We start from the raw sequence: 57,671 nt of genomic DNA on the forward strand, positions 1-57,671 counted from the left end.
AAGAATAAAAAGGCCCGCGCAAGCGGGTCTTTTTGTTTTCAGCATCGTTAAATCCCATCCATTCGCAATTGTCCCAGGCTTGCCGCCAGCCGTAGTCTTGCGGTTTGCCAGTTGCTCAACGCAAGAATGCGCTGCTGCTGCGCGCTGGCCAGGTCGCTTTGGGCTTTCAGTAATTCAAGAATATTTCCCACGCCGGCCTTGTAGCGTCCTTGCGCAACCTCGAAGGATTGTCGGGCGCTGTGCAGAAGAATGTCGGTGGTGTGCAGGTTTTCGGTTTCGGTGCGCAGCGCCTGGTCGCTTTTCCATACTTCCAGCATCACCTGCTGCTCGACATTCTCCAGATCGGCCTGCTTGCTCTCGGCCTGAGCTTGCGCGCCGCGCACCTTGTATTTGCGGCTGAAGCCATCGAACAAGGGGATGCTGATCTGCAGGCCGATGCTGCGGCTGGCGATGGTTTGCTTGGACGATACCTGGTTGATCGGCGTGTCGTTGCGATCGCCCGTGGCGAACAGCGACAGCGTCGGTCTCCCCTCGGCGCGGGCGGCGTCGACTTGCGCCTGCGCCGATTTCAATTGCGCTTGCGCCGCCAGGATCTTTGGATGGGTCCGCGCGGCATCGGCGATCAGGTCGTCGACGGATTGCTGAAACAGCGGCGCATCGGCGACTTGCTGGTTCAGGTCGGCCAGCGTCAACGGCGTATTCGGCCTCCAACCCATGGCGATGGCCAGGCTGCCAAGCGCGCTCTGCAAGTCGCCTGCCGCTTGCGCCCGTTTCAGGCTCGCCTGAGCGTAAGAGGTCTGGGCTTGCAATTTGTCTGCCAGAGTCCCTGCGCCGGCAGCATGTTTGGCTTCGCTAGCCTTGAAACTGCGCTCGGCAGCTTGTTCGGCATCCATGGTCGCCGTCAGCATGGCTTGCGCCGCCTGCGCTTGGTAAAAGGCTTGCACGGTATTTAAAAACACCGTTTGCAGCGTATCGTCCTGGGTCGCGCTGGCGGAGTTCAGCAGCTGTCGCGCATTTTCCAGGTTGGCGGCGCGCAGGCCGAAGTCGTACAGCACCCAGCTCAGATTCAGGTTGACGTCGCTGCTGTGGGTCTTGAGCGAGGAATCGGCCTGCGGAAAGTCGGGGTAGGTAGTGCGATTGTCGGTCTTGCTCCAGCTGCCGCCTGCGTTCAAGCTTGGCAAATAGGCAGCGCGGCCTACGCCCACGGCTGCCGCTTGCACTTTGACATTGGCCCAGGCCTGACGGGTTTGCGGATTGCGGCATAGCGCGCGCTCAACCGCGTCCAGCAGGGTCAGCGGACTGGGCAGCTGTGCGCTGAAGCCGCAGTTGCCGGCCAGGAGCGCTGTTGCGGGGGTGTTCGTGACATCGTTCGCTGTCCGCAAGGGATCGGCCCAGATGGAGTCCGCGCGGCTCGGCGCGGAGACCATCAAAGTCAGCGCCAGCAGCGGCCATATCCTGCGGCGCGCGCCATGTTTTACCGCAGCCCTCATGCCGGTGCTTCTTCCGCCGGTACAGCGGCATCCTGGGCCGGCAAGCGCAGATCATCGATCACTTTGCCGCCCGCCAGGACAATGGCGCGGTCCGCGCTGCCGATGGTTTCGGGCCGGTGCGCGACGATCACGCGGGTAATGTTCATCGATTTTATCGCGTTGTTGACCAGATGTTCGCACTCGATATCGAGGTGGCTGGTGGCCTCGTCCAGAAACAGGATCTGCGGCCGCTTGTAGAGCGCACGGGCCAGCAGCACCCGTTGTTTCTGGCCGCCCGAAAGGATGGTGCCCATATCGCCCACCAGCGTGTTGTAACCCATCGGCATGGCCGCGATATCCTGGTGGATCGCGGCCAGGCGCGCGCATTCCGCGATCCAGGCATGATCGGCCAGAGGATCGAAGAAGCTGATGTTATCGGACAGCGAGCCGGCGAACAGCACGTCGTCCTGCAGCACGGTGCCGACCATGCGGCGCAAGGTATCCAGGCCAACGTGGCCGACGCTCTGGCCGCCGATCAGCACCTCGCCCTGGGTCGGCGCCAGGATCCCCAGCAGGATATTGACCAGCGTCGTCTTGCCGCCGCCGGAGGGACCGACGATGGCAACCGATTCGCCGGCAGCGATATGGAAAGACACCTCGTCCAGCACATAGGGCTCCTGTTCGGCATAACGGAAACGCAAGCCGCGCACTTCCAGCGACGGCGTCAAAGGTCCATCCTGTCCGTCGGCGAGGCCGCCATGCGTGGTTTCCGGCTGCTGCAGTACGATGTCGGCCAGCCGTTCGCCTTGCAGCTGCAGCATCTTGACCTCGACGAACTTGTCGATCAATGAACTGACGCGGTTGTCGAACTGACCCTTGTAGGCATTGAACGCCATCAGCACGCCAACCGTAAAATTGCCGTCCATGACCAGCCTGGCGCCGAGCCAGATGACCAGGATGTTTTCGATGCCGAACAGCACGCCGTTGAGCGATTTGTAGAGCAAGCTGAGTTTTTGCGTGCGCAGGTCGGCATTGATCTGGTCCACCAGCAAGCTCAGCCAGCTGGCGCGGCGCTCGTCCTGGCGCTGGAACAGCTTGATGGTCTTGACGCCGCGGATGGTTTCAAGGAAATGCGTTTGCTGTTTGGCGGCATGGATGATCTGTTCTTCCGTTGCGTGCCGCAGCGGTGCAAACCAGGCCCAGCGCCCCAGGCCGTACAAGGCCATGGCGCCAATCGCAATCCAGGCTAGCGTCGGACTATAGATGAACATCAGCACCAGCGTGACGACCGTCATCACTCCGTCCAGGATCGCTTCCAGGAACGATGTCGTCAGCGTGTGCTGGATGATGCCGACCGAACCGAAGCGCGACACCACATCACCCAGATGGCGTTTTTCAAAATAGGCAACCGGCAGCCGCAGCAGATGAGTGAATACATTGGCTTGCCATTGCACGTTCAAGGTCGTGCTCATGTACATCAGCACCCAGCTGCGGGTAATGTTGATTGCTTGTTGCATCAGCATCAGCAGGCCGAAACCCAGCGCCAGGGTGGTCAGCAGATCGCGGTCGGCGGAGACCAGCACATTGTCGATCACCCATTGCAGGAAGAACGGACTGACCACGGCAAAGACTTCCAGCGCCAGCGACAGCAGCAGGATCTGGCTGAAGGAACGATACAGGCCGGTGACGCGGCCCAGCAAGGCGCGCAGGCGCACCGTCTGCTTTTCCTCCGCCGGCTTGAAGCCGGGATTCGGCCACAGTTCGAGCGCCACGCCGGTAAAGGATTTAGCCACTTCCTCCATAGGCAGTTTGCGGATGCCGACAGCCGGATCGTAGACCGTCGCCGAACGCGGGCCGACTTCCTGCAGCACCACGAAATGATTCAGGTTCCAGTGCAGGATGCAGGGCAGCTTGAGCTGGGGCAGGTCCTCCAGGTCAAGTTTAAGCGGCCGCGTCGCCAGTTCCAGTTGACCGGCGATCGCGATCAGGTCGCGCAAGGTGGAGCCCTTGAGCGAGACCGGAAAGCGGCGCCGCAGCGTGGCCAGGTCGGTGCGATAGCCATGATAGCCAGCCACCATTCCCAGGCAGGCGAGGCCGCATTCCGTTGCCTCGGTTTGCAGCATCAGCGGCAGGGTCGGCTGGAAGCCGAAGGAGAGTCGATTGAGCATGGTCAAAGCTTGCCGGTCAGGCTGTAGAGAGGTTCCAGCACCCATTCATAGAGGCGGAGTTTTTCTTGCTGGACATCGGCCTCCAGCAGCATGCCGGCTTGCAGCGCCTGCGGTTTGCCGTAGGCGAGGACTTGTTGCGACGCCAGCCTGACGTTGATGCGGTACATGGGCTCGCTGTTGCTGCTGCCCGCCGGAGCGCCGATGGTGTTCAGTTCATTGTTAGGCAAGGCGGTCTTCGCCACCGATTCCACCACGCCTTTCTGGTGGCCGAATTTCTGGTAAGGATAGGCTTGGTAGCGGATCAGCACCTGATCGCCAGGGCGTATGAAGCCGATCGCACGGCTAGGCGCATACAGTTCGGCGCGCAGCGTGGCGCCGGCCGGCACGATGCTCACCAGGGGCCGGTTGCCGTCGACCGCCTGGCCGGCGTCGGCGATCACGGCGGTGGCGATGCCGGCTTCCGGCGCCGTAACAACGATGCGGCGCTTGGCTTCGCTTTCGGTCAGTTCCTGGCCGGTGCTGGTGAGGGTGCGGTCAATCTGCGCCAGCTGGTTCTGCTGCTTCAGGGAGAGGCCGCTCAGTTCGGTCTGTTGCGCCGATAAATCGCGTCCGACGCTGATACGGTCGCGCTCCAGGCTTTGCTGACGGTTCTTTTGATCGAGCAGGTCTTCCTGCTTTTGCTGGAATTGCTCTTTGGAGATGTAATCTTGCTGCAGCAACCCTTGGTAGCGCTGCAAGGTTTCCTGGGCCAGCTTGACACGATCCTGCTGGCCCGCAATCTGGTTATCCAGCTTGGCCAGCTCGTTGCCGAGCGCGGCGATTTTATTGTTCAGGCCGCTGCGTTCTTCCTGCTGCAACAGCCGTGTCTTTTGCATTTCGTCGCGCAGGCTGGCCTGGCGCTGCTCGACCTGGCTGCTGATGGCGGCCTGGGTCGCGCCCAAGGTGCTGCTCTGGCGCTCGCTGGAGAGCACATACAGCACTTCGCCGGACTTGACCTGCTGGCCTTCCTTGACGTGCTGCTCGATGACGATGCCGGTTTGCGGCGGATAAACCTTGATCAGGCCGGTATTCGGAAGCAACTGGCCGCTGACGGTGCTGTGCTTGGTGTAGCTGCCCACGGCCAGGAAAGCGCAGATGATAGTCGCCAGCACCACGGCGAAGGTGGTCAGGAAGGTGAACGAAAGCGGGCGGACCAGGACGATGTCGCCCAGCCATTTGGTCTGCTGGGCGGCTACAGCCTGTGCGCGGAATAAACTCATGATGTCTTTGAAATGACAAAAAACACGGCAACCGGCTGCCGTGTTTTTTGTCGGGAAATCGACCCGTTTTTAGGCTGGTTGCGGCGGTGTTGGAGGTGTTGGCGGTGTCGGCGGCGTTGGCTTGTTGCAGCTCGGCTTGCTTGGCATGCAGTTCTTGAAGAAGCTGCTGAAGCAAGACGAGAAGAACCTGCTGAAAAACAGACAGCAGCCGCCGCTTACCTGATCGATTTCCTGTGCTGATAATTGCTGAATTGCCATATTTTCTCCCTTTGGATTAAAAAACAGCTGGCGGCGAAGTCCGGCTGCGGTTCGTCGCCAGTGAAATCCGGCACATGCCGAAAATTACATAAAAAAACATTAATTAATTATCGTATTGATATTATTGTTTTGCATTCAATGCGAATGCAATCCATTAATTTCAAATATAACAATAATTAACATTTTCTTTTTGGAATGTAAAATGGATTTGGAGTACCCAGGGGAGAGCAGCGACGAGGCTTGCGGATGTTGGCGGCAATAAAAAAGGCCGCGTGAGCGACCTGTGATTTTCCTGGGGAGCGGCTGTCTAGCGATGCGCGCCCATTGTCATTTCGCGTGCGCGCTGCATGTCCCGGTCAAAATTGACGCGGGCTTCGCGTTTGCAATCGGCAGCTTCGCGTCCACGCATGGCGCGGCAATCGTTCAGGGCCTGGGCATAGGCATTGGTATTTTCTTTTTTCATGCTGGCAAAGCGCGCTTGCGGCGTCCGGTCCGGTACGCTCCAGCGTGGCGGATCCCGGTACTGGACATTTTCTTCCGCCGCATTGACGTGCAGCGCGAAAGCATTCGCGGCGATAAGAAAAGCCAGCGACAGAGGTTTAATGTGCATTTTCATGATGCCTCCTGGTGTTGTTGCATTCAGCAAGATGCGGAATGTGAACGTACTGATAGGACCAATGAAATCTACTACCCGGTTGAGCCGGCGACGCCTCTGGAACGCCGCCAGTCTTCAGGTGCTGCCCGAAAAAACGGATGCGTCAATAGCGCGAAATCTGGCCGTTGTCGACGCGTACCCGGTCGCCCACGCGCAGATCGCCGGGATTGCTGACGCTGATGGTCTGGTAGCCGTTGTTGTTCATGCGTACGCGCACATTGTAGGAAGTGGAGCCCGGGCTATTGCGCGCTTCCAGCTGGTTGCCCACTACCGCGCCGCCAACCACGCCGGCGATGGTGGCCAGGGTATTGCCGTTGCCGTGGCCGACCTGGTGGCCGACCACGCCGCCCAGCACGCCGCCGACGACCGCGCCGCCTATGCCTTGGCTAGGCGTGTTGACAACATCGATAGCATCGACCACGCCATAGTTGCTGTTATTGTTTTGCTGGTAACCGCCTTGCTGGTAACCCGGATAAGCTTGCGGAGGCGGATTGCTATAACCTTGATTGCCATAGCCCTGGTTGCCATAACCTTGTCCGCCATACGGCGCGGCGCAGCCGCCGAGCAGCAGCGTGCCGCCGATGGCTGCAGCCAGCATGGCTTGTTGAGTTGTTTTGCGGATTGTCATAGCTGCCTCATGATGTTGGTTGATATATTCAGTGTAGTACTTCGCAGCTGCGGTGCATGCGCGATTCACCACACTAAAACGATCTTGCAGCCGGCCCGGTTGACCAGCGCGCCATGAGCAAGGCGGATTGTTACGGAACTTACATTTCAGCAATCAACCCTTGCTCCAGTAATCCGGCTGCGCATAAATCGATTTCAGGCGGTCGATGAAGAAACGCACTTTGGCCGGCAGGTGCCGCTGCTGCGGATAGACCGCCATGATGTCGTAATGCGGCAAGGCGAATTCATCCAGCACCGTCAGCAGTTCGCCCGAGGCCAGCTGCGATTCGATTTCCCAGGTCGAACGCCAGCCCAGGCCAAGTCCCTCGCTGACCCAGCGGTGCAGCAGTTCGCCGTCATTGCAGTCGAGGTTGCCGGCAGTCTTGATGATCACGGGCTTGCCGCCTTGCTGGAAATACCAGCCGCGCTGCTGGCCGCCTTGCAGGTTGAAGGACAGGCAGTTGTGCTTGGCGATGTCTTCCAGCGTGCGCGGGATGCCGTTGCGATGAAAATATTCCGGCGTGCCGCACACCACGCGGCGGTTGCTGGCCAGCTTCACCGCGACGAAATTCGGATCGATGGCGCCGCCGATGCGGATGCTGATGTCATAGCCTTCGCGCACCAGGTCGACCACGCGGTCGGTCAGGTTGAACGAGATCTGCACTTCCGGATTGGTGGCGATAAAGGCCGGCGCATGCGGCGCCACGTGCTTGCGGCCGAAAGCGGCCGGCGCCGACACCACCAGATGGCCGGTAGCCTTGTGGCGGCCTTCGGAGATGATTTTTTCGGCAATATCCAGCTCGGTCAGCAGCTTGCGGCAATGATCGAGGAAGACCGTGCCTTGCTCGGTCAGGGTCAGGTGGCGGGTGGTGCGGTGCATCAGCTTGGTGCCGAGCCGCTTTTCCAGCGCGTCGATGCGCCGCCCCAGCATCACGGGGGTAATGTTCTGCTCCAGCGCCGCTCCCGCCAGGCTGCCTTTTTCGACCACGCTGACGAAGGCTTCTATCTGTTTGAGTTTGTCCATGTCTCTTCCGGCTCGCTGATCTGTATTCCGCTGTATTCTGTTTTTTTCCTTAGTATTCCATACTTGACGTATCGAATAAAGCGATTGTTTGTGTTCTTATCAAACAATATGTTTGGTTATAGGATGTGTCTCATCCACTCGGCAGTCTCCATACCAGCCCTTGAAACGGGGCAAATCCGGAGCGGTCCGCAGGCAGTGGCAATAATTCACATTCTGTAATCCGGAGGCAACATGGCAAAGATGAAGGCAGTTGACGCAGTAATGCACGTATTGGCGAAAGAGGGCTGTGTGCAAGCCTTTGGCGTGCCAGGCGCCGCAATTAACCCGTTCTACTCGGCCATGAAACGGCACGGCGGCATCGAGCACGTGCTGGCGCGCCACGTTGAAGGCGCATCGCACATGGCGGAAGGCTACACCCGCGCCAACCCGGGCAACATCGGCATTTGCATCGGCACCTCCGGCCCGGCCGGCACCGACATGATCACCGGCTTGTACTCGGCCCAGGCGGATTCGATTCCTATCCTCTGCATTACCGGCCAGGCGCCGCGCGCCCGTCTGTACAAGGAAGATTTCCAGGCTGTCGATATCGAAGCTATCGCCAAGCCGGTCACCAAGTGGGCGGTCACCGTGCGCGAGCCGGCCTTGCTGCCGCGCGTGTTCCAGCAGGCTTTCCATGTCATGCGTTCCGGCCGTCCAGGCCCGGTCTTGATCGACATGCCGTTCGATGTGCAGATGGCCGAGATCGAATTCGATCCGGACACCTACGAACCTTTGCCAGTCTACAAACCGGCGGCTTCGCGCGCCCAGATCGAAAAAGCATTGACCATGCTGAATGAAGCAGAGCGTCCGTTGCTGACCATCGGCGGCGGCGTCATCAATGCCGATGCGGCCGGCCTCGCGGTTGAATTCGCCGAACTGACCGGCGTGCCGGTGATCCCGACCCTGATGGCATGGGGTGCGATCCCTGACGATCATCCGCAAATGGCGGGCATGGTCGGTTTGCAGACCAGCCACCGCTACGGCAATGCCACCATGCTGGCGTCCGACTTCGTGCTCGGCATCGGCAACCGCTGGGCCAACCGCCACACCGGCTCGGTTGAAGTATTCACCAAAGGCCGCAAGTTCGTCCACGTCGATATCGAGCCGACCCAGATCGGCCGCGTGTTCGGTCCGGACTACGGCATCGTCTCCGACGCCAAGGCAGCCTTGAAGCTGTTCGTCGAAGTCGCCAAGGAATTGAAAGCCGCCGGCAAGCTGCCGGACCGTTCGCAATGGCTGGGCGAGTGCCAGGAGCGCAAGCGCACCATGCAGCGCCGTACCCACTTCGAAAACGTGCCGGTCAAGCCGCAGCGCGTGTACGAAGAAATGAACCGCGCTTTCGGCCGCGACACCTGCTACGTCAGCACCATCGGATTGTCGCAGATCGCCGCCGCGCAATTCCTGCACGTGTACCACGCGCGTCACTGGATCAACTGCGGCCAGGCCGGTCCTCTGGGCTGGACCATTTCGGCGGCGCTGGGCGTCTGCGTGGCCGATCCGAAACGCGAAGTGGTGGCGATCTCGGGCGACTACGACTTCCAGTTCATGATCGAAGAGCTGGCGGTAGGCGCGCAGTTCAACCTGCCTTACCTGCACGTGGTGGTGAACAACTCCTACCTCGGCCTGATCCGTCAGGCGCAGCGCGGCTTCGAAATGGATTACTGCGTGCAGCTGGCGTTTGAAAACGTCAATGCGCCGGAACTCAACGGCTACGGCGTCGACCATGTCGCAGTCGTCGAAGGCTTGGGTTGCAAGGCGATCCGCGTCACCGATCCGAACGGCATCCAGGATGCCTTCGCCCAGGCCAAGCGCTTGATGAAGGAATTCCGCGTGCCGGTGGTGGTGGAAATCATCCTGGAGCGTGTCACCAACGTTTCCATGGGCACCGAGATCGACGCCATCAACGAGTTCGAAGAACTGGCGACCAGCCGCGGCCACGCACCGACCGCCATATCCTTGCTTGACTGATTTTGGAGAGAGACGACATGACAAAATTAGCCGCCAACCTGACCATGCTGTTCACCGAGCTGCCGTTCCTGGAACGCTTCGATGCAGCAGCCAAGGCCGGTTTCAAGGGAGTCGAATTCCTGTTCCCGTATGCTTTCCGCGCCGAACAGATCGCCGACAAGCTGGCCACCAACGGCCTGGAACTGGTCTTGCATAATCTGCCGGCGGGCAACTGGGAAGCCGGCGAGCGCGGCATCGCCTGCCACCCGGACCGCGTCAGCGAATTCCAGCAAGGCGTCGACGATGCGATCCGCTACGCCAAGGTGCTGAACGTCAAGCAGCTGAACTGCCTGGTCGGCATCGTGCCGGTCGGCGTCAGCAGCGAGCTGGCGCAGGCCACCGTGGTCAGCAACCTGAAATTTGCCGCAGACAAGCTGCAGGCTGCCGGCATCCGCTTGCTGATCGAACCGATCAACAGCTTCGACATCCCGGGCTTCTTCCTGACCGGCACCAAGCAGGCGCTGGACCTGATCAAGGCGGCCGGCTCCGGCAATCTGTTCGTGCAGTACGACATCTATCACATGCAAAGAATGGAAGGCGAGCTGGCCAACACGATCAAGGCCAACCTGGCGCAGATCAAGCATGTGCAGCTGGCGGACAATCCGGGCCGTTTCGAGCCGGGCACAGGCGAAATCAATTACCGCTATCTGTTCAAGTTCCTGGAAGAGATCGGCTACGACGGCTGGATCGGCTGCGAGTACAAGCCGAAGGCCGGCACGGTGGAAGGCCTTGGCTGGCGCGCAGCGCACGGCCTGTAAATTCCGCGCATAACTCTTTTCAATAATTACGGAGAAATATCATGGCAAAAGTTGGCTTTATCGGACTCGGCATCATGGGCGCCCCCATGGCGGAAAACCTGCAGCGCGGCGGTCACAAGCTGTACCTGCATGACCAGAAGAATCCCCCGGCAGCATTGATCGACGGCGGCGCCACGGTCTGCACTTCCGGCGCCGAAGTCGCCAAGCGCGCCGACATCGTCATCGTCATGGTGCCGGACACGCCGCACGTGGAAGCCGTCCTGTTCGGCGAAAAGGGCGTGGCCGAAGGCCTGACAGCCGGCAAGACCGTGATCGACATGAGCTCGATCTCGCCGATCGCCACCAAGGGTTTCGCCAAGAAGATCAACGCCCTGGGTTGCGAATACCTGGATGCGCCGGTCTCCGGCGGCGAAGTCGGCGCCAAGGCCGCTTCGCTGACCATCATGGTGGGCGGCTCGGAAGGCGCGTTCAACGACGCCAAGCCTTTGTTTGAACTGATGGGCAAGAACATCACGCTGGTCGGCGGCAACGGCGACGGCCAGACTACCAAGGTGGCTAACCAGATCATCGTCGCGCTGAACATCCAGGCGGTTGCAGAAGCGCTGCTGTTTGCATCCAAGGCCGGCGCCGATCCTGCCCGCGTGCGGCAGGCGCTGATGGGCGGCTTTGCTGCTTCCCGCATCCTGGAAGTGCATGGCGAACGCATGGTCAAGCGTACCTTCAATCCGGGCTTCCGCATCGAACTGCACCAGAAAGATCTGAACCTGGCCTTGCAAGGCGCCAAGGCGCTGGGCGTATCGCTGCCGAACACGGCCGCGGTGCAAGAATTGATGAACTCCTGCGCCGCCAACGGCCTGAGCGGGCTCGATCACTCGGCGCTGTGCCGCGCGGTCGAAATCATGTCCAACCACGAAATCGCCAAGGTGTAAGATATCGCGCAGGGTGGCCACGTCGTGTCCATCCTGCGTTGCTGATGTAGCATAAAATAAATACAAAATTCCAGAGACACCCGCTTCATAGATCAAGGCATAACAGCATGACTACCCTCAAGCCCCGCCAGCTCCTCCTCGACATGTACCAGGCCGCGGTCGACGCCGTCAGCGCCGCCAAATGCCTGCCCGAATACCTGGCCAGGATCCCGGCGCCGTCCGGCAAGGGCCGCACACTGGTGATCGGCGCCGGCAAAGGCGCGGCGGCCATGGCCAAGACAGTGGAAGAGCATTGGCAAGGCGAGCTGTCCGGGCTGGTGGTGACGCGCTATGAACATGGCGCCGACTGCAAGCGCATCGAGGTAGTGGAAGCTTCGCATCCGGTGCCCGACGAAGCCGGCCGCAAGGCTGCCGCGCGCATGCTGGACATGGTGCAGGGCCTGACTGCCGACGACCTGGTGATCTGCCTGATATCGGGCGGCGGCTCGGCCCTGCTGGCGTTGCCGGCAGAGGGCATTACGCTGGAACAGAAGCAGGCGATCAACAAGGCCTTGCTCAGAAGCGGCGCCACCATTTTTGAAATGAATTGCGTGCGCAAGCACCTGTCTGCGATCAAGGGCGGCCGCCTGGCGCTGGCTTGCGCGCCGGCGCGGGTGGTGACGCTGATGATTTCCGATATCCCGGGCGACGATCCTGGCATCATCGCCAGCGGCCCGACCCTGGCCGATCCGACCACTTGCGCGGACGCCCTGGCGGTGCTGCGCAAATACAATATTGACACGCCGGACGCCATCCTCAAGCACCTGGAATCCGGCGCCGGCGAAAGCGCCAAGCCGGGCGACCCGCGCCTGGAACGCAACCAGCATTATGTAATCGCCACCGCTCAGGACGCATTGGACGCGGCGGCAGCCACCGTGAGCGCAGCTGGCCTGACGCCCTACATCCTGTCCGACGAGATGGAAGGCGAGGCGCGCGACATCGGCCTGGCGCATGCCGCGCTGGCGCGCCAGATCGCCCGCCGCGGACAACCGTTCAGCAAGCCCTGCGTGGTGATTTCAGGCGGTGAAACCACCGTCACCGTGCGCGGCAAGGGCCGCGGCGGCCGCAATGCCGAATTCCTGCTGAGCCTGGCCATCGCGCTCGACGGCTTCCCGGATATCCACGCAATCGCCTGCGATACCGACGGCATCGACGGCTCCGAAGACAACGCCGGCGCCATCTACCAGCCGGATTCGATGCGCAAGGCGGCGGAGCTGGGATTGCGTCCGCGCGCCATGCTCGACAACAACGACGGCTACGGTTTCTTCAGCGCGCTGGGCGACCTGGTGGTCAGCGGACCGACGCGCACCAACGTCAACGATTTTCGCGCCATCGTGATTCTCTGATACAGCAGCGCTCCGCAGCACTCTCTCAATAATCGAAAACCTGCGTCGGCCGCCACTCCTGGCCGGCGCGGTGAGCCTCTTTTCGCCTTGCCGACATCTACAGAAAGCACATCATGCGCCGCCAACGTAAAGCAAAAATCGTCGCCACGCTCGGTCCTGCCAGCGCCGACCAGAGCACCATCCAGGCCTTGTTCGAAGCAGGCGCCGACGTCTTCCGTTTCAATTTCAGCCATGGCAGCCACGCCGATCACCAGCAGCGCTACGAGATCGTCCGCGCGGTGGAAAAGGCAGTCGGCCGGCCGATCGCCATCCTGGCCGACCTGCAAGGTCCGAAGCTGCGCATCGGCCAGTTCGCCGACGGCAAGATCGAATTGCACGCCGGCCAGGAATTCACGCTCGACCGCGACACGACGCCAGGCAACAGCCAGCGCGTCTGTCTGCCGCATGCGGAACTGTTTGAAGTGATCGCCGGCGGCCAGGCTTTGCTGCTGGACGACGGCAAGGTGCGGCTGGAAGTGCAGTCCTGCGACGGCCAGTCTATCCGCACCCGGGTGGTCAACAGCGGCACGTTGTCGGACCGCAAAGGCGTCAACGTGCCGGATGCGGTGCTGCCGATCCCGGCGCTGACTGAGAAAGACAAGCGCGACCTGAAATTTGCGCTGGAACTGGGCGTCGACTGGATTGCGCTGTCCTTTGTGCAGCGGCCGGAAGACGTGCTGGAAGCGCGCGCCCTGATCGGCGACCGCGCCAGCATCCTGTCGAAGCTGGAAAAGCCGGCAGCGCTGGAACAGCTGGACGCGATCGTCCAGGTCTCCGACGCCATCATGGTGGCGCGCGGCGATCTCGGCGTGGAATTGCCGCCTGAGCGCGTGCCGGGCGTGCAAAAGCGCATCCTGCGCGTCTGCCGCCAGCATGGCAAGCCGATCGTGATCGCCACCCAGATGCTGGAATCGATGATCACCTCGCCGGTGCCGACCCGCGCTGAAGCCTCCGACGTCGCCAGCGCCATCTACGACGGCGCCGATGCGGTGATGCTGTCGGCCGAATCGGCCAGCGGCGCTTATCCGCTCCCCGCCGTGTCGATCATGGACCGCATCATCACCGAAGTCGAGCGCGACCCGCTGTACCAGAACATGCTGGATGCACAGCACGAGACCCCGCTGCCCAACCGCGGCGACGCCATCTGCTCGGCGCTGCGCGACGTCACCCGCATCATCGGCGCCAAGGTCACCGTGACTTACACCAGCTCCGGCCACACCAGCCTGCGCGCCGCGCGCGAACGGCCGATGGCGCCCATCCTCAGCATCACGCCGAAGCTGGCGACCGCACGCCGGCTGGCGCTGGTGTGGGGTGTGCATTCCACCATCAGCGAGCAGGTGCATAACGAGAGCGAAATGGTGACGGCCGCTTGCCAGACCGCCTTCAAGGAAGGCTTCGCCAAGGTCGGCGACCAGATCGCAATCACCGCCGGCATGCCGTTCGGCCAGCCGGGCAGTACCAATCTGTTGCGCCTGGCGGAAATCTGGGCGCAGTAAATCTGCAAGCCGCACCCGTGTAAAGCGACCGGAAGATATCCCCCATGCGTAAGCGTCGGGGATATTTTTTATGCTGTGTGCAGCATTTAAACCGGCTCTTCTTCAGGCTGGTCTCTGACGAGCTGGAACGATGGCACCAGCTCCGACAGCTGCAATCCAAACTGCGCATCCAGTTTTTTTGCCCGCCTATGTATCATCGTCCTGAACAACGGCGTGACGCTGCCTTTGATAAAGAAAGCAATGCAGTTATGGCTGTCGCTGGTGCGGCACCACCAGATGCGCCAGTCGGATGCCGCCAGCGCCTGGCCGATCGCTTGCACCAGGAAATCCGGGCGGTCCCATAGATTCGACACCAGGATGCCGCCGGCGGCAAGGTTGCGCAGGCAGGCGGCATAGAAGCCGCTGGTGCTGAGCGCCTCGGCGGGGCCGTCGGCGGAAAAGCCGTCCAGCATGATGATGTCGGCGATGTTTCCCTGCTGTGCCTGCATGTAGGCTGCGGCGTCGGCGTGGATCACCTGGAAGCGCTGGTCGTCGGCCGGGATCATGAAATGGTCGCGCAAGGCGATCACTTCCGCACTCAGTTCGAGCACGGTGATGCGGGCGTCAGGGAAATGGCGATAGCAGTATTTGGCTAGCGAGCCGCCGCCCAGGCCGACCAGCAGGATGTGCCTGGGCGCCGGATGAAACAGCAGGAAGCCCATCATGGCCCGGGTATAGCTCAGCAGCAGCTTGTGCGGCTCGGCAATCGACATCGCGCTTTGCACGTACTTGTGGTCAAAATGCAGCGTGCGCATGTCGCCGTGGTCGAACACAAAGGGCTGTCCGCCGCTTTGCTCGAGCAATAGTTCGAAGGAAGAGGGTACGGTCATGATGTGAAAATCAAACCAGAACGTGGCGCGTTTGCGCGAAATAATCATAGATCCGCTCTTCTATCAGCGGATCGATCATGACTGCCGGACCCTTGCCGTTGGGACAGGCCAGCCTTGGCGTGGTGCCGAACAGCCGGCAGACTAGCGGACGTTCGTCATACACCTGGCAACCGTCGGCGCCCAGGTGCGGGCAGCTCAGCGCCGCCAGCGCCGCATCCTGCTCCTGCGCGCTCTTGCGCGGCAGCCTGGCCATCTCTTCGCTGGAAGCCAGCACCGGGCCGCAGCAGTCATGGCAGCCCGGCACGCAGGTAAACGCAGGGATGCGCTGCCTGAAGAACTTGATGATGTGTACATTGCTTTTCATTACAACGTGCTACTCCTGTAATGATCGTGAGTTGTCTGGCGATACGGATTTCGGCTGCTGAGGCACAAGCTTACCATTGGCGGACGGCGGTCGCAGCTTTGTCGATGAGGAAGGCGGGGCGATGTTGAGGGCCGGCAAGCGGCCGGCGAGCGTCTGTTGCGCGGCTTGGGCAAAGGCTGCTGCCATCGTGCAGCAGCCTTTGCATTCATCAGCTTGAGGATGGCGGCCTGTCAGGCTGCGAATCCGCCATCGATGGTGAGGCTGGCGCCGGTGATGTAGGCCGCTTCCGGGCTGGCCAGGTAGGCGACGAAGCCGGCAATTTCCTCGTCCGTGCCATAGCGGCCGATCGGCATCATGGCCTTCAGGCTAGTGGCGAATTCGCTGTTGGCGGGGTTCATGTCAGTGTCGACCGGGCCCGGCTGCACGTTGTTGATGGTGATGCCGCGCGGGCCGAGGTCGCGCGCCAGGCCGCGGGTCAGGCCGACCAGCGCCGACTTGCTCATGGCGTAGGGACCGCCGCCGGCAAACGGCATGCGCTCGGCGTTGGTGCTGCCGATGTTGATGATGCGGCCGCCTTCGCCCATGTGGCGCGCGGCTTCCTGGCTGGCGATGAAGACGCTGCGCACATTGATCGCCAGCGTGCGGTCGAAATCCTCCAGGCTGAACTCGGCCAGCGGCGCAATCGCCAGCACGCCGGCGTTGTTGACCAGGATATCCAGCCGGCCGAAAGTGCTGACCGTCTTGGCGATGGCGGCCTTGATCTGCCCGGCATCGGCGCTGTCGGCCTGGATCGCCAGCGCCCGGCCGCCGGCTGCTTCGATATGCTTGACCACTTGCGCGGCTTTTTCCGGCGAGCTGACATAGCTGAAGGCGACCGCCGCGCCGTTCTTGGCCAGGCGTTTGGCGATGGCGGCGCCGATGCCGCGCGAGCCGCCCTGGATGAAGGCGACTTGGTTGTCCAGAACGGCGTTTGCTTGATGGTTCGTCATGATCTTGCTCCTGTAGGTTGGGCTGCCGGCTGAAGTGGCAGGCAGCGGGTTGACAGGCACAGTATCGGACGATCATTATGTTGTTACTAGTCGTTAATTAGCATAATCAATTAATACCAAAGGTTTAAAATGGAAACCATGACCGGCATGCAATGCTTCGTCCGCAGCGCCGAAGCCGGCAGCTTTTCCGAGGCGGCGCGGCGGCTCGGCATGACTTCCGCGGCGGTCGGCAAGAACGTCGCCAGGCTGGAAGCGGGGCTGGGCGTGCGGCTGTTCCAGCGCAGTACGCGCAGCCTGACGCTGACCGAGGCGGGCGAAAGTTTCCTGCACGAGGTCAAGGACAGCCTGCTGACGCTCCAGGCCGCGGTCGAGAACCTGGCCAGCGCCGGCGGCCAGCCGGCCGGCATGCTCAAGGTCAGCATGGGCACCGGCTTCGGCCGCGCCTATATGGTGCCGCTGCTGGCGCCTTTCCTGGCGAAGTATCCCGGCATTTCGCCCGACTGGCATTTCGATAACCGCCAGGTCGATCTGATTGCGCAAGGTTTCGACGCCGCCCTCGGCGGCGGCTTCGAACTGCCGCCCGGCGTGGTGGCGCGCGTGCTGGCGCCGGCACACCGGGTGCTGGTGGCGGCGCCGGATTACTTCAACGACAGGAAGGCGCCGGCGACGCCTGCCGAGCTGGATGCCTTCGACGGCATTTTCATCCGTTCGCCGCAAACCGGACGGGTGCGCCCCTGGCCGCTGCGCAACCGCGCCAACCAGCAAGCGCCGGTGACGCTGCGTACGCGCATGACCATGAGCGACCCGGAAGCGGCCTGCGAAAGCGCGCAGATGGGACTGGGCATCGCCCTGGTCAGCATGCCGAACGCCTTGCCCTTCCTGCGCAGGAAAAGCCTGGTGCGGGTGCTGCCGGACTGGTATGTCGACGGCGGCACTTTATCGCTCTACTTCGCCGCGCAAAAACTGCTGCCGGCCAAGACCCGGGCGTTCGTCGATTATGTGGTGGAGCATTTCCGCCAGGAGCGCCTGGCGGAACAGTTTTCAGCGATTTGAAAAACGCATGCTGTAAAAGAAAATGGCCACGGATTGCGCCGTGGCCATGGTCCTTACTTACTGTTGGCAAATGCTGATCAGCGCGCCGCTTCCGCCAGCGATAAAGCCAGCTTGTTATGCCGTTCCAGCACATTGCCGAGGTCGACCGTGGTGAACTGGCCGTTGCGCACCACCACGCGGCCGTTGATGATGCTGTAGGCGACATCGGCCGGGGTGCAGAACACCAGCGCCGCCACCGGATCGTGCCAGCCGCCGGCAAAGCCGACCTTGTTCAAATCGAACAGCACCAGGTCGGCCGACATGCCCGGTTTCAAGGCGCCGATGTCGTCGCGGTTGAGGACCTTGGCGCCGCCCAGCGTCGCCAGTTCCAGCGCCTGCCGCGCGGTCATGGCGTCGGGGCCGAAGCCGACCCGCTGCAGCAGCATCGCTTGCCGCACTTCGCCCAGCATGTGGGCGCCGTCGTTCGAAGCCGAACCGTCGACGCCGATGCCGACCGCGACGCCGGCGTCGACCATCTTGCGGATCGGCGCGATGCCGGAGGCCAGCCGCATGTTGGAGCAGGGGCAGTGGGCGATGCCGGTGCCGGTGCGCGCGAACAGGTAGATGCCGTCGTCGTCCAGCTGCACGCAGTGCGCATGCCAGACGTCGTGCCCGACCCAGCCGCAATCTTCCGCGTACTCGGCCGGCGTCATGTTGAACTTCTCGCGGCTGTAAGCGATGTCGTTGACGTTTTCCGCCAGGTGGGTATGCAGGGAAACGCCGTGATGGCGCGCCAGCACAGCCGATTCGCGCATCAGGTCGCGCGATACCGAAAACGGCGAGCAGGGCGCTACCACGATGCGCTGCATCGCGTGGCGGCTGCTGTCGTGATAGGTTTCGATCAGGCGCTGGGTATCTTGCAGGATGGCCTTTTCATCTTCCACCACGCGGTCCGGCGGCAAGCCGCCTTTCGACTGGCCGACGCTCATCGAGCCGCGCGCGGCGTGGAAGCGCATGCCGATCTGCTGTGCGGCCTCGATGCTGTGATCGAGCTTGCAGCCGTTCGGATAGATGTACAGGTGGTCGCTGCTGGTGGTGCAGCCGGACATGATCAGCTCCGCCATCGCGGTCAGGGTCGAGACCTGGATCATCTCCGGCGTCAGGTTGGCCCAGATCGGATACAGGTTGGTCAGCCAGTTGAACAGCTCGCCGTTCTGCGCCGCCGGAATCACGCGCGTCAGGCTCTGGTACATATGGTGATGGGTGTTCACCAGGCCCGGAATGACGACGTGATTGCCGGCGTCGATGACTTCGTCGGCAGTCTGCGGCAGGTCGGCGCTGGCGCCTACCTGTTCGATCGCGTTGTCGCGGATGAAGACGGCGCCGCCGGCGATTTCACGGCGCGCATCGTCCATGGTGACGACGACGCGCGCATTTTTTATTAATAGAGTTTTAGACATGAACAATGGACCAAAATACGCTGGTTCAAGATTTTGGCGTAAAGCGGCGTAGGAAATCCAGCAAGATTTGCGCCGATACTTCGGCATCGTCCGCAGTCATTGTTTCCAATGGATTGTGGCTGATGCCCCCGTTGCCGCAACGCGTGAAAAGCATGGCGACGTCAGTAATTTTAGCGATGGTCATGGCGTCATGACCGGCGCCGGAAGCGAGTCTGAAGGGCTGCACGCCGGCCCGTTCGGTAGCGGCGGACAACTGGTCCATCAGCCACGAAGCACAAGGTGCCGCCGGGGCCGACACCATCTTCTCGACATTGGCTTCAACACAGCGACGGGCGCAGACTGCCTCGATATGGCGCAGCACGTCTTCCACCGCGGCGTCGCGGATGCCGTCGTCGGCGGCGCGGATATCCAGCGAGAAGATGCAGGCGCCGGGAATCACATTGGTGGAGCCGTTAGGCACCTGCAGCTGGCCGACGGTGCCGACCAGCGAGGCTTGCTGGTCCTGCGCGCAGCGTTGTTCCACATACAGCAGGATTTCAGCGGCGGCAGCAGCGGCGTCCTTGCGCATCGCCATCGGCGTGGTGCCGGAATGGCTGGCGACGCCTTTCAGCTGCACCATGTAGCGGCAGCTGCCGGCGATCGAAGTGACGATGCCGACCGGCAGGTCGCGATGCAGCAGCACCGGGCCTTGTTCGATATGCACTTCGACATAGCCCAGCAGATCCGCCGGATTGCGCGCGATGGCAGGAATCGCAGCAGGGTCGTGGCCGGCCTGCAGCAGGGCGTCGCGCATGCTGACGCCGTCGCGGTCGAGATTGTTCAGCAGCTCCAGGTTGAACTGGCCGATGATGGCATTGCTGCCCAGGAAAGTGCTCTTGAAGCGCACGCCTTCCTCTTCCGAGAAGGCGACGATTTCAAAATGGAAGGGCAGCTTTTCACCGCGTTCATGCAGATGCTTGACGATGGCGATCGGCAGCAGGATGCCTTCGCGGCCATCGTACTTGCCGCCGTTGCGCACGGTGTCGTAGTGGGAACCGGTCATCAGCGTCTTCGCTGCCGGATTGTCCGACAAATAGCGGCCGACCACGTTGCCGACCGCGTCGATCTCGGCCTGCATGCCGGCCTCGCGCATCCAGCCCGCGATCTGGGCGGCGGTGCGGCGATGGCTGTCGGTCATGTAGGCGCAGGTGAGGCCGTTGTCGTCGTCGCTCCAGGCGCCGATCTGTTCTGCCCAGTGCATGATGGTCTTGCCCAGCTCCGGCGTGTAGCCGAGCAGGTCGTTGGTGCGCATTTCGGCGATGCGGCCGATCTGGCGCAAAGCTTCTCCCAGTTCATCGTCGAACTGGTTTTTCAGGCGGCGGCTGAAGGTGGCGATGATGGCCTGGCGCGATAGACCCTGGCCGTCGGCGCCCTTGACCGCCAGGATGAAGGGAAAGCCGAATTTCTGGTTGTAATCGGCATTCAGCTTTTGCAGCGTGGCGAATTCTTCTGCCGTGCACAGGTTGAGGCCGGCCTTGGCCTGTTCGCCGGTCGACTCGGCCGTCAGTTCGCCGGCGATGGCTGCCTTGCCGGCCAGCTCCGGGTGGGCACGGATCAGGCCCAGCTGCTCGTCGCGCGTGGCGCTGCTGACGGCAGCCTGCATCGCCTGCTTGAGCGCCGTGATGTTGGCGAACGGCCGCTGGGCCGCGGCGCGCTGCGGGATCCACGGCGAATGTTCGTAGATGCCGTGCAGCGTCGTCACGAAAGCCTGCGCCTCGGCGCTGTTCAATTGTTCTAGTGTTGTCATTTGTATCATCGGCGGGCCGGCCCGCTTTGTCCTCAGTTAAATCGCTCTGTTGCTGCTACGGATGGGAATTACATTACTTCAAAACCGCTTTCATCGCAGCCCGGCCCGGTTTGCCCAGGCCCGGGCTGCGCATCTTTCTATTTAATGATCTGAGCTTTGCGCCGCCGCCAATGCATGCGCCCGGCTATCGTCGCTGGAGCCTTTGCCGTTGAAGAACAGGTTCAGCAAGACCGCCATGCTGGAAGCGAGCAGGATGCCGCTATGCAAAATGGTCGACAGGAACACCGGCATCTTGTCGAAGAAGGTCGGCGCCACGATAGGGATCATGCCGGCGCCGAAACTGACGGCGACGATGAACAGGTTGTTGCGGTTGTGCTGGAAATCCACGCCCGACAGGATCTTGATGCCGGTCGCCGCCACCATGCCGAACATGACGATGCCGGCACCGCCCAGCACGAATTGCGGGATGGATGCGGCCACATGCGCCATTTTCGGGAACAGGCCGAACAGCATCAGGATCACGCCGGCGGCGGCGCAAACGTAGCGGCTGCGCACGCCGGTGACGCCGACCAGGCCGACGTTCTGCGAGAACGAGGTATAGGGGAAGGTGTTGAAGATGCCGCCGATCACGCTGCCCAGGCCGTCGACGCGCAAGCCGCGCGCCAGGGTCTTGTCGTCGATTTTCTTGCCGACGATTTCACCCAGTGCAATGAACATCCCGGTCGATTCGATCATGGTCACGATCATCACCAGGCACATGCTGACGATCGAACCGAGGTCGAATTTCGGCCAGCCGTAGTGAAACGGACGGATGAAGGAAAACCATTCCGCATCGCCCAGGCCGTAGAAGCTGATCTTGCCCATCGCCATGGCGATGACGAAACCGATGATCATGCCGCTCAGCACCGAGATGTTGGCGATGAAGCCCTTGACGTATTTGGTGATCAGCAAGATCGAAATCAGCACCACCAGCGCGATGCCGAGGCTGGTCGGCGAACCGTAGTCGGGATTGGGGATTTTGGTGAAGACGCCGTCGACCAGGGTGCCGATCACCGGCTGGCCGCCCGCCGCCCAGTTGATGCCGACACCCATCAGCGAAATGCCGATGACGCTGATCACGGTGCCGGTCACGACCGGCGGGAAGAAGCGCATCAGGCGGCTCATGTAGGGCGCCGCAAAGACGCAGAAGATGCCGGACACGATCACCGCGCCATAGATGTGGACGATGGTCAGTTGCGGATTGCCGGCCATCGCCACCATCGGGCCGACGGCGGCGAAGGTGACGCCCATCATGACCGGCATCTTGATGCCGAACTTCCAGAAGCCAAGGCTCTGGATCAGGGTCACCAGGCCGCAGCAGAACAGGTCGGCGCTGATCAGGAATGCAATGTCGCTTTTTGCCAGGTTGAGCGCGCCGCCAATGATCAGCGGCACGGCAATGGCGCCGGCGTACATCACCAGCACGTGCTGCATGCCGAGTGCTGCGAGCTTACCTACGGGAAGTCTTTCATCTACCGGATCTGTGCTGCTGGTCATCGTGTGTCTCCTAAGTACTATTTATAGTTAGTGCTTGCGGCGACATCAATCCGGCGTTTGGAAAATCCTGCCCGCCCGGCCTGCTGCGCCACAGCCTTCACAAGTCACCTGAAGCTGGAACAGGGCTCGTGCTGTCCGATACTACTTTGCCCAGCCCCTCACGATATATAGCTTGCCTGATAGTTGATTTAGGTATTTGGATATATGGTTGAAACTCGTTGTGATAGAGAAATTGTGTTGCGTTTTTACTTTGCCAGCATGGACTTGGCGGCAATGCCGATCTGCTCGCGCAGCCATTTGTGCTCGGTAGCCTGGTGCACTCTTTCATGCCACAGTTGGTAAAAACGCATGGGCGGAAACTTGATCGGCAGGGTGAAACTTTTCAGCGACAGCGTCTTTTCATAGAAGCGGGCGAACTGGCGGCCGGTGGTCAGCACCAGGTCGGTCTGCGCCACCATGTAGGGCAGCATGCCGAAGTAGGCCGATTCCACCACCACGTTGCGGTTCAGGTTCTGGCTGTCGAGGAAGGAATCGATGATGCCGTGGTAGCCGGGCAACACCTGCCACGGCGCCACGTGCGGCAGCGACAGGTAGTCTTCCACTGTCATCTGGTCCGGCCCGGTGCGCTTGGCGTAGGCGCTGTCGGCCCGCATCAGGCAGACGATGGGGTCGTCGAACAGCTTGGACAGGTGCAGATGGGCCGGCGGTTCGTCCCAGTTGGCGATCACCAGGTCGAGGTCGCCGTCGGACAGCAGCCTGACGTAGTCGGTTTCCGGCCCCAGGGCGTGGATCACGATGCGGCTCTTGGGCGATTCGCGCCGCAGGCGCGCCACCACTTCCAGGAAGAACGGCGTATTCATGTAATCCGGCGCCGCGATATGGAAAGTGCGCGCCTCGGCCTGGGGCACGAAAGCGGTCTTTTGCACGAACAGGCGTTCGGTCTCTTCGAGGATACGCTTGGCCGGCTTCAGCAGGCTTTCGCCGTGCTGGGTCGGCACCATGCCGCGCGCGCCGCGCACCAGCAGCGGATCGCCGGTGAGTTCGCGCAGCTTGCGCAGCGAGGCCGAGATCGACGGCTGCGGCTGGTTGAGTTTCAGCGCTACCCGCGAGACGTTCTTCTCGCACAGCAGCAGATACAGGATGCGTATCAGGTGGATATCCAGGTGATCCGGAAGCTTGGCCATGTTGTCTCCTACAATTTATATTTATTGATTTATTGGTTTAGTATTTATACGTCCTGTCGCAGTTCATTTTGTTATATGGATATACGTATGTCAAATATATCTGAATATCCATGTTTTAAAACCCCGTAGCGTTTATCTTGCGTGAATCTGGCGCGCTTTTTACATTAAGCGCAGGCAGGGGAAGATGAAGGATGGGCAGGCAGGTATCTTGCTTATCCGCTCATGTTGGCCGTAGCGGAGCTGGGTTGTTAAAAAAAGTTCGCGGCCGTGTTGAGGCAAATATTTCGGTTTTTATTTGAAGCGAGAACAAGGCGAAGCAACGCAGTTATCGGTTCAAATATAAAGCGAAATAACCTCTTTCGTTTGCAGAGCCCGCGGTGGCAGACGAGTAATAATCGTTGGGGAAGACATGGATGCATTGTTAGTTTCATACGGAGTCGAATGGCTCAATCTGCTGGTTCGCTGGCTGCACCTGATCACGGGTATCGCCTGGATCGGCGCATCCTTTTATTTCGTCTGGCTCGACAATTCGATCCGGCCGCCGAAGCCTGGTTCCGACCTGGCCAAGAAGGGGGTCTCCGGCGAGTTGTGGGCGGTCCACGGCGGCGGCTTCTACAATCCGCAAAAATACCTGGTGGCGCCGGCGGAACTGCCGGACGACCTGCACTGGTTCAAATGGGAAGCTTACGCCACCTGGCTGTCGGGCTTCGCCATGCTGTTCATCGTCTATTACTTCAATGCTTCGGCCATGATGATCAACAAGGATGTGGCTGATCTGAATACCTGGCAAGCGATCGGCGTCGGCCTCGGCACGCTGGTGGTCGGCTGGACCGTCTACGACGTGCTGTGCCGTTCGCCGCTGGGCAAACGCGAAGGCCTGCTCGGCATCGTCATGTATGTGTTCATCGTTGCTGCAGCCTTTGTGCTGACGCATCTGCTGAGCGGCCGCGCTGCGTATATCCATGTCGGCGCCATGATCGGCACCATGATGGTGGGTAACGTGCTGATGGTGATCATTCCGGGGCAACGCAAGCTGGTGGAAGCGATGCGCGTCGGCAAATCGCCGGATCCGATCTACGGCAAGAAAGCCAAGCAGCGCAGCGTGCACAACAACTATTTCACGCTGCCGGTGCTGTTCATCATGATCAGCAACCACTACGGCATGACTTACAACCATCCATACAGCTGGCTGATCCTCGCGGCGATTATTGCAGCCGGCGCGTTGATCCGTCACTTCTTCAACCTGCGTCATGCCGGCCGCGTTTCGCTCGGTTATCCGATTGCCGGCGTTGCCTTGCTGTTGGCAGTGGCGATTGCGATTGCACCGAAGCCGGTCCAGCCGGTGGCGCCGGTTACCAAGGCAGACGTTGCCGCAGCTGCCGGCGGCGCCACTCCGGCAGCCGCTGCCGCGCCGACCGCCGATATGGCGCATATCCAGGAAATCATCGGCCAGCGTTGCGCCACCTGCCACTCGGCGCAGCCGACCCAGCCGGGCTTTGCTACCGCTCCGGCCGGCGTGATGCTGCAGACGGCGGACCAGATCCGGCAACACGCGGACAAGGTCTATCAGCAGGCGGTGCAGCTGAAGGCCATGCCGCTGGCCAACCTGACGCATATCACCGACGAAGAGCGCGCCCTGATCGGCACTTGGTATACCTCCGGCGCCAAGTAAGTCCGGCGCTGCCGTCCTGACAGCCGGAAGCCGGTTGAGCTGCCATGCTCGATCGGCTTCCGCGCTTGACCTCATTTAAGAAATCTTTGGAGTTCCCATGTCTCAAACCATCACCATCGACGGCTTCAACCTGAGCGCCCAGCAAGTGATCGACGTCGCCCGCGCACCACACCTGCCGGTGACCCTGGCCGATTCCTCGCGCGCTGCGCTAAAGGAAAGCCGCGACTACATCGAGTCGACCTGGATGCACGACGAAGCGCCGATGATGTACAGCTTCAACACCGGCGTCGGCCTGCTGAAAGACACCCGCATCAAGGTGGAGCACATCGAACTGTTCCAGACCCAGCTGATCAAGGCCCACTGCGCCGGCCTGGGCGAGCCGTTTTCGGAAGAAGTCAGCCGCGCCACCATGCTGTTGCGCGCCAACGCCTTCGCCAGCAATTACTCGGCGCCGCGCGTGGAAGTAGTCGACCGCCTGCTGGCTTTCCTGAATGCCGGCATCCATCCGATCATGCCGCAAAAAGGGTCGGTCGGCGCCTCCGGCGACCTCGCGCCGTTGTCCTATCTGGCGGCGGCGATCGCCGGTTTCGACGAAGCCGAAGTGATGTACCAGGGCCAGCGCATGAGCGCGCCAGAGGCGATCATCAAGGCCGGCGTCGGCGAGGTCAAATTCGACCTTAAAGCCAAGGATGCATCGGCTCTGATCAACGGCTGCACCGCCTCGCTGGCGGTCGCCGTGCTGGTGGCGCACGATGCGCGCAACCTGCTGAGCGATGCCTGCCTGTCGCTGGGCCTGACGCTGGAAGCCATGCGCGCCGAAATGGCCGCCTTCGACCACCGCATCCAGCAAGCCCGTCCGCACGCCGGCCAGATCAAGACCGCCGCCATCATCCGCAAGCTGCTGTCCGGTTCCACCCGCACCACGCACGAGGCGCGTTCGGTGCAGTTTCCGGAAGAATCGCGCCGCACCGATATCCCTTACAGCTCACGGATCCAGGACGTCTACTCGCTGCGCTGCTCGCCGCAGGTCTATGGGCCGGTGTTCGATGCGCTGGACTACATCGACAACATCGTCGACAAGGAAATCAACTCCGCCACCGACAATCCGCTGATCTTTGACAAAGAAGGCGGCGGCTTCGAGATCATCTCCGGCGGCAATTTCCACGGCCAGTACCTGGCGCAGGCGATGGACTTGCTGGCGATCGCGATTGCCGATCTGGGCAGCATCTGCGAACGCCGCATCGCCCGCCTGATCGATCCGACCCTGTCGTGGGGCTTGCCACGCAACCTGATGAGCGGCGTGCGCGGCGTCAATACCGGCTATCCGGTGGTGCAATGTTCGATGAGCTCGCTGGTGATGGAAAACCGCACCCTGTGCATGCCGGGCAGCGTCGACAGCATCCCGGCCAAGGGCAACAGCGAAGACCACGTCTCGAACTCGACCTGGTGCGCGCGCAAGGCCGCCACCGTGGTGACCAACACGCAGTACATCATCGGCGTCGAAATGCTGCTGGCGGCGCAGGCGCTGACCATGACGGAAGACCTGCTGCCGGGCTTTGTGCTGGGCACAGGCACGCAAGCGGCCTATCAGGAAATCCGCCGCCAGATTCCGGCTTGCCTGGACGGCGACCGCTGGTTCCACAACGATATCGCAGTGGCGCAATCGTTCGTGGTCAGCGGTTCGGTGCGCAATGCGGTGGTTGAGAAGATCGGTGCATTCGCCTGATCGGGATAAGGCAGAGCAGGGCAGGGCGGTCAGCTGATCGCCTCCTGCCTGGTCAAAAAAAATGGAGCCACGATCAAGCGGCTCCATTTTTTACGCCTGCGATAGTGATCGGGCGTTCATTCCGACCACAGCTTGCCGGCGGTGGCCCAGTTTTCGCGTTTGACTTCCTGGATGATGATGTCCACCGATTCAGGCCCGCAGTCCAGGGTCTTGCAAGTCACTTCGGTGATGGCTTGGACGAAAGCGCGCTTTTGTTCGGCGCTGCGGCCTTCGAAAATTTGCACGTTGAAAGTCGGCATGAAAAATCCTTTCTATAAAATGATCAGTATTGGTAGCCGGGGTCGATGGCATCCAGCTGGCGCAGCAGGGCAGGCCATTCCAGCAAGCCTTCCGGGCTGCCGTCGCCGAGCAGCTGGTCGCGCGTCTTGCGGCAGATTTCCTGCGACGGCAGGTTCAGCCGGCTGCCGCCGGCATTCGCCTTGAGTTGGATTTCGCAAGCTTTGTCCAGCGTATCCATGAGGACGTAGGCTTCGGCCACGGTGCGGCCGCATACCAGGCTGCCATGGTTGCGCAGCAGCATGGCGGGCAATTGGCCCAGGCGCGCAACCATGCGTTCCTGCTCTGTCGGCGTCAGCGCCAGTCCCTCATAGTCGTGATAGGCAATCTGTTCGTAAAAACGCAGCGCGTGCTGGGAAAGCGGCTGCAGGCCGTCGGCCAGGGCGCTGACCGCCACGGCGTTGACATTGTGCAGATGCATGACGCATGCGGCGTCCGGCCTGGCTGCATGGACCGCGCCGTGAATGGCGAAGCCGCTGACGTTGACCCGGTGCGGCGAATCGCCGACCACCTGTCCGCTGGCATCGATCTTGATCAGGTTCGATGCGCACACTTCGTCGAAGCGATAGCCGAATGGATTCAGCAGGAAATGCCCGGGTTCATCCGGCACCGAGGCGGAAATGTGGGTGTAGATCAGGTCGTCCCAATGCTTCAAGGCGCACAGGCGGTAGCAGGCCGCCAAATCCTTGCGTACCTGCCATTCGGCGCTGCTGATGGTGGAGTCTGCCGGCATAGGAATCCAAACGTTAAAACGCGCGCCGATCGGCTAGGCGATCGACGCGCATCGGGTGCGACTACTGTATCAGCTTATTTATTGCATTGCCCGTCGATCAGAAACGGTGGCGGATGCCAAAGGCAACGCTGTTGCCGACGGTTTGCTCGGTGATCTTGTCGTACATGTAGACCGCATACAGGTCGGTGCGCTTCGACATATTGTAGTCGTAGCCCAGCGATGCCGTATTACGCTTGAGCGACTCGCCCACCGCTGCGCCGGAACGCTTGGTGTTGGCCCAGGACGCCAGCACCGCGCCCTGGCCCAGCGGGATGCTGGTGCCGAGTTGCAGCGTCTTGTCCTTCAGGTCGATGTCATGCGAGGTCTGGTCGTAGGTGGCGAACAGCTTGGCGACGGTAAGGTCGTAGGTGGCGCCCAGGAACCAGTTCGATTGGCGCGCCGCCATCATGCCGCTTGGCAGCGGGATGTTGGTGGCGGGCTGGACGTTGCCTGGCGACAGCTCCAGCGGGTTGTTGACCTTGACCCGTTGATAGTACGCGGTCAATGCCAGCGGGCCGTGGAAATACAGGACGTTGGCGCCGATATTGTTCTTGCCGTTGTTGCCTGCCTGTTCGCCGAACTGATAGTGGAAGTTGGCTTTCAGACCGGCGAAGTCCGGCGTCGTGTAAATGATTTCATTGCTCCAGCCGGTGTCGCCGGCGACCGAATTGGTCCAGCCGGACGCGTTGAACCAAGGCACATCCATGTGCAGGATCAGCGGCGACAGCTTGAACGAATCGCCGAACGGGTTGAACAGGATCGAAGGCAGGAAGTTAGGCGCGAGGTCGCGGCCCAGGGAAACCGCGCCGAAGTTGCCGGTCAGGCCGACGTTGGCGTCGCGCGAGAACATCGTTTCGTTGCCGTCGAAGCGGCCGGTGGCGCCGGTGTTGGAACGGAAGAACGAGGTCAGGTTGAACTTGGCCTTGAGCCCGCCGCCCAAGTCCTCGGTGCCCTTGAAGCCGATCCACGAAGTGGTCATGCCGCCGCTGTCGACCACGCTGGTGCGCCCCGAGTCGCCGCTGTATTTGAGCGAGCCGACGTAGGTGTCGACCAGGCCTGTGACCTGGACCGACGTCTGGGCCATGGCTGGCAGTGCAATCGTCGCGCCGAGGGCCGCGACGAGTTGCAGTTTTTTCAATTTGTTTTTAACTGGGTACATCCCTGTCTCCTGATTTTTATAAGATGGTAAATAAGTAGTAAATAAATTTCCGGTTTTATTCATCTGAAACAACACGCGTCCGTGTTCAAGCAAGGTCCGTGGAACCGCCACGGCGGGTTGAAAAAGCGTTATGCCGAAAACGGATGCGTCGCGCGCCAGTGATCGGCGATGTCGATACGCCGGGTAATCCATACCTGGCCGTGGCTCTGCACATAATCGAGGAAGCGCGCCAGCGCTGCAGCGCGTCCGGGCCGGCCGACCAGGCGGCAGTGCAGGCCGACCGACAGCATTTTCGGCTGGTTCAGGCCATGCGGATCGCCTTCGCGGTACAGCACGTCGAAGGCGTCTTTCAGGTAATCGAAGAACTGGGTGCCGGAATTGAAGCCTTGCATGGCGGCGAAGCGCATGTCGTTGGTGTCCAGGGTGTAGGGCACGATCAGCTGCGGCTTGGTTTGCGCCTTGCCATTGCCGTCCTTGAAGCTGACCTGTTCCCAGAACGGCAGGTCGTCGCCGTAGTGGTCGGCGTCGTAGCTGAAGCCGCCGTGTTCCATCACCAGGCGGCGGGTGTTGGGCGAATCGCGGCCGGTATACCAGCCGAGCGGGGCGCTGCCGGTCAATTGCTGGATGACGCTGACGGCTTCGGCGATATGCGCGCGTTCGGTAGCCTCGTCGATATTCTGGTAACTGATCCAGCGCAAGCCGTGGCAGGCGATTTCATGGCCAAGTTCTTGAAAAGCGGCGGTCGCTTCCGGGTTGCGCTGTAGCGCGCGCGCAACACCGAACACGGTCAGGGGCAGGTGGCGCTCTTCAAACATGCGCAATAAACGCCAGACGCCGGCGCGCGAACCGTATTCGTACAGCGATTCCATGCTCATGTGGCGCGCCGGGAAGCTTTGGGCGCCGATGATTTCAGAGAGGAAGGTTTCCGAACCGGCGTCGCCGTCCAGCACGCAGTTTTCGCTGCCTTCTTCATAGTTCAGCACGAACTGCAGGGCGATCCGGGCCTTGTTCGGCCACTGCGGGTGGGGCGGCTTGCGGCCGTAGCCGGTCATGTCGCGCGGGTAGTGAGGATCGGTGTTGATGGTCATTGCTGGGCCTGGAGTGTTCGATTGATCTGAATGCGTTGTAGGAATTATGTGCGCTGCAGCCATGATTAATATATGCCGGATAGTATATTGACCTGGACCCTGCGGTATATCATTTGATCGATACTCGTTTTCAACTAATCGATATAGGGAACTGTCATGGGAAACGCCGTTGGAAAATTAAGTACGCACGTTCTGGATATCACCCAGGGCAAGCCGGGCGCAGGTGTCAAAATCGCACTCTACTCCGTTACCGCTGCCGGCCGCAGCCTGTTAAAGAGCGCAGTGACCAACCAGGATGGGCGGGTTGACGTGCCTTTGCTGCAGGGCGAAGAGATGCAGGCCGGGCAATACGAGCTGGTGTTTTCGGCCGGGGACTATTTCGCTTCGCAAGGAATTGACCTGCCAAGCCCGCGTTTTGTTGATCGCGTCACGCTGGCTTTTGGCATTGCCCATGCCGATCAGAACTACCACGTGCCGCTGGTGGTGTCGCCATGGTCGTATTCCACCTATCGCGGCAGCTGAATACTTCCCCCGCCGATTTGCCAAACGGGGTGCGCCAGCCAGGCGCGCTCCGCGTTGCGACAGACCCTGGGTCTATCGTCAAATAACCACATCCGCAAGATCAATCCGCCCTCCCTATAAGCTTTGTGCTAAACTCTGTCTCAACATTTTTCGATAAATGACGGACCGGTTGCAGCTTTAGCCCGGCCGCCTGGATTGAAATCTAAGGAACGAGCGGTGCACCCGTGGTGCGGCTGTCTTATTCATGTCTTATTGTCCCCGCCCTCATTAATCCTCCTCTAACGGGCGCTGGACAGCAGTATCAACAGCTTTTTCTTTGACCGGGCATCAGGCGGATTAACGACGCCTGCCGTTGAACATGAGCTCTGCGAATTTTTTAATAAAATTTAAATAAACTACGTCGTACATGAATACTATTGAGGCCAAGAAAGTCCTCGAAACTGCATTGCTCTGTGCTCACGAGCCGCTGTCGCTTAACGACTTGAAAAAGCTGTATGCGCGCAATGGCGACGATAGCGGCGAGGAAGACGGCGAAATCAATGCAGATACGATCAGGTCTATGCTGGAGGAGCTGCGTACGGACTGGGCGGACAAGGGCATCGAGGTAGTTGCCCTGTCGACCGGCTGGCGCTTTCAGAGCCGCCCGGAGATGAAAGTCTATCTGGAGCGCCTGAACCCGGAAAAGCCGCCGAAATACTCGCGCGCCACCCTTGAAACCTTGGCAATTATTGCCTATCGTCAACCAGTAACCCGCGGCGATATCGAGGAAATTCGTGGCGTCACAGTCAATTCGCAGACCGTGAAAATGCTGGAGGAGCGCGGCTGGATCGAGGCCATCGGCCATCGTGACGTGCCGGGACGGCCGGCCTTGTTCGCCACCACCAAGCATTTTCTCGACGATCTCGGCCTGACCTCGCTGGATCAGCTGCCGCCGCTGCAGCAGGTTGCCCGCAATGACATGCAGGAAGGCAATCTGCTCGAATTGCAGGCATTGGAGGCGGATCTGGAAGCGAGCATGGAGGCCAGGGCGGTGCTGGATGCCGCCGCAGCCAGGGAAGCAAGTGAAGAACAACTGGAGTCCGAGCTAGCCGCGCAGGATGTGCAGGATCAGGAAGATCAGCAGGAAGCGCATATTGCAGTCGACGGCTCCGTGGACGCAGAACAGATTGCAGAACCACTGGTGGAAGATGTTGTCGATGGAGCCATCGGCGAATCGGAAGCCATGACGGAAAATGCAGCGGAAACGGCTGAGGAAATCATTGCTCAGCCGCAGGAAACAACCGTTGCATCGAATGAAACCCACACCAACGACCAAGCGCCCGCATCGGATGATGAAGCCACGCCAGGTCGGCATAACCAACACCTGAATAATGAACCCACCTAGTTCCAATGATGCACCGGTCGTCGACGTGACAGCCGCCACTGAACCGAAGCCAGCCAAAAAGCCGAGAGCGCGCAAAGCCGCGGCGGAAGCGCCGGCCGTTGCAGAGACGCCCGTTGCGGCTGAGCCGGTCAAGCGTGCACCGCGTGCGCCGCGCAAGAAAGTCGCCGCGGCCGCCGACGACAGCAGTGTTGCATCTGAAGTTGTTGCTGTAAATGCAACTGAGGCGCCGGCCCCGGCCAAGCCTAAAGCCGCGCCGCGCAAGAAAGCGGCAGCGGCTGCCGAAACAGTGGTTGTCGGTGTCGAAGCGCCTGCCCCGTCAGCGCCGGTGGTGGTGGAGGCGGCACTGTTCGTCAATACAACAGAAAATCAGGAAACCGCGCCGCGCGAGCGTCCGGCCAAGCGCGGCGTGCGCGGTCCGCGCGCCTTGCGCAGCAACCGTGCCGCCCAACGCGCGCAAGAGTCTTCGGCTGCCGCTGAAGCCGCAGCTGAGGGCGGCAATCTGGCCGCCGCTGACGGCCAGCCGGCTGTAACCCAGGCTGGCGATGCGGGCGAACCGCGCCAGCCGCGTGGCGAGCGCAACAATGGCCGTGGCGGCGAACGCAATGGCGAACGCGGCGCTGATCGCAACTCGCGCGACCGCCAGCAAAAAGGCAAGAAGCCGCAAGCACAGAATGGCAAGCCAGGCCAGCGTAACGGCAAGCCGGGCGGCCGCGGCGCCGACGCCGATGAAGTTTTCTCTTTCGTTACCTCCGAGTCCTTCGATACGCTGGTGACCACTGAAGACGCCAATGACCGCCGCCAGGCTGCACAGAAAGTTGTCCGGCGCGACCTGACCGCCGAAGATGATGCGCCAAAGCTGCACAAGGTGCTGGCGGAAGTCGGCCTCGGTTCGCGGCGCGACATGGAAGAACTGATTATCGCCGGCCGGGTGTCGGTCAACAGCGAGCCGGCCCATATCGGCCAGCGCATCCTGCCGACCGACCAGATCCGCATCAATGGCAAGTTGCTGCAACGCAAAGTCAGCAAGCGTCCGCCACGGGTGCTGGTGTATCACAAGCCGGCTGGCGAGATCGTTAGTCACAACGACCCGGATGGCCGTCCATCGGTATTCGACCGTTTGCCTAACATGAAGGCAGCCAAATGGCTGGCCGTCGGGCGTCTGGACTTCAACACCGAGGGTCTGCTGCTGTTTACGACTTCGGGCGACCTGTGCAACCGCCTGATGCATCCGCGCTACGGCATCGACCGCGAATACGCGGTGCGTACCCTGGGCGAGCTGGAACAAGGCATGCGCCAGAAACTGCTGGCCGGCGTCGAGCTGGAAGACGGCCTGGCGCAATTCACCAAGATTGCGGACGGCGGCGGCGAAGGCATCAACAAATGGTACCGCGTGGTGATCGGCGAAGGCCGTAACCGTGAAGTGCGCCGCATGTTCGAGGCTATCGGCCTGACCGTGTCGCGTCTGATCCGCACCCGTTACGGCGCCATGACGCTGCCGCGCGGTCTCAAGCGTGGCCGCTGGGAAGAGCTGGATGAGAATGCGGTACGCGACATGATGGCAGCGTACGGTCTGGACAAGCCGGCAGCCGGCCAGAATGCCGGTGGCGGCAAGGGGCGTCCCGATTTCAACAAGGATCGCGAGCCTAACGGCAATCGCGCCGACAGCGCGCCGCAAGGTCCTGGCGTTTATCGCGACCCGGGTTTCGGCGGCCAGCCGCGTGGTAATCAGGGCCGCGGCCCCGGCGGCGGCCAAGGCCGTCCGCAGGGCGGTGGTCAAGGTCGTCCGCAAGGCGGCGGCCAAGGTCGCCCACAGGGTGGTGGCGGCCAGCCGCGCAGCCGCCAGCCGGATCCGTTGCAAACCGCGTTGGGCTTCCCGGATGCCGGGCAGCACCGGCGCAACGGCGGCGGCGGTGGTTTTGCCCGTCCGGCGCGTCCTAACAAGGCGGCCGGCGGACCAACCGGCGGCGGCCACTATGGCGCGCAAGGCGTGCCGCGCCGGCGGCCGCGCGGCTGATCGCTGTTCTTGTCCCTGGCGGCTTTTGCCGCTCTGGGCGATGTGAAAGAAGTGGCGGGAGGTGTGGCAATAATGATTAATTTACCGTCTGTTGGCGGCCGATTGTCAATAAATGCAAACTTCCTGCATTGCGGTACATAGCCCAATCGTTTATAATTTACAAGTTAACAGAAGTCATTAACGAGATTTAAAGCGAAATTAAATTGAATATCGGTTGAAGAATTCGATTTGATGCGCAGCCGGTCTCGCGAAACTGCTTGAAATGACAAACGATAAGAAGATGGGCAGATGCCCATTTTTTTTTGCTTTTCGTTTTTAGCGGCTTTTAAGTCGTGCGTGCTGCTTGTGCGTATTCATTCGGGCCTGCAATCGCCGGGCCGCAAGCTATATTTATAGGGAGTTGCCTTGCAGTTGCTGGAGCTGATTGAAACAACCGTGGTTGGCATGGGCTATGAGCTGGTCGAATTCGAAAAGGCCGCGCGTGGCTTGTTGCGCGTATACATCGATTTCACGCCGGAAAACGCCGAGCAGGGCCAGATCACGGTAGAAGATTGCGAAAAAGTGACGCATCAGCTGCTGCACGTGCTGACGGTGGAAAATGTCGTGTACGAGCGGCTGGAAGTCTCGTCGCCAGGCCTCGACCGGCCGCTGAAGAAGCTGGCTGACTATGTGCGTTTTGCCGGCAAGGAAGCGATCGTGAAATTGCGCGTGGCGATGCCGGGCGCAGCGCACCGGAAGTCATTTCAAGGCGTCCTCGGCGAACCCGAAGGCGAGAACTTGAAAATCGAATTTGAAACAAAAGATGGGTCGGCGGTGTTGGATTTTACGCTCGCTGACGTAGATAAGGCACACCTGGTGCCGCAAGTGGATTTTAGGAGTCGCAAAGCATGAGTCGCGAAATTTTATTGTTGGTCGATGCGCTCGCGCATGAAAAAAACGTCGATCGGGATGTTGTGTTCGGTGCGCTCGAACACGCGCTTGGACAGGCAACCAAAAAACGCTACGAGGGCGACGTCGATATCCGCGTCACGATCGATCGTGAAACCGGCGAGTTCGAATCCTTCCGCCGCTGGCACGTGGTGCCGGATGAAGCGGGTCTGCAATTGCCGGACCAGGAAATCCTGCTGTTCGAAGCCAAGGAACAGATTGACGACGTCGAAGTCGACGACCACATCGAAGAACCGATCGAATCGGTGGAATTCGGCCGCCGCTTTGCGCAAGACACCAAGCAGGTCGTGCTGCAACGGATCCGCGACGCTGAACGCGAGCAGATCCTGGCCGACTTCCTGGAACGCGGCGATTCGCTGGTCACCGGCACCATCAAGCGCATGGAACGCGGTGACGCGATTGTCGAATCGGGCAAGATCGAAGCACGCTTGCCGCGCGACCAGACGATTCCTAAGGAAAACCTGCGTATCGGCGACCGTGTCCGCGCCTTCATCCTGCGTATCGACCGCAATGCACGCGGCCCGCAAGTGATCCTGTCGCGCACCGCGCCGGAATTCATCATGAAGCTGTTCGAACTGGAAGTGCCGGAAATCGAACAAGGCTCGCTGGAAATCAAATCGGCGGCGCGCGACCCTGGCGTACGCGCCAAGATTGCCGTGTTCACCGCGGACAAGCGCATCGATCCTATCGGCACTTGCGTCGGCATGCGCGGTTCGCGCGTGCAGGCCGTGACTGGCGAACTGGGCGGCGAGCGGGTCGACATCGTGCTGTGGTCGGAAGATCCGGCGCAATTCGTCATCGGCGCACTGGCTCCTGCCAATGTTTCTTCGATCATGGTTGACGAAGAAAAGCATGCCATGGACGTCGTCGTCGATGAAGAGAACCTGGCGATTGCCATCGGCCGCGGCGGCCAGAACGTGCGCCTGGCGGCAGAACTGACCGGCTGGCAGATCAACATCATGACAGCGGAAGAATCGGCCGACAAATCGGCGGTGGAAACCGCGGCGATCCGCACCCTGTTCATGGAAAAGCTGGACGTCGACCAGGAAGTCGCCGACATCCTGGTGGAAGAAGGTTTCGCCAGCCTGGAAGAGATCGCCTACGTGCCGATCACCGAAATGCTGGAGATCGATTCGTTCGACGAAGACACCGTCAACGAACTGCGCAACCGGGCGCGCGATGCCCTGGTGACCGAAGCGATTGCCTCGGAAGAAGGACTGGAAGGCATGGAAGATGCGCTGGTCAACTTCGAAGGCATGGACCGGGTTACCGCCGGCAAGCTGGGCCTGGCTGGAGTCAAGACCTTGGCTGCCTTCGCCGCCCTGGCGTATGACGAGTTTGGCGCGATCCTGGCTTTGCCGGCCGACCGTGCGCGTCATTTGATTGAAGAAGAGTTTAAAGATGTGACCGACGATGAGATGAAACTCATCGATGCCAAGTACGATGATCATGCCAAGGCCCTGCAAGCCAAGGCATGGAATATAGCGGAAGCCAAGTGATCGAGTGATCCGAGAGGTTCCGTATCGTCTGCCGCGCCACATAGAAAAAGAGGACTGAATGGCGAGTAACAATGTAGCCCAATTTGCCACCGAGCTGAAAATGCCAGCGGACTTACTGCTGACACAACTGCAATCGGCTGGCGTCCAGAAAAATTCGACTGACGACGCCTTGTCGAAAGAAGACAAGGATCGCCTGCTGGAACACCTGCGCCGTTCGCACGGTGCGGTGCCGGATAGCGAAAAGAAGAAAATCACGCTGACCCGCAAGGAAACCACCGAGATCAAGCAGGCTGACGCCACCGGCAAGTCGCGCACGATCCAGGTTGAAGTGCGCAAGAAGCGTACTTTCGTCAAGCGTGACGAGCCGGTTGCCGAAGTAGCGGCAGCACCGGTCGCGCCTGCCGCGCCCGTCGTCGACGAAGCGGAACAGGCACGCCGGGTGGAAGAAGCTCGCCGTCAGGCAGAATTGATCGCTCGCCAGGAAGCCGAATTGCTGGAAAAGCAAGAACGCCTGGCCAAGCTGGAAGCTGAGAAGGAAGCGCAAGCCAAGGCTGCGCAAAAAGCGGAAAGCGACGCCAAGAAAGCTGAACTGGAAGCCAAGAAAGCCGCTGCGCAAGCACCGGCCCCGGTGGCTGCCAGCGCCGATGCGCCGGTCAAGCAGGAAGATCCGGCGGCAGAAGAAAAGAAACGCCTGGCCAGCGAAGAAGCCAAGCAAAAAGTTGCGCAAGCCGCCAAGGAAGCTGCCGAGAAATCCGCTGCGACCGAACGCGCCCGCAAGGCAGTGCAGGATGAAGTGGCGCAGATCAAGGCCATGATGAATGCACCGCGCCGCGTGATCAAGGCGCCTGAGCCGGTAGCGCCAGTCGCTGCCCCGGCCAAGACCGCCGAAGGCACGCTGCACAAGCCTGCCGACAAGAAGCCGGGCGAGAAGAAAGACGACAAGAAGGTCGTGGTCGACAAGAAGTCGATCAAGTCCGCCAACGTCTCTTCGACCTGGCAGGACGACGCCGCCAAGAAGCGCGGCCTCGGCATCAAGACCCGCGGCAACACCGGCGGCGGGCGCGATGGCTGGCGCGGTGGTCCTAAGGGCCGCCGTGGTTCGCATAACGACGATCACGAAAGCAATTTCCAGGCGCCGACAGAAGCGGTCATCAAGGACATCTATGTTCCGGAAACCATTACTGTCGCTGAACTGGCGCACAAGATGTCGGTCAAGGCTTCGGAAGTCATCAAGCATTTGATGAAACTGGGCCAGATGGTCACCATCAACCAGGTGCTGGACCAGGAAACGTCGATGATTCTGGTCGAAGAAATGGGCCACACCGCGCACGCTGCGAAATTGGATGATCCGGAAGCATTGCTGGTCGACGGCGAAGAACATGCCGACGCCGAACTGCTGCCGCGCGCACCGGTGGTCACCGTCATGGGTCACGTCGACCATGGCAAGACCTCGCTGCTGGATTACATCCGCCGCGCCAAGGTTGCATCCGGCGAAGCCGGCGGCATTACCCAGCACATCGGCGCCTATCACGTGGAAACGCCGCGCGGCATGATCACCTTCCTCGACACCCCGGGCCACGAAGCGTTTACCGCGATGCGTGCCCGTGGCGCCAAGGCGACCGACATTGTCATCCTGGTGGTGGCAGCCGACGACGGCGTGATGCCGCAAACCAAGGAAGCGATCGCCCACGCGAAAGCCGCCGGCGTACCGCTGGTGGTGGCGATCAACAAGATCGACAAACCGGGCGGCAACCTGGATCGCGTCAAGCAGGAACTGATCGCGGAACAAGTGGTGCCGGAAGAATACGGTGGCGAATCGCCATTCGTGCCGGTATCGGCCAAGACTGGCGAAGGCATCGACAACCTGTTGGAGCAAGTGCTGCTGCAAGCCGAAGTGCTGGAGCTGAAGGCAGCGGTTGCTGCTCCGGCCCGCGGCCTGGTGGTGGAAGCGCGTCTCGACAAGGGCCGCGGTCCGGTAGCAACCATCCTGGTGCAGTCCGGCACCTTGAAGCGCGGCGACGTCGTGCTGGCGGGTTCGGCTTATGGCCGCGTCCGTGCGATGCTGGACGAAAACGGCAAGGCGATTTCCGAAGCCGGTCCGTCGATTCCGGTCGAAATCCAGGGCCTGACAGAAGTGCCGGTTGCCGGCGAAGAAGTCATGGTCATGGCAGACGAGCGCAAGGCGCGCGAAATCGGTCAGTTCCGTCAAGGCAAGTACCGTGACGTCAAGCTGGCCAAGCAGCAAGCCGCGAAGCTGGAAAACATGTTCGACCAGATGGCTGAAGGCGAAGTCAAGAATCTGCCGATGATCATCAAGACCGACGTGCAAGGTTCGCAAGAAGCGTTGGTGCAGTCGCTGCAGAAGCTGTCGACCAGTGAAGTCCGGGTACAAGTGGTGCACGCCGGCGTCGGCGGCATCAGCGAGTCGGACGTCAACCTGGCAGTCGCTTCCAAGGCCGTGATCATCGGCTTCAACGCCCGCGCCGATGCGCAGGCACGCAAGCTGGCGGAAGCCAACGGCGTCGACATCCGTTACTACAACATCATTTACGATGCCGTGGACGAGATCAAGGCAGCGATGTCCGGCATGCTGTCGCCGGAGAAGCGCGAACAGAACCTCGGTCTGGTGGAAATTCGCCAGGTCCTGCTGGTCAGCAAAGTCGGCGCGATTGCCGGTTGCTACGTGCTCGAAGGCCTGGTCAAGCGTGGCGCTTCGGTCCGCCTGCTGCGCGACAACGTGGTCTTGTGGACAGGCGAGCTGGATTCGCTGAAACGCTTCAAGGATGACGTCAAGGAAGTCCGTTCCGGCTTCGAATGCGGTCTGACCCTGAAGAACTTCAACGACATCAAAGAAGGCGATCACCTCGAAATCTTTGAAGTCGAAGAAATCGCGCGTACCCTGTAATAGTCAAAGCACACGCACGCAGCTCTGGTGCGTAAGGCAGGAAAATCGGGCTAACAGCCCGATTTTCGTTTGGTAATATCATGTGGTTTCGTAGGGTGGGCATGCAATGCCCACGCGGATACCTATGGCGCAATTGCCGCGTGGGCACTTCGTGCCCACCCTACGGCGCATCGGTTTCGATGCATGGTTTGCAAGGTGGGTATTCTGCCTACGCGCCAGCTGAAAAGTTGTTGGTAGTTCATTTGTGAAAGATATAGCGCGTAACAGCGCCGAATAAAAGTATGGCTAAACATAGTAAATCCATCCCCGGCCGCGGCCTGCGCGTTGCAGACCAGATCCAGAAGGACTTGTCCGAGATCATCGTGTTCGAGTTGAAGGACCCGCGGGTCGGCATGATCACGATTACCGAAGTGCAGGTGACGCCGGATTACGCCCATGCCAAGGTGTTTTTCACGATGCTCAACGACGACAAGGAAGCGATTGCGAATACCGTCAAGGGCCTGACCCAGGCTGCCGGTTTCCTGCGCAACCAGCTGGGCCGCCGCCTGACTATCCACACCTTGCCTGCCTTGCATTTCATCCACGACAATTCGACCGCCCGCGGCGTCGAGATGTCGCGCCTGATCGACCTGGCGAACGCGACCCGTTCCAAGGACGATGGCCAGGAATAAATGACTTCCTGATTACGTTTGATCAGCAGTTATTGTTCAATCATTTGATGCGGCTTGCTGGCAACAGCAGGCCGTTTCCGTTTATCCCTTTTTTGCATTGCTACCATGGCATCACGCCCACCCAAAAGAATCCGTGTCCCCTTGAATGGCGTCCTGCTGCTGGACAAGCCGGTCGGCTTTTCCAGCAATGACGCATTGATCAAGGCCAAAGGCTTGCTCAATGCGCAAAAAGCCGGCCACACTGGCACGCTCGATCCCTTTGCCACCGGCGTGCTGCCGCTCTGCTTTGGCGAAGCCACCAAGTTCGCCCAGGATCTGCTGGACGCTGACAAGACTTACGAAACCTTGATCCATCTGGGAGTGGGTACTACCACCGGCGATACCGAGGGCGAGGTGCTGGAACGCAAGGATGTCGACGTTAGCCGCGAGCAGATCGACGCGGTGCTGGCGCAGTTCCGCGGCCCCATCAAGCAGGTACCGCCGATGTACTCGGCGCTCAAGCGCGACGGCAAGCCGCTCTACGAATACGCCCGTGCCGGCATCACGCTGGAACGCGAAGCGCGTGACGTGAGCATTCACACACTGGAGTTCCTGGACTACCAAGCGCCGTTCCTGCGCCTGCGTGTCGCCTGCAGCAAGGGCACCTACATCCGTGTGCTGGGTGAGGACATCGGCGCCGCGCTGGGTTGCGGCGCCCATCTGCAAGAGCTGCGCCGGATCCAGGTGGGCCACCTGACGCTGGATGGCTGCGTCACCCTGGAACAACTGGCGGCCACCGAACCGGAGCAGCGCAGCGCCTTGCTGGCGCCGGTCGACAGCCTGCTGCTGACGTTTCCCGAAGTGCTGCTGTCCGAACCGCTGGCCAAGCGCTTTCTGCAAGGCCAGCGCCTGACGCTGACGAAAGAGGGCGTGGCCTTGCCGGCACAGGCTGGGCGGGTGCGGGTGTATTTGCAGTCGGGAGATGCTGTATCCGAAAGGCAACTGCTGGGCACCGCGCAGCTGCATGATTACGGCGTCCTGGCGCCCGAACGCCTGATTGCCACGGCACAGCGCGTATAAATGCCTTTTGAACAACGCATGTGCTGCGTTTGAGACAGCAACTCGTTGAAATTACAAGGCTTTTCATAAAGTAGTGCAGCGCGTCATGCTATAATGCGCGGCCTCCCAAATTCCGCTACATCTGCCGTACTTCTGTGCAGTGCCTTAGCGAGCATGTTTGGCCGCATATGTAGCAATAAATAATCTTGCAATAAATAATCTCGCAATAAATATTCTGCGCAATCGTAACTGTAACCTGCGCACTTACTAAGTTCTTCAATCTCCAAACTGACCATGTCAAACACACCTCGCGCTATCCGCAACATTGCCATCATTGCCCACGTTGACCACGGCAAGACCACTCTGGTTGACCAATTGCTGCGTCAATCCGGCACCTTCCGTGACAACCAGCACGTCGATGCACGCGTGATGGATTCGAACGAAATTGAAAAAGAACGCGGCATTACCATTCTGTCGAAGAACTGCGCAGTCGAATACAAGGGCACCCACATCAACATCGTCGATACCCCGGGCCACGCCGACTTCGGCGGCGAAGTCGAGCGCGTACTGTCGATGGTCGACAGCGTTCTGCTGCTGGTCGATGCGCAAGAAGGTCCGATGCCGCAAACGCGTTTCGTGACACGCAAGGCGCTGGCGCTGGGCTTGAAGCCGATCGTCGTGGTCAACAAGATCGACCGCGAAAACGCCGACCCGCAAAAGGCTGTGAACGCCACCTTCGAACTGTTCGACAAGCTCGGCGCAACCGACGAGCAGCTGGACTTCCCGATCATCTACGCATCGGGCTTCAAAGGCTATGCAGGCCTGGAAGACACCGTCCGCGACGGCAACATGGAACCGCTGTTCGACGCGATCCTGAAGCACGTTCCAGCGCGTGAAGATGATCCTAACGGCCCGCTGCAACTGCAGATCACTTCGCTGGAATACTCTTCCTACGTCGGCAAGATCGGCGTTGGCCGTATCCTGCGCGGTAAAGTCAAAGCCTTGCAAGACGTGATCTGGATGAACGGTCCGGACGACAAGCCAACCAAGGCTCGCATCAACCAGGTGTTGACTTTCCGCGGCCTGGATCGCGTGCTGACAGACGAAGCGCTGGCTGGCGACATCGTGCTGATCAACGGTATCGAAGAAATCAGCATCGGTTCCACCATCTGCGCACCGGACTCGCCGGAAGGCTTGCCGATGCTGAAGGTTGACGAACCGACCCTGACCATGAACTTCATGGTCAACAACTCGCCGCTGGCTGGCCGCGAAGGCAAGTTCGTGACCACTCGCCAAATCAAGGACCGCCTGGACCGCGAGCTGAAGGCCAACATGGCGCTGCGCGTAGTGCAGGCCGAGAACGACGATTCGACCTATGAAGTGTCGGGCCGCGGCGAATTGCACCTGACCATCCTGATCGAAAACATGCGCCGCGAAGGCTACGAGCTGGCCGTTTCGCGTCCGCGCGTGGTGTTCAAGATGGTGGACGGCGTGCGCCACGAGCCCTACGAGAACCTGACTGTCGACGTTGAAGAAGTGAACCAGGGCGGCGTCATGGAAGAACTGGGCCGTCGCCGCGGCGACCTGCAAAACATGGAACCGGACGGCAAGGGCCGTGTCCGTCTCGAATACCGCATTCCAGCACGCGGCCTGATCGGCTTCCAGGGCGAATTCATGACCCTGACCCGCGGCACCGGCCTGATGAGCCACGTGTTCGACGAATACGCGCCGGTTGACACCTCCAAGGGTGAACTGGGCGGCCGTCGCAACGGCGTGCTGATCTCGCAGGACGACGGCGCGGCCGTTGCCTACGCTATCTGGAAACTGCAGGATCGCGGCCGCATGTTCGTCAGCCACAACGACCCGGTCTACGAAGGCATGATCATCGGCATCCACTCGCGCGACAACGACCTGGTGGTCAACCCGATCAAGGGCAAGCAGCTGACCAACGTCCGTTCGTCCGGTACCGACGAAGCGGTGCGCCTGGTGCCGCCGATTGAAATGTCGCTGGAATACGCGGTTGAATTCATCGACGACGACGAACTGGTCGAAGTCACGCCGAAGAGCATCCGCCTGCGTAAGCGCTACCTGAAGGAACACGAGCGTAAAAAGGCTTCGCGCGACGCGTAAGCCACGCAGTGCACCGAACCTTCTGGTCCGGCCACTAAAAACCCGCCGATACTCGCCCTGGTCCAGGGCAGGTATCGGCGGGTTTTTTATTGACCCCTGCCAGGCGGTTTCAGCCGATGTTCAAGCGGCCGTAGGGCTCGCCGCATGCTGCGCCTTCAGCACTTCGCCGATCGCTGCGAACAACTGATCGATCTGGCCCGGCTCGATGATCAGCGGCGGCGACAGGGCGATGATGTCGCCGGTGGTGCGGATCAGCACGCCTTTGTCCCAGAAACACCGGAGGAAGACATCGAAGGCGCGCGCACCTGGCTTGCCGGCAATCGACTCCAGTTCAATCCCGCACACCAGTCCCAGGTTGCGCACGTCCTTGACGAAAGGAAGGCCTTTCAGGCTGTGCGCCGCCTGCTCGAAATACGGTGCTGTCGCAGCTGCGCGGTCGAACAGGTTTTCGCTCTTGTAGACAGCCATGGCGGCCACCGCGGCGGCCGCTGCCAGAGGGTGGGCGGTATAGGTATAGCCATGGAAGAATTCGATGGCGTTTTCATTGGCGGCGCTCATGAAGGCGTCGTGGATATCCTGGCGCACGATCACCGCGCCCATCGGCACGCTGGCGTTGGTGAGGCCCTTGGCGCAGCAGATCATATCCGGCACCACGCCGAAATAGTCGGCTGCGAACGGTGCGCCGAGGCGGCCGAAGCCAGTGATCACTTCGTCGAAAATCAGCAGGATGCCGTACTTGTCGCAGATGGCGCGCAGCTTTTGCAGATAGCCCTTGGGCGGCAGGATGACGCCGGTCGAGCCCTGGATAGGTTCGACGATCAGGGCTGCCACGGTGGCTGGATCGTGCAGCGCCAGCAGGCGCTGTTCGAACTCGTCGGCGATCTCGGCGCCGTGTTCCGGCAAGCCGCGCGAAAACGCATTGCGGGCGATATCCAGCGGATGGCGCAGGTGGTCGACGCCGGCCAGGGTCGGGCCGAAGTGCTTGCGGTTGCCGGCGATGCCGCCGACCGCGATGCCGCCGAAGCCGACGCCGTGATAGCCGCGCTCGCGGCCGATCAGGCGCGTGCGCAAGCCGTCGCCGCGCACCCGGTGATAGGCCAGCGCGATCTTCAGCGCGGTATCGACCGACTCCGAGCCGTCATTGCAAAAGAACACCCGGTTCAAGCCTTCCGGCGCGATGGCGACCAGCGCGCTGGCGGCTTCGAAAGCCACAGGGTGGCCCATCTGGAACACTGGCGCAAAATCCATGGCCGCCGCCTGTTTCTGGATCGCCTCGACGATCTTCGGATGGCAGTGGCCGGCATTGCTGCACCACAAGCCGGCCGTGCCGTCCAGGATTTGGCGGCCGTCGTCGCTGGTGTAGTACATGCCTGATGCCGACACCAGCATGCGCGGCTTGCTCTTGAACTGGCGGTTGGCGGTAAACGGCATCCAGAAATGGTCGGTATTCAGCGGGCTGGGCATGGGGTCTCCTTGATGTTCAGAGGCGGATCCCGCGCCGGCGATTGCGCCGATGGCGGATTCCTGCTGACGATGGTAGTCCGTTTATACCGCTTGCGGTAGAGCCACTTGACGCTGTCCATTCTGGAACGCGGCATGCCTGTGGCAACTCGTCCAGGCGCGCGCAGGAAGTCATGGCATCCTGTCAATTTTGACAGGATGCCAACTACCTCCTTTGTGGTATAGCATAAATTCACCCGTGTTCATGGGGCAGAGGTCCATTTAACTCTTCAAGAGGGGTAATCCATGGTCAATTTTCAGAGATGGTTGGCAGGCGTCACGTGCGTGGCGGCAATCGTTGTAAGCGGCTCGGTTTACGCAGCAAAGGCCGATATCCAGGTAACGATCCAGGAAGCGAGTGCGAAAGGCGATGCGGGTGCAGGCAAGGTGCTGTACACCATCAGCAACACCAGCGCGGCGCCTTTGCACATTTTGAATTGGGAAACGCCGCTGAACGGCGTCAGCGGCGACTTGTTCAGCGTCGCGCTGGGCGGCCAGCCGGTGCGCTATGTGGGACGGCTGGTGAAACGCAAGCCGGCTACCGACAAGGACTACATCACGCTGAAACCGAATGAAAGCCGGGCGGTCGAGGTCGACCTCAGCGCCTACTACGAGATGTATCGCGGCGGCCAGTACGTGGTCAAGTACAAGCGCAGCGCCGAGACTCTGGTGCGGGAAGCCGGCAGCGCGGTCCAGGCCAAGACCGGCGGCGCTGGCGGCGGCATCACGCTGGAAACCAATGCGCTGCCGCTGACTGTCGACGGCGGTCCTGCGCCTTCATCCAAGCAGACTTCCGGCGACCTGCTGGGAGCGATCAACGCCAGCGGCTCGACCAGCTTCGCCAGCTGCAGCAACAGCCAGAAGACCGCGCTGACCACGGCCCGCAGCGACGCCGCCTCGATCGCCACCAATGCCAAGAGCTACCTGGCGGCCAACAAGACCGGCAGCCGCTACACCTGGTGGTTTGGCGCGGTCACCAGCGGCCGCTATGCGACCGCGACCAGCCACTACGGCAACATCAGCAGCGCCCTCGGCGGCCAGTCGTATAAATTCGATTGCAGCTGTTCCGATTCGGGCACCTACGCTTATGTCTATCCGGACCAGCCTTACACAGTCTACCTGTGCGGCGCCTACTGGCAAGCGCCGGCCAATGGCACCGACTCCAAGTCCGGCACGCTGGTGCATGAAACCAGCCACTTCACGGTAGTGGCCGGCACCGGCGACCATGTCTACGGCCAAAGCGGCGCGCACAGCCTCGCCATCAGCGATCCGGATTCGGCGTTGGACAATGCCGATAACCACGAGTATTTCGCGGAAAATAATCCAGCGCGTCAGTAAATAGGACACACGGCGGTTCGAGATGCTGCTGGTCTAGTCTTGAACCGCCGGTTCCGGGGACGCTAGCGGCGCGCCGCGCGCCGCCCCATAAAAATATGCAATACCAGCAGCAGCGGCAGCAGCAGGCCAGGGATCCAGTGGCCAGCCGACCAGAGCGGCCGGCTGGCTTCGCTGGCCAGGTAGTACAAGGCATAGCCGCTCAGCGTCAGCCAGGCCAGCAGCGTCGCCATGCTCCAGCCGGAATAACGGTTGCGGCGCGCGTGATGGGCGCGCCGGATATGGTTGTTCAGCAGGCTGCCGACGAAAAACAGCGTCGCCATGGCGGCGGCGCCATGCAGTTTCATGGCCCATGGCTCAAGCGGGTGGACGGTTTCGCCGAACTCGCCGGCGCTGCGCAGGAAATAACGGGCCAGCAGCCACAGGATGCCGCTGGCGACCAGCAGGCCGCTGATGCCGTACAGGCTGAAGCGATGCCAGCGCTCCAGCCGGAAACGCATGACGTGCGCCCGCAGGCCGGGGTGATGCAGGCTGTTTTTAGGATGTTTGAGTTGGCGCATCGCTCAGATTATAAAAGCAGTCGCGCCAAATCGCTGCAATAAAGGATGCAGCGGGTCGGCGCTGAGCAGCACCAGCTTGGTCAAGGCGTCCGCGGTCATGCAGTCGGGCGCCTGCACCGTGGCGCTGCGGCTGTCGACCAGTGCGCTGCCGCTGCCGGCGTCGACCAGCGCCGAACGCATGCATCCATCCACCATCTTTTGCGAAAAATAGCTGCCCGAGGTAGCCAGCGCGCCGTCTTTCAGATCGATGCGGGCGCCGCTTCGGGTAGGCGAGCGCGGATCGCGGATCATGACTGGATAAGGGGTTTGCCCCAGCACCCGCAAATCGCCGCCGGCATTGACGCAGGCCGAAACAATATGCAGCGCGCGCAGGGCCTCGACCGCCAGGTCCACCGCATAGCCCTTGGCGATGCCGCCGAGGTCGATCAGCAGCGGCGCCGGCTTGTGCACCATGCCTTGGTCGTCGATGTGCAAGCGGGCGCCATGGTGCGGAGCGGCTGGCGGGCAGGCGGCCGGCAGAAATCCCCATGCCGCCAGCCTGGAGGCGCAAGCGATGTCGAACAGGCCGCCGCTTGCCGTCTGCATCGCGAGCGCCGTCCGCAGCACAGTCGCGGTATGCGCATCGACAGCGATAGCGTTGCCGGGCGCCAGGCGATTGATGCGGGCCACGTCGCTGGCGGCATCGTGAAAACTCATCAGGCGATGCACTGTGGCGATCGCCGCGAAAGCGGCGTTGAAGGCCTGCGCCGCTTCCGCTTCGCCCAGGCTGTCGGCCAGCGTCACCTCGACCAGAGTTCCCAGCCAGGGTTGCGCCCGCCGTCTCATTTTTTCAGCATCACCTGGGCGATCGCGGCGATGCGCCGCACGCCGTCGGTCACATGGGTGCAGGAGAGGGTGGCGCCGCTGATGCTGGCGATGCCGTCGCCTATGCTGAGGCCGCCGGCGCCGGCGCTCTTGCCGACGAATTGCTTGCGCCATGCCGGGCTCTTGATTTCAAAGCCGTGGCTCTCGCGGTAGGCGAGGATTTCAATCTGCTTGATGCTGGCGTCGGGATTGACCGCCACGGCATACGAGATCAGTTCAAACTTGCCGACCACGTCATCCAGGATCACGTAACCCAGCTGGGCATCGCCCTTGTAAGCGGCAAACACCCGCCAGCCGACCGAACGCACCGGCAGGCCGGAGAGCTTTTCAACCTGCTTGATCTGCTCGCCCGACAGCTGCAGGCTGGCGTCCTTGAAGCCGGAGGCATCCGGAAACATGGTTTGCTGCGCCTGCTCCACCGTCAGGTATTGGGTGGCGAAGGCGCTGGAGCTGGCGCCGGCGGCAACCGCCAGCGTGGCTATTTGGCTAGGTTTCATTATCTAAAATCAGAAAGCATAACCCAGACCGAGGTTGAAGCGGTCACGGGCGGTGTCGACCTTGAATTTCTGGTAGTCGGCTTTCAGCACCACGCCTTCGCCGACATTGAAGTTGAGGCCGGTAGTCCACACGCCTTCGTTCGGTCCGGTGGCGACTGCCAGGCCGGCCGGCATTGCTGCGTAACCGTTGGCGGTGTTGAAGCGTTCATAGCGCACGAACGGCGTCAGGGTGTAGTCGGAATTCTTCCACAGCTGGTAGGCCGCTTGCGTATACCAGCCGTAGAACGAGGACGGCACCGGCGTCGGCTGGCCGGCGAAGGTCTGGTTCAGGGCTTCGGTGTTGCTGATGGTGCCGCGCGCGTAGACCGCCGACAAGTCCCACTTGCCGGGGGTATAACGGGCATGCAGATCCCACAAGGTCAGGCGCGCATCCTGGGCCGCGAAATCCGGCGTCTTTTGTCCGACTTTGCCGGTAAACACCGAACCGCCCAGCAGCAAGCCTGGCACGCCGCGCCAGTTCAGTGCGCCGAACACGCTCAGGTCGTGCGATTTGGCCATCTGGCCTTCCTGATGGATGCTGCCCAAAGGTGAAGTGCGGCCATCGGTCGACGACGCGTCCCATTTGCTCAGATCGAAACCGGTAGTCAGCCCGGTATCCCAGGTCAAACCGTTGTCGAGCGTCTGCGACAGACCGAACCCGGCTTCGCGCCAGGTCGATGGAATGATCGCGGTTTCGACAAAATTGCGATAGACGCCGTAATAAGCGGTCGGCTCGTGGTTGGTGTTGAGCAGGCCGGCCGGGATCAGGAACAAGCCGCCCTTGGCGCGCAAGCCGTTGTTGAATTCGCGCTCGACATACAGCTGCTCGACCTCAGTCTCGCCCTTGTCGCTGGCGGAAGTGACGGCGTGCTCCCATTCGAACTCAGCCACCATCTTGGTCTTTTCGTCAAAGCGGTGAGTGATGCCAATCACGGCGCGAGCGACGTCGGCTTGCGACTTGCTGCTGTCATGACGCGGACGGGTGTAATTGACTTCACCGTAGCTCGACAGCACCGTGTTCGGTCCCAGCATGTTCGCCGGCGAAGCTGCCGCCACCGTGGCGACCGGCGCAGCGGCGACTGCTGGAGCAGCCGCGACCGCTACTGTTGCAACAGGTGCGGCTGCCAGCGCGTCCTGGCGCTGTTCAACCGTGTCGGTTTTCTTCTTGGTGGCGGCCAGCTCGGCCTTGAGCTGCTCGACTTCAGCAGCCAGCTTGTCGAGCCGCTTCAGCAATTCCGCTTCGCTGGCGGATGCCGCCAGCGGACTTGCCATCAAGGCCAATGCAATGGCTTGCGCCAGGATATTTTTTTTCATGATATGGATTTCCCCTTAAGTTTTATTGTGCTTTGTAGCCATCGGTCAACGTGCCGAGAAACTGCACGACGTCGTCGACTTCGCTGTCGGACAGGGCCGGCGGCATGTTCGGTTGCCGGTTATACGGCACTTCGGTGACATTCACGTTCTTGCGGTATTGCTCGGGCAGGTCGTTGAATTTCTGAGCGACGCCACTGGCGTCGGCCGGGTACCACAGCTCCGGATTGGTATCGCGCTTGACGTAAAAACTGACCGCCTCGCGCAGGGTCTTGAAGTAGCCGTTATGGAAAAACACCTTGCGGGTGGCGACATTGCGCAGGGTCGGCACCTTGAACTTGCCGCACAGTTCGCTGCGGTTGCTCAGGTCGGTGCGGTCCGGTCCGCACAGGCCGAGATCGTAGTAAGCCGGATCGGCGGTGGCGGCAATCGCCGGATTGCGCGGCACGCCCAGGTTGTCGAAGGTGAAATCGGTAAACAGCGGCGACGAGCCGTCGCTGCCTTTGGCGCTCAGGTGGCAGGCGACGCAGTTGCCCTTGGTCGGATTATTGAACAGCGCCAGCCCGCGCAACTCAGTCGCATTCAACGGTACTTTGCCACTCAGGAATTGATCGTACTTGGAGTCGTAAGGATGGAAGTCAGCGTCTTCCTTCTGGTACTGCTGCAGCGCCAACAGGATACGGTTGAAAGCGTCGTCGCTATTGTCCAGGATGGCTGCGCCGAACACCTGGCGGAACTCTTCGACATACGCTGCCTGCTTCAGTTTGACGATCACGTTGGCTTTGCTGCCATTGGCCATCTCATGCGGCGCCAGGAATGGCCGTTCCGACTGATCGGCCAGCGTATTGACGCGGCCGTCGCGGTTGAAGCCGCCGGTCGGGGTGCCGTCGCTGGCAAAGAAGAATGCCGGAGTCAGGTTCAGGTAGCGCAGGGACGGCACGGCGCGAAAGCCGGGCACATCGAGATTGGCGCCGCCCAGTTGCACTGCCAGGTCATTGCTCTGTGCGTGCGCATTGTCGGGATTGTGGCAAGTGGCGCAAGACTGTTTGCCGGAGGCCGACAGGCTCTGGTCGCTGAATATTTTCTTGCCGAGGCCGGCGACCTGGCTGAGCCCGCCGTCCGGCGCCGGCGTAATTGGCGTGCTGGCGCTGTTGCCGGTGCCGCCACCGCATGCCGCCAGCAGGCCAGCCATTGCAAATGCCAGCGGCAAGCCGATTTTTTTGCGGACACGGATTCGCGCCACGAAATTGTTTTGTGACATCTAATTTGTTTTTTTAGTTGGTCTGAACACGCATGACGCCAGCAGGAATGTGTTTCCGGCCTCGCCTTCCCCGAGTGCTTCATTGTTATATTTTCAAGCGAAACATTGTGAAATGTTAGGATACGAATGGTATTGAGAATGATTGCAATTAGCAATTACTATCAATTCCGATGAGCAATTTCTGCGAAATGTGTCTTTTTCTTCCAACAGCAGGCCCGGAGCGGGCTGGCGCCTTGAAATTCTTTGAAACCGTAGTGCGGTGTGCATGGTTTATCGGCTTGTTGTTAAAGCGGAAATGACAGGGGGGTGATGGAAAGATTGGATGGAAGCACTTGAGATGCTGCATCTGTTTATGGCCCGTAGCGCAGATGCCTGGCAGACGAAACTTGAGGGAAATTTTGCTGCGGTATAGTCGGCATTGGCCAGACCGGAGCAGCTGGATAACCATGAAAACCCGAAGCCGGATGCTGCGGATCTTGCCGTGGCCTACGCTTTTGGCTTGGTGCGGAACCATGGTTTCAGCGATGGCAACAAACGTACGGCCTGGGTTATTGCCCGTGTTTTTCTCGCTGACAATGGCTTCAAGCTGCAGTTTTCAAGCATTGATGCGATTCGTGTCATGGAAACGGCCGCGGCAGGATCGCTCACCGAGCAGGAATTGGCGGAATGGTTTCGCCAGAAGATTGTCGGCTGATCGGCATTGTTAGAAATTGTAGTGTCCACTACAGTTTGCATGTGATCGGCGCACAATATCTTTTAGAGATCAAGCAAAATAGCGTACAAATCACGTCACGATATGTGCGTGAAATTAACGTAGAACTACATGAAATCAGAGAAATACAATAAACGCGCATCTCCGTTGCGCCCATGATGGTTGGGCTGAATTAAGGCTGTAACCCGCATGAATGCTTGTTGTATTGCTAGGATGTAGCAATTTTGTAGCGGTGACATCGATTCTATGTGCTTAAACATAGATTGGGGGACGCCGTGCGATCAATACCCGAAGCAGTCTATCTGCCGCATAACGAGCCTTACCTTGGAAGGGCTGCATTTCTTCAGCTCGACCTGGAAATTCCGCAGGCGCTACAGAAAAATCTCGCTCTTGGGAAGCACTCCTTCGAGATCAACAAATCACCACTGCAAGCCGCAGCCTGTGAAATTATTCCTCAGACAATTAGTATTGCGCTCAGCGTTAGATAGTTGCTACGGCAAGGCTATTTGTTTTCGGCGGTCATCTTATTTCGACCAATGCTTGAGCGCTCATGATCTACTTATGCGACAACCCAGTCACAGTAGATTCTTGGCACGCGGGGTGGGAGCTGAAGGCGCAGCCATCCTTTGATGTACTTATGGACTATTTGATTAAGTCAAATAAGCATGTGTCCACGGAGGCTGAGCGTAAGCAAATAAATAAATGCTCAAGATAATAATCAAGGCCAGATATTCACAAAAAATCCATAGTGATGCGCTAGCAAAGCTATCTGCGTTTTACACGGTTGCCACATGAAAAAAATGATAGGCGGGTAGATTTTCCTAGCTGCGATGAGCTAATCGCCCATGGGGGCGCAGTTCTGCAATATCGATTGCCGGGATGGCTATCAGAAGGAGTAGGCGGCCAAGAGACGCGATGGGCGTTAGTACTTGCTCTTCTCTTCTGCTATTTCTATATTGAAACAATGTTTGGCTAGCAGCTCCCGAAGCCAACTTGGCCCGCCTGATGAGGATTGGCGGGCTTTTTTTGGGTGGGCGCACGGGCCTGGTGCTATAGATAATTAATCGCTGTACTTTTCAACCATGGAGATTTCTATGATGAGCATTCGTACACGCATGACATCTACTTTTATCGGCATCGCCATCGCCGTAACCTCACTGCTGCCAGTTCAGGCGCAAACATTTAATCCTGCACCGTGGACCTATTTACTACTGCCCGCACCATTTGGCTATACCCCAAGCTCCAGTACTATCTGCCCGACCGGAGCCCCCAGTTGTGTCAGCGATACTCTCGCACAACTTCAAACCCAATTAGCGCCATTAGTGGCAGCATGCGACCACAAATTGATATTCAATTATTTCTATGTCAATGTCGAACAGGCCTTCCAGCCAACAATCAGTAATCCAAATTATTATCAAAGTGCGGCATACCAAACGCAGTTAGATGCCATCTTTGCCACCTATTATTTAAACCAATTCGCTGCATGGAAGAATCACGATTTAGCCAATGTTTCACCTGCCTGGCAAACTGCCTTTAGAGCTGCAGATAACAAACAGTTGACTGCTTTGGGCGATGCCTTACTAGCTGTCAATGCCCATATTATCGGTGATGAGCCTTTTGCATTGGACCAAATGGGACTGGTTTATCCTGACGGCAGCAGCGCCAAAAGTGACTACAATCTGGATGATGCTTGGCTATCTGGCGCTTACCCCGGCATTCTGGTTGCTGAAGCTCAACGCTTCGATCCAACTATGAATCAACCAGTGCCTATTTCCCAGCCACCATTTGATTTGCTGTCCTATCAGCTCATTGCAGCCTGGCGTCAACAGGCATGGTATTTCGCGACACAGCTTAAATTAGCAGAAGCGACCCACGACCCCATAGCCTATCAGGCAGTGCGGGACGAAATCGCTGTCCAAAGCCAGGCCAATGCCGCCTTGATCATCGCCGCAACCACCAATACGCCACAGCAAACGGCAGCCCGGGATGCATTTTGCGCGATTCATCATAACGATTAGTACTATGCTCGGGATTGTCGCTTTGATATGGGGAAGACTGTCAACCATAACCTTTTGCGCGCAGGCCCCCACCATGCCTGCCGTCCCGTTGTTGATTACAGCTATCGTTTATCGGAAGAGCCTGCTTAAACAACAATTGGCTGCACAACCTTTGCCGTTTGTGCAGCAAATACCCCATCCCTAGTTATGCGAAGCTTCTTAGAGTGATGACGAAACTGGTAAGACCGACACTCAAAAGCCTGCTTTCGGTGCGGACTGTCCGAAGGACAAGCCGATGATTTGCTAAGGAATGAGTGTGCGAATCTCATCAAGGTTGCGGGCACGTATCAGACATTCGCCCATAAGCAAGCCGGATACATGCACGCAAACTGTTTCAACGTTACAAAAAGAACTTGCAAAAGGTGTCGGGTCCATACATGCATCGAAAATTGGCCCACGTATAGAACACAATCCTACTCAATATAGTGAGTGGGAGATTGGAGTGATCGACGTGGCATTATTAGGCATTATTCGACGCCGGCACCTTCGTGACCAGGTCTCCTTGAGGGAGATCGCCAGGCGTTTGGGGATCTCCAGAAACACCGTCAGACGCTATCTACGCTCAGAAATCGTAGAGCTGGCTTATCGGGATCGACGCACTCCCAGCGCTCTTGATCAGTACGCCTTCAAACTTTCGTCCTGGCTTAAAACAGAAGCGACAAAACAGCAGTGAGATTGGGAGGTGTCAGATCCCCTAAAGCAAATTTCAGCGATTTTAAAACTGCTGCTTTGTTTTTGCCGAATGGTTTGGTCTGGCCTATTTCGTCAGTGTACCGGTCTATCAAGGTCGATAGCGTCATGTCAGATATAATGCGCTCATCCTGATATTTGAGCGCTCGCATGTCTGCTTCCGTCTTAGAGGCCCATTCCTGAGCCCTGGCTTTGGTGTCGAACGTCTGTGTTGCGTCCGGAAATCCTTTGCGGCGAATCTGAGCCCGCCAGCGTTTACCTATTTTAATTATCGAGGCCATGTTTTTCGTAGCAATTCTGTAGCAATGAAACATGATGCACGATGATAAAACGTGAATTGTAGTGAATATTGAAATGCTGTCAAATCCCCTTGAGACCCGCGTGAATACTGAGAAATCAAGCAATTGCAAGGGCCGGAAAATATCTGTTGCCCCGATGATGGACTGGACCGACCGCCATTGCCGCGTCTTCCACCGTCAAATCACCCGTCACACCTGGCTCTACACCGAAATGGTGACCACCGGCGCCTTGCTGCACGGCGATGTGCCGCGGCACCTGGATTTCGACCAGATCGAGCATCCGGTCGCCTTGCAGCTGGGCGGCAGCGAGCCGGCTGACCTGGCCAGGTCAGCCAAGCTGGGCGAGCAATGGGGCTACGACGAGATCAACCTGAATTGCGGCTGTCCTTCGGAGCGCGTGCAAAAGGGCGCTTTTGGCGCCTGCCTGATGGCGGAGTCGACGCTGGTGGCCGATTGCGTCAAGGCCATGCGCGATGCGGTGGCTATCGACGTCACCGTCAAGCACCGGATCGGCATCGACCAGACTGAATCCTATGAATTCGTGCGCGATTTCGTCGGCACCGTGGCGCAAGCCGGTTGCCAGACGTTCATCGTGCATGCGCGCAACGCCATCCTGAAGGGGCTCAGCCCCAAGGAAAACCGTGAAATCCCGCCTCTGAAGTATGAATACGCCTACCGGCTGGCGCAGGATTTTCCTGAGCTGGAAATCATCATCAACGGCGCCATCAAGACCACCGCCGAGATCGATTTCCACCTGCAGCATGTCGATGGCGTGATGCTGGGACGCGAGGCTTATCACAATCCCTACCTGATGGCGGACTTCGACGCCCGCTATTACGGCGCCGCCGAGGCGCAGCCGAAGACGCGCGCCGAGGTGATCGAGGCGATGCTGCCGTATATCCGCAGCCAGCTGGCCTTGCACGGGCGCGACGGCCGCGGCTTGCGCCTGAACAGCATCACCCGCCACATGCTGGGGCTGATGGCGGGCGTGCCGGGCGCCAAGTCGTTCCGGCAGGCGCTGTCCGACTCGAAACGGCTGGCCCTGGGCGATCCTATGTTGCTGCTCGATGCGTTGGCAAACATGCAACCATTGGCGGCCTGAGCGGGCTTGTCTGGCGGCAGGGCGGGGTTTTCGCGTGAAACTACCGAAAGTAGTGTCCGTAAAACATTTTCAGTCTGCTAAATCCTTTAAAATAGCTACCTCTGGCTTACGCTTGGATAGCCAAGGGTGGCGACGCTGCCGCCCGCATGCCACAATTCTACTTAAAGTATTAACCTAAACATATCTATGCCCCGCGGACCGGCTCACAAGGCGTTCGCAGCGGCTGTCTTCAAGGCGAAACATGTCAATTGCAACTACAGAGGAAATCATTGCTGAACTCCGTGCCGGCCGCATGGTGATTCTGGTGGATGAAGAAGATCGTGAAAACGAGGGCGACCTGGTGCTGGCTGCCGATTTCGTCACGCCGGATGCGATCAATTTCATGGTGCGCCATGCGCGCGGCTTGGTCTGCCTGACCCTGACCGAAGAGCGTTGCGACCAGCTCAATCTGAGCATGATGACCAGCCGTAACGGCACCGCCTACGGCACCAATTTCACAGTGTCGATCGAAGCCGCCGAAGGCGTCACTACCGGCATCTCCGCCGCCGACCGTGCGCGCACCATCCAGGTGGCAGTGGCGGCCGATGCCAAGGCTGGCGATATCGTGCAGCCGGGCCATATCTTCCCGATCAAGGCGCGCAAGGGCGGGGTGCTGATGCGCGCCGGCCATACCGAAGCCGGTTGCGACCTGACCGAGATGGCGGGCTTGACGCCGGCCGCGGTGATTTGCGAAATCCTGAAGGAAGACGGCAGCATGGCCCGTTTGCCTGACTTGCTGGAGTTTTCCAAGGAACACGGCTTGAAGGTCGGCACCATCGCCGACCTGATCCACTACCGCGGCCAGCACGAAAGCATCGTCGAACGCCTGGCCGAGCGCACCACGCACACTGCGCAAGGCACCTTCAAGACCATCGCCTACCGCGACACGCCTAGCGGCGGCGCCCACCTGGCGCTGCTGCACGGCACGCCGTCGCCGGACGTGGAAACGCTGGTGCGGGTGCACCAGCCGGTCTCCATCCTCGACCTGCTGGAAACCGAGGCCACCAATCATTCCTGGAACATGGCTTCGGCCCTGGCGGCGATCGCGGCTTCGCCGTGCGGCGTGGTGGTGCTGCTCAACTGCGAAGAATCGGCCGACCAGATCTTCGCCAAGTTTGCGGCGCTGGAAGCTGCCTGCAGCGGCGTCAAGCCGCCGCCGCCGCGGGTCGACCTGCGCACCTACGGCATCGGCGCCCAGATCCTGAAAGATCTCGGCGTCGGCAAGATGAAATTGCTGGCCAGCCCGCGCAAGATGCCGTCGATGACCGGCTATGACCTGGAAATCACCGGTTATCAAAACAAGCCGAATGCCTGATCGGGCAGGCGGCAAGCATTAACAGTTTTTAGCAGTGCCCGCGCAACAGCAGCAAATGGCAGCACCCGGCAACAACCGGTAGCAACCGGCGGCAGCGATGTATAGCAAGGCATTTTTGTAATCAATTTGAATGAAAAAAGCGCCTGGTGCGCATAAGAGGAAAGCCATGACAGTCGGAGTTTACGAAACCAACCTGGACGGTGCTGATCTGCGCATCGGCATCGTGCAAGCGCGCTTCAACGAGGATGTCTGCCACGGCCTGCTGGCGGCCTGCCTGGCGGAGCTGAAGCATCTGGGCGTGGCGGATGAGGATGTCTTGCACGTTACCGTGCCGGGCGCCCTGGAAATTCCGCTGGCGCTGCAGAAGATGGCCGAAACCATGCAGTTCGATGCGCTGATCGCCATCGGCGCTGTGATCCGCGGCGAGACTTACCATTTCGAGCTGGTGTCCAACGAATCTGGCGCCGGCATCACCCGCGTCGGCCTCGATGCCGGCATCCCGATCGCCAACGCCGTGCTGACTACCGAGAATGACGAGCAGGCGGAAGCGCGGATGGAAGAGAAGGGCACCGACGCCGCCAGAGTCGCGGTGGAAATGGCCAATCTGTCGATCGCGCTGGAAGAGCTGGCTGAAGCCACCGGCGAAGAATAAGATGGCTGCGCGGGTGTGGCGCTGTGATGCGCTTGCCCGCGATGTGATTTCAAATACGTTCAGATGATCTGCAAGCTCGCGGCCAGGCCGGCCGCCGGCGAGAGACGGAATGCAGATAAACAAGTAGCAACCCAAGCTGGAAAAATTATGACCACCACTAAAACTTTGCACGCCAATCCGAGCAAGAGCCGCACGCCGCGTC

General features: G+C 60.2%; 48 protein-coding genes and 1 pseudogene (1 of these 49 cut by a window edge). 25 read left to right on the forward strand and 24 right to left on the reverse strand.

The features are described 5' to 3' along the window. Positions 1–47: 47 nt before the first annotated feature. The 6 genes from AC07V8_RS09330 to AC07V8_RS09355 form a co-directional block, all read right to left on the reverse strand. Positions 48–1,490, reverse strand: coding sequence for a TolC family protein (locus tag AC07V8_RS09330; protein WP_494678087.1), 1,443 nt, complete (start codon positions 1,488–1,490; stop codon positions 48–50). Then, positions 1,487–3,643: a peptidase domain-containing ABC transporter gene (locus AC07V8_RS09335; protein ID WP_494678086.1), complete on the reverse strand. Its 2,157-nt coding sequence runs from the start codon at positions 3,641–3,643 to the stop codon at positions 1,487–1,489. Before AC07V8_RS09335 ends, AC07V8_RS09330 begins: the two co-directional genes overlap by 4 nt. Continuing rightward, a complete protein-coding gene (locus AC07V8_RS09340; protein WP_494678085.1) occupies positions 3,640–4,896 on the reverse strand; it encodes an HlyD family secretion protein in 1,257 nt (418 codons plus the stop codon). The genes AC07V8_RS09335 and AC07V8_RS09340 overlap by 4 nt, the downstream gene beginning before the upstream one ends. 565 nt (positions 4,897–5,461) lie before the next feature. Then, positions 5,462–5,770, reverse strand: coding sequence for a hypothetical protein (locus AC07V8_RS09345; RefSeq protein WP_494678084.1), 309 nt, complete (start codon positions 5,768–5,770; stop codon positions 5,462–5,464). Between the two features lie 142 nt (positions 5,771–5,912). Further along, positions 5,913–6,437, reverse strand: a complete 525-nt coding sequence (locus AC07V8_RS09350) for a glycine zipper 2TM domain-containing protein (RefSeq protein ID WP_494678083.1) — start codon at positions 6,435–6,437, stop codon at positions 5,913–5,915. A 153-nt stretch (positions 6,438–6,590) separates the two neighbouring features. Further along, positions 6,591–7,499 carry a LysR family transcriptional regulator gene (locus AC07V8_RS09355; RefSeq protein ID WP_098493819.1) on the reverse strand — a complete coding sequence of 303 codons (909 nt, stop codon included), beginning with the start codon at positions 7,497–7,499 and terminating at the stop codon, positions 6,591–6,593. A gap of 231 nt (positions 7,500–7,730) precedes the next feature. Between AC07V8_RS09355 and gcl the strand changes: the two genes are divergently transcribed. The 5 genes from gcl (at position 7,731) to pyk (ending at position 14,152) form a co-directional block, all read left to right on the forward strand. Continuing rightward, positions 7,731–9,506: a glyoxylate carboligase gene (gcl, locus tag AC07V8_RS09360; RefSeq protein ID WP_494678082.1), complete on the forward strand. Its 1,776-nt coding sequence runs from the start codon at positions 7,731–7,733 to the stop codon at positions 9,504–9,506. A gap of 17 nt (positions 9,507–9,523) precedes the next feature. After that, entirely contained in the window at positions 9,524–10,303 is a 780-nt protein-coding gene (gene hyi, locus AC07V8_RS09365) for a hydroxypyruvate isomerase (RefSeq protein ID WP_494678081.1), read from the forward strand. 41 nt (positions 10,304–10,344) lie between these two features. Beyond that, complete coding sequence (gene glxR / locus AC07V8_RS09370) at positions 10,345–11,232, forward strand: 2-hydroxy-3-oxopropionate reductase (RefSeq protein WP_494678080.1); 888 nt, start codon at positions 10,345–10,347, stop codon at positions 11,230–11,232. 107 nt (positions 11,233–11,339) lie between these two features. After that, positions 11,340–12,617 (forward strand): glycerate kinase type-2 family protein, encoded by a 1,278-nt coding sequence (locus AC07V8_RS09375; protein WP_494678079.1) that lies wholly within the window; start codon positions 11,340–11,342, stop codon positions 12,615–12,617. 113 nt (positions 12,618–12,730) lie between these two features. After that, positions 12,731–14,152 carry a pyruvate kinase gene (gene pyk, locus AC07V8_RS09380; protein ID WP_494678078.1) on the forward strand — a complete coding sequence of 474 codons (1,422 nt, stop codon included), beginning with the start codon at positions 12,731–12,733 and terminating at the stop codon, positions 14,150–14,152. Between the two features lie 86 nt (positions 14,153–14,238). On the opposite strand, the gene AC07V8_RS09385 is transcribed toward pyk, so the two are convergent. The 3 genes from AC07V8_RS09385 to AC07V8_RS09395 all read right to left on the reverse strand — a co-directional run bounded on the left by AC07V8_RS09385 (position 14,239) and on the right by AC07V8_RS09395 (position 16,374). Further along, positions 14,239–15,069 (reverse strand): spermine/spermidine synthase domain-containing protein, encoded by an 831-nt coding sequence (locus tag AC07V8_RS09385; protein ID WP_494678077.1) that lies wholly within the window; start codon positions 15,067–15,069, stop codon positions 14,239–14,241. Further along, entirely contained in the window at positions 15,032–15,385 is a 354-nt protein-coding gene (locus AC07V8_RS09390; protein WP_494678076.1) for a YkgJ family cysteine cluster protein, read from the reverse strand. The genes AC07V8_RS09385 and AC07V8_RS09390 overlap by 38 nt, the downstream gene beginning before the upstream one ends. Before the next feature lie 230 nt (positions 15,386–15,615). Next, a complete protein-coding gene (locus tag AC07V8_RS09395) occupies positions 15,616–16,374 on the reverse strand; it encodes a 3-oxoacyl-ACP reductase family protein (protein ID WP_494678075.1) in 759 nt (252 codons plus the stop codon). Positions 16,375–16,503: 129 nt separating this feature from the next. On the opposite strand from AC07V8_RS09395, the gene AC07V8_RS09400 reads away from it, so the two are divergent. Further along, positions 16,504–17,427 (forward strand): LysR family transcriptional regulator, encoded by a 924-nt coding sequence (locus AC07V8_RS09400; protein ID WP_494678074.1) that lies wholly within the window; start codon positions 16,504–16,506, stop codon positions 17,425–17,427. Positions 17,428–17,504: 77 nt separating this feature from the next. On the opposite strand, the gene AC07V8_RS09405 is transcribed toward AC07V8_RS09400, so the two are convergent. The 4 genes from AC07V8_RS09405 to AC07V8_RS09420 all read right to left on the reverse strand — a co-directional run bounded on the left by AC07V8_RS09405 (position 17,505) and on the right by AC07V8_RS09420 (position 23,372). Continuing rightward, positions 17,505–18,866, reverse strand: a complete 1,362-nt coding sequence (locus AC07V8_RS09405; RefSeq protein WP_494678073.1) for an 8-oxoguanine deaminase — start codon at positions 18,864–18,866, stop codon at positions 17,505–17,507. 25 nt (positions 18,867–18,891) lie between these two features. Further along, a complete protein-coding gene (locus tag AC07V8_RS09410) occupies positions 18,892–20,652 on the reverse strand; it encodes an allantoate amidohydrolase (RefSeq protein ID WP_494678072.1) in 1,761 nt (586 codons plus the stop codon). 141 nt (positions 20,653–20,793) lie between these two features. Next, entirely contained in the window at positions 20,794–22,188 is a 1,395-nt protein-coding gene (locus tag AC07V8_RS09415) for a nucleobase:cation symporter-2 family protein (protein ID WP_494678071.1), read from the reverse strand. Positions 22,189–22,433: 245 nt separating this feature from the next. Continuing rightward, complete coding sequence (locus AC07V8_RS09420; RefSeq protein ID WP_098493805.1) at positions 22,434–23,372, reverse strand: LysR substrate-binding domain-containing protein; 939 nt, start codon at positions 23,370–23,372, stop codon at positions 22,434–22,436. Positions 23,373–23,781: 409 nt separating this feature from the next. Here AC07V8_RS09420 and AC07V8_RS09425 point away from each other — a divergent pair, with 409 nt between their 5' ends. Together AC07V8_RS09425 and AC07V8_RS09430 are read left to right on the forward strand one after the other, a co-directional pair. Next, on the forward strand, positions 23,782–25,044 hold the full coding sequence (locus AC07V8_RS09425; protein ID WP_494678070.1) for a urate hydroxylase PuuD: 1,263 nt from the start codon (positions 23,782–23,784) through the stop codon (positions 25,042–25,044). Between the two features lie 97 nt (positions 25,045–25,141). Then, the gene (locus AC07V8_RS09430) at positions 25,142–26,770 is read left to right on the forward strand and encodes an HAL/PAL/TAL family ammonia-lyase (protein ID WP_494678069.1); all 1,629 of its coding nucleotides are present in this window, start codon (positions 25,142–25,144) and stop codon (positions 26,768–26,770) included. A 116-nt stretch (positions 26,771–26,886) separates the two neighbouring features. Here the strand turns inward: AC07V8_RS09430 and AC07V8_RS09435 are convergent, their stop codons facing one another. From AC07V8_RS09435 to puuE, 4 genes are all read right to left on the reverse strand, one after another. Then, positions 26,887–27,069: a 4-oxalocrotonate tautomerase gene (locus AC07V8_RS09435; protein ID WP_211443326.1), complete on the reverse strand. Its 183-nt coding sequence runs from the start codon at positions 27,067–27,069 to the stop codon at positions 26,887–26,889. Between the two features lie 23 nt (positions 27,070–27,092). Then, positions 27,093–27,839, reverse strand: coding sequence for a class II aldolase/adducin family protein (locus tag AC07V8_RS09440; RefSeq protein WP_494678068.1), 747 nt, complete (start codon positions 27,837–27,839; stop codon positions 27,093–27,095). Between the two features lie 97 nt (positions 27,840–27,936). Continuing rightward, on the reverse strand, positions 27,937–29,037 hold the full coding sequence (locus AC07V8_RS09445) for a porin (RefSeq protein WP_494678067.1): 1,101 nt from the start codon (positions 29,035–29,037) through the stop codon (positions 27,937–27,939). A 128-nt stretch (positions 29,038–29,165) separates the two neighbouring features. Beyond that, positions 29,166–30,125: an allantoinase PuuE gene (puuE, locus tag AC07V8_RS09450; RefSeq protein WP_494678066.1), complete on the reverse strand. Its 960-nt coding sequence runs from the start codon at positions 30,123–30,125 to the stop codon at positions 29,166–29,168. A gap of 156 nt (positions 30,126–30,281) precedes the next feature. Here puuE and uraH point away from each other — a divergent pair, with 156 nt between their 5' ends. The 9 genes from uraH (at position 30,282) to typA (ending at position 43,236) form a co-directional block, all read left to right on the forward strand. After that, a complete protein-coding gene (gene uraH, locus AC07V8_RS09455; RefSeq protein WP_494678065.1) occupies positions 30,282–30,647 on the forward strand; it encodes a hydroxyisourate hydrolase in 366 nt (121 codons plus the stop codon). Between the two features lie 406 nt (positions 30,648–31,053). Further along, a complete protein-coding gene (scpB, locus tag AC07V8_RS09460; RefSeq protein WP_494678064.1) occupies positions 31,054–32,031 on the forward strand; it encodes an SMC-Scp complex subunit ScpB in 978 nt (325 codons plus the stop codon). Continuing rightward, positions 32,018–34,045: a 23S rRNA pseudouridine(2605) synthase RluB gene (rluB, locus tag AC07V8_RS09465; protein ID WP_494678063.1), complete on the forward strand. Its 2,028-nt coding sequence runs from the start codon at positions 32,018–32,020 to the stop codon at positions 34,043–34,045. The genes scpB and rluB overlap by 14 nt, the downstream gene beginning before the upstream one ends. Before the next feature lie 405 nt (positions 34,046–34,450). Next, on the forward strand, positions 34,451–34,936 hold the full coding sequence (gene rimP, locus AC07V8_RS09470) for a ribosome maturation factor RimP (RefSeq protein ID WP_494678062.1): 486 nt from the start codon (positions 34,451–34,453) through the stop codon (positions 34,934–34,936). Next, positions 34,933–36,492, forward strand: coding sequence for a transcription termination factor NusA (nusA, locus tag AC07V8_RS09475; protein ID WP_494678061.1), 1,560 nt, complete (start codon positions 34,933–34,935; stop codon positions 36,490–36,492). Before rimP ends, nusA begins: the two co-directional genes overlap by 4 nt. Before the next feature lie 58 nt (positions 36,493–36,550). Next, positions 36,551–39,397 (forward strand): translation initiation factor IF-2, encoded by a 2,847-nt coding sequence (gene infB / locus AC07V8_RS09480; protein WP_494678060.1) that lies wholly within the window; start codon positions 36,551–36,553, stop codon positions 39,395–39,397. A 281-nt stretch (positions 39,398–39,678) separates the two neighbouring features. After that, complete coding sequence (gene rbfA / locus AC07V8_RS09485) at positions 39,679–40,068, forward strand: 30S ribosome-binding factor RbfA (RefSeq protein WP_494678059.1); 390 nt, start codon at positions 39,679–39,681, stop codon at positions 40,066–40,068. A 105-nt stretch (positions 40,069–40,173) separates the two neighbouring features. After that, positions 40,174–41,127 (forward strand): tRNA pseudouridine(55) synthase TruB, encoded by a 954-nt coding sequence (gene truB, locus AC07V8_RS09490; RefSeq protein WP_494678058.1) that lies wholly within the window; start codon positions 40,174–40,176, stop codon positions 41,125–41,127. A gap of 273 nt (positions 41,128–41,400) precedes the next feature. Further along, a complete protein-coding gene (typA, locus tag AC07V8_RS09495) occupies positions 41,401–43,236 on the forward strand; it encodes a translational GTPase TypA (RefSeq protein WP_494678057.1) in 1,836 nt (611 codons plus the stop codon). A 120-nt stretch (positions 43,237–43,356) separates the two neighbouring features. Here typA and aptA read toward each other — a convergent pair whose 3' ends face one another. Then, a complete protein-coding gene (gene aptA, locus AC07V8_RS09500; RefSeq protein ID WP_494678056.1) occupies positions 43,357–44,700 on the reverse strand; it encodes an omega-aminotransferase AptA in 1,344 nt (447 codons plus the stop codon). A gap of 321 nt (positions 44,701–45,021) precedes the next feature. Between aptA and AC07V8_RS09505 the strand changes: the two genes are divergently transcribed. Next, positions 45,022–46,074, forward strand: coding sequence for a M35 family metalloendopeptidase (locus tag AC07V8_RS09505; protein ID WP_494678055.1), 1,053 nt, complete (start codon positions 45,022–45,024; stop codon positions 46,072–46,074). Positions 46,075–46,136: 62 nt separating this feature from the next. Here the strand turns inward: AC07V8_RS09505 and AC07V8_RS09510 are convergent, their stop codons facing one another. The 5 genes from AC07V8_RS09510 to AC07V8_RS09530 are packed head-to-tail and all read right to left on the reverse strand — an operon-like array spanning position 46,137 to position 50,603. Continuing rightward, on the reverse strand, positions 46,137–46,631 hold the full coding sequence (locus tag AC07V8_RS09510; RefSeq protein WP_494678054.1) for a DUF4405 domain-containing protein: 495 nt from the start codon (positions 46,629–46,631) through the stop codon (positions 46,137–46,139). A gap of 3 nt (positions 46,632–46,634) precedes the next feature. Continuing rightward, entirely contained in the window at positions 46,635–47,456 is an 822-nt protein-coding gene (locus AC07V8_RS09515) for an FAD:protein FMN transferase (RefSeq protein WP_494678053.1), read from the reverse strand. Further along, entirely contained in the window at positions 47,453–47,992 is a 540-nt protein-coding gene (locus AC07V8_RS09520; protein WP_494678052.1) for an FMN-binding protein, read from the reverse strand. The genes AC07V8_RS09515 and AC07V8_RS09520 overlap by 4 nt, the downstream gene beginning before the upstream one ends. A gap of 9 nt (positions 47,993–48,001) precedes the next feature. Further along, positions 48,002–49,345: a putative porin gene (locus AC07V8_RS09525; RefSeq protein ID WP_494678051.1), complete on the reverse strand. Its 1,344-nt coding sequence runs from the start codon at positions 49,343–49,345 to the stop codon at positions 48,002–48,004. 22 nt (positions 49,346–49,367) lie between these two features. Then, positions 49,368–50,603, reverse strand: a complete 1,236-nt coding sequence (locus tag AC07V8_RS09530) for a cytochrome-c peroxidase (RefSeq protein WP_494678050.1) — start codon at positions 50,601–50,603, stop codon at positions 49,368–49,370. Positions 50,604–51,021: 418 nt separating this feature from the next. Here AC07V8_RS09530 and AC07V8_RS09535 point away from each other — a divergent pair, with 418 nt between their 5' ends. The 3 genes and pseudogenes from AC07V8_RS09535 to AC07V8_RS09545 form a co-directional block, all read left to right on the forward strand. Further along, positions 51,022–51,297: a type II toxin-antitoxin system death-on-curing family toxin gene (locus tag AC07V8_RS09535; protein ID WP_494678049.1), complete on the forward strand. Its 276-nt coding sequence runs from the start codon at positions 51,022–51,024 to the stop codon at positions 51,295–51,297. A 1,112-nt stretch (positions 51,298–52,409) separates the two neighbouring features. After that, entirely contained in the window at positions 52,410–53,333 is a 924-nt protein-coding gene (locus tag AC07V8_RS09540) for a DUF5995 family protein (RefSeq protein ID WP_494678048.1), read from the forward strand. A 481-nt stretch (positions 53,334–53,814) separates the two neighbouring features. After that, positions 53,815–54,036, forward strand: a pseudogene (locus AC07V8_RS09545) (helix-turn-helix domain-containing protein); the annotation flags it as partial. Here AC07V8_RS09545 and AC07V8_RS09550 read toward each other — a convergent pair. After that, on the reverse strand, positions 54,017–54,343 hold the full coding sequence (locus AC07V8_RS09550; RefSeq protein ID WP_494678047.1) for a hypothetical protein: 327 nt from the start codon (positions 54,341–54,343) through the stop codon (positions 54,017–54,019). The pseudogene AC07V8_RS09545 and the gene AC07V8_RS09550 sit on opposite strands and share 20 nt — an antisense overlap. A 73-nt stretch (positions 54,344–54,416) precedes the next feature. On the opposite strand from AC07V8_RS09550, the gene dusA reads away from it, so the two are divergent. From dusA to nusB, 4 genes are all read left to right on the forward strand, one after another. Further along, positions 54,417–55,463: a tRNA dihydrouridine(20/20a) synthase DusA gene (gene dusA, locus AC07V8_RS09555; RefSeq protein ID WP_494678046.1), complete on the forward strand. Its 1,047-nt coding sequence runs from the start codon at positions 54,417–54,419 to the stop codon at positions 55,461–55,463. A gap of 241 nt (positions 55,464–55,704) precedes the next feature. After that, positions 55,705–56,817, forward strand: coding sequence for a bifunctional 3,4-dihydroxy-2-butanone-4-phosphate synthase/GTP cyclohydrolase II (gene ribBA / locus AC07V8_RS09560; protein WP_211443307.1), 1,113 nt, complete (start codon positions 55,705–55,707; stop codon positions 56,815–56,817). Between the two features lie 166 nt (positions 56,818–56,983). Continuing rightward, positions 56,984–57,469: a 6,7-dimethyl-8-ribityllumazine synthase gene (gene ribH / locus AC07V8_RS09565; RefSeq protein ID WP_211443306.1), complete on the forward strand. Its 486-nt coding sequence runs from the start codon at positions 56,984–56,986 to the stop codon at positions 57,467–57,469. 147 nt (positions 57,470–57,616) lie between these two features. Beyond that, positions 57,617–57,671, forward strand: the beginning of a protein-coding gene (gene nusB / locus AC07V8_RS09570; protein WP_494678045.1) for a transcription antitermination factor NusB. Its footprint extends 419 nt past the window's final position; the window shows 55 of its 474 coding nt (coding positions 1–55); its start codon is at positions 57,617–57,619; the stop codon falls past the right edge of the window.

The organism is Collimonas sp. GW821-FHT02H07 (assembly GCF_059421505.1).

What these genes read in the sequence shown, in the direction of transcription:
- AC07V8_RS09400 (WP_494678074.1), top strand. Translation starts at nt 16,504, where the DNA reads ATGGAAACCATGACCGGCATGCAATGCTTCGTCCGCAGCGCCGAAGCC.
- AC07V8_RS09445 (WP_494678067.1), bottom strand. Translation starts at nt 29,037, where the DNA reads ATGTACCCAGTTAAAAACAAATTGAAAAAACTGCAACTCGTCGCGGCC.
- AC07V8_RS09410 (WP_494678072.1), bottom strand. Translation starts at nt 20,652, where the DNA reads ATGACAACACTAGAACAATTGAACAGCGCCGAGGCGCAGGCTTTCGTG.
- AC07V8_RS09390 (WP_494678076.1), bottom strand. Translation starts at nt 15,385, where the DNA reads ATGAAAAGCAATGTACACATCATCAAGTTCTTCAGGCAGCGCATCCCT.
- scpB (WP_494678064.1), top strand. Translation starts at nt 31,054, where the DNA reads ATGAATACTATTGAGGCCAAGAAAGTCCTCGAAACTGCATTGCTCTGT.
- AC07V8_RS09540 (WP_494678048.1), top strand. Translation starts at nt 52,410, where the DNA reads ATGATGAGCATTCGTACACGCATGACATCTACTTTTATCGGCATCGCC.
- AC07V8_RS09355 (WP_098493819.1), bottom strand. Translation starts at nt 7,499, where the DNA reads ATGGACAAACTCAAACAGATAGAAGCCTTCGTCAGCGTGGTCGAAAAA.
- AC07V8_RS09520 (WP_494678052.1), bottom strand. Translation starts at nt 47,992, where the DNA reads ATGAAACCTAGCCAAATAGCCACGCTGGCGGTTGCCGCCGGCGCCAGC.
- aptA (WP_494678056.1), bottom strand. Translation starts at nt 44,700, where the DNA reads ATGCCCAGCCCGCTGAATACCGACCATTTCTGGATGCCGTTTACCGCC.
- AC07V8_RS09435 (WP_211443326.1), bottom strand. Translation starts at nt 27,069, where the DNA reads ATGCCGACTTTCAACGTGCAAATTTTCGAAGGCCGCAGCGCCGAACAA.
- ribH (WP_211443306.1), top strand. Translation starts at nt 56,984, where the DNA reads ATGACAGTCGGAGTTTACGAAACCAACCTGGACGGTGCTGATCTGCGC.
- uraH (WP_494678065.1), top strand. Translation starts at nt 30,282, where the DNA reads ATGGGAAACGCCGTTGGAAAATTAAGTACGCACGTTCTGGATATCACC.
- glxR (WP_494678080.1), top strand. Translation starts at nt 10,345, where the DNA reads ATGGCAAAAGTTGGCTTTATCGGACTCGGCATCATGGGCGCCCCCATG.
- pyk (WP_494678078.1), top strand. Translation starts at nt 12,731, where the DNA reads ATGCGCCGCCAACGTAAAGCAAAAATCGTCGCCACGCTCGGTCCTGCC.
- truB (WP_494678058.1), top strand. Translation starts at nt 40,174, where the DNA reads ATGGCATCACGCCCACCCAAAAGAATCCGTGTCCCCTTGAATGGCGTC.
- AC07V8_RS09405 (WP_494678073.1), bottom strand. Translation starts at nt 18,866, where the DNA reads ATGTCTAAAACTCTATTAATAAAAAATGCGCGCGTCGTCGTCACCATG.
- AC07V8_RS09550 (WP_494678047.1), bottom strand. Translation starts at nt 54,343, where the DNA reads ATGGCCTCGATAATTAAAATAGGTAAACGCTGGCGGGCTCAGATTCGC.
- gcl (WP_494678082.1), top strand. Translation starts at nt 7,731, where the DNA reads ATGGCAAAGATGAAGGCAGTTGACGCAGTAATGCACGTATTGGCGAAA.
- hyi (WP_494678081.1), top strand. Translation starts at nt 9,524, where the DNA reads ATGACAAAATTAGCCGCCAACCTGACCATGCTGTTCACCGAGCTGCCG.
- AC07V8_RS09385 (WP_494678077.1), bottom strand. Translation starts at nt 15,069, where the DNA reads ATGATTATTTCGCGCAAACGCGCCACGTTCTGGTTTGATTTTCACATC.
- AC07V8_RS09395 (WP_494678075.1), bottom strand. Translation starts at nt 16,374, where the DNA reads ATGACGAACCATCAAGCAAACGCCGTTCTGGACAACCAAGTCGCCTTC.
- AC07V8_RS09510 (WP_494678054.1), bottom strand. Translation starts at nt 46,631, where the DNA reads ATGCGCCAACTCAAACATCCTAAAAACAGCCTGCATCACCCCGGCCTG.
- AC07V8_RS09375 (WP_494678079.1), top strand. Translation starts at nt 11,340, where the DNA reads ATGACTACCCTCAAGCCCCGCCAGCTCCTCCTCGACATGTACCAGGCC.
- puuE (WP_494678066.1), bottom strand. Translation starts at nt 30,125, where the DNA reads ATGACCATCAACACCGATCCTCACTACCCGCGCGACATGACCGGCTAC.
- ribBA (WP_211443307.1), top strand. Translation starts at nt 55,705, where the DNA reads ATGTCAATTGCAACTACAGAGGAAATCATTGCTGAACTCCGTGCCGGC.
- AC07V8_RS09350 (WP_494678083.1), bottom strand. Translation starts at nt 6,437, where the DNA reads ATGACAATCCGCAAAACAACTCAACAAGCCATGCTGGCTGCAGCCATC.
- AC07V8_RS09420 (WP_098493805.1), bottom strand. Translation starts at nt 23,372, where the DNA reads ATGGCCAAGCTTCCGGATCACCTGGATATCCACCTGATACGCATCCTG.
- dusA (WP_494678046.1), top strand. Translation starts at nt 54,417, where the DNA reads ATGCTGTCAAATCCCCTTGAGACCCGCGTGAATACTGAGAAATCAAGC.
- rluB (WP_494678063.1), top strand. Translation starts at nt 32,018, where the DNA reads ATGAACCCACCTAGTTCCAATGATGCACCGGTCGTCGACGTGACAGCC.
- nusA (WP_494678061.1), top strand. Translation starts at nt 34,933, where the DNA reads ATGAGTCGCGAAATTTTATTGTTGGTCGATGCGCTCGCGCATGAAAAA.
- AC07V8_RS09440 (WP_494678068.1), bottom strand. Translation starts at nt 27,839, where the DNA reads ATGCCGGCAGACTCCACCATCAGCAGCGCCGAATGGCAGGTACGCAAG.
- rbfA (WP_494678059.1), top strand. Translation starts at nt 39,679, where the DNA reads ATGGCTAAACATAGTAAATCCATCCCCGGCCGCGGCCTGCGCGTTGCA.
- AC07V8_RS09345 (WP_494678084.1), bottom strand. Translation starts at nt 5,770, where the DNA reads ATGAAAATGCACATTAAACCTCTGTCGCTGGCTTTTCTTATCGCCGCG.
- AC07V8_RS09430 (WP_494678069.1), top strand. Translation starts at nt 25,142, where the DNA reads ATGTCTCAAACCATCACCATCGACGGCTTCAACCTGAGCGCCCAGCAA.
- AC07V8_RS09525 (WP_494678051.1), bottom strand. Translation starts at nt 49,345, where the DNA reads ATGAAAAAAAATATCCTGGCGCAAGCCATTGCATTGGCCTTGATGGCA.
- typA (WP_494678057.1), top strand. Translation starts at nt 41,401, where the DNA reads ATGTCAAACACACCTCGCGCTATCCGCAACATTGCCATCATTGCCCAC.
- AC07V8_RS09340 (WP_494678085.1), bottom strand. Translation starts at nt 4,896, where the DNA reads ATGAGTTTATTCCGCGCACAGGCTGTAGCCGCCCAGCAGACCAAATGG.
- AC07V8_RS09415 (WP_494678071.1), bottom strand. Translation starts at nt 22,188, where the DNA reads ATGACCAGCAGCACAGATCCGGTAGATGAAAGACTTCCCGTAGGTAAG.
- AC07V8_RS09515 (WP_494678053.1), bottom strand. Translation starts at nt 47,456, where the DNA reads ATGAGACGGCGGGCGCAACCCTGGCTGGGAACTCTGGTCGAGGTGACG.
- AC07V8_RS09330 (WP_494678087.1), bottom strand. Translation starts at nt 1,490, where the DNA reads ATGAGGGCTGCGGTAAAACATGGCGCGCGCCGCAGGATATGGCCGCTG.
- AC07V8_RS09425 (WP_494678070.1), top strand. Translation starts at nt 23,782, where the DNA reads ATGGATGCATTGTTAGTTTCATACGGAGTCGAATGGCTCAATCTGCTG.
- AC07V8_RS09530 (WP_494678050.1), bottom strand. Translation starts at nt 50,603, where the DNA reads ATGTCACAAAACAATTTCGTGGCGCGAATCCGTGTCCGCAAAAAAATC.
- infB (WP_494678060.1), top strand. Translation starts at nt 36,551, where the DNA reads ATGGCGAGTAACAATGTAGCCCAATTTGCCACCGAGCTGAAAATGCCA.